This window comes from Paraburkholderia diazotrophica, from assembly GCF_900108945.1.
GTDB classification, from domain to species: domain Bacteria; phylum Pseudomonadota; class Gammaproteobacteria; order Burkholderiales; family Burkholderiaceae; genus Paraburkholderia; species Paraburkholderia diazotrophica.
The window spans coordinates 57,672-114,586 of sequence record NZ_FNYE01000006.1; the positions used below are offsets into that span (position 1 = coordinate 57,672).

General features: G+C 64.5%; 50 protein-coding genes and 1 pseudogene (2 of these 51 cut by a window edge). 27 read left to right on the forward strand and 24 right to left on the reverse strand.

Features of this window, described 5'->3' with window-relative positions:
- The 4 genes from BMW76_RS10205 to BMW76_RS10220 form a co-directional block, all read left to right on the forward strand.
- Positions 1-538: the end of an HlyD family efflux transporter periplasmic adaptor subunit gene (locus BMW76_RS10205; RefSeq protein ID WP_090865023.1), read on the forward strand. It extends 665 nt beyond the left edge of the window; only the last 538 of its 1,203 coding nucleotides appear in the window; its start codon lies off the left edge, out of view; it ends in the stop codon at positions 536-538.
- Between the two features lie 4 nt (positions 539-542).
- Entirely contained in the window at positions 543-2,660 is a 2,118-nt protein-coding gene (locus BMW76_RS10210) for a peptidase domain-containing ABC transporter (protein ID WP_090865024.1), read from the forward strand.
- Positions 2,653-3,960 (forward strand): TolC family outer membrane protein, encoded by a 1,308-nt coding sequence (locus BMW76_RS10215; protein WP_245763166.1) that lies wholly within the window; start codon positions 2,653-2,655, stop codon positions 3,958-3,960. Before BMW76_RS10210 ends, BMW76_RS10215 begins: the two co-directional genes overlap by 8 nt.
- 151 nt (positions 3,961-4,111) lie before the next feature.
- On the forward strand, positions 4,112-4,348 hold the full coding sequence (locus BMW76_RS10220; protein ID WP_090865026.1) for a hypothetical protein: 237 nt from the start codon (positions 4,112-4,114) through the stop codon (positions 4,346-4,348).
- 63 nt (positions 4,349-4,411) lie between these two features.
- Here the strand turns inward: BMW76_RS10220 and BMW76_RS10225 are convergent, their stop codons facing one another.
- Together BMW76_RS10225 and BMW76_RS10230 are read right to left on the reverse strand one after the other, a co-directional pair.
- Positions 4,412-5,353, reverse strand: a complete 942-nt coding sequence (locus BMW76_RS10225; protein ID WP_245763167.1) for a dihydrodipicolinate synthase family protein — start codon at positions 5,351-5,353, stop codon at positions 4,412-4,414.
- A gap of 13 nt (positions 5,354-5,366) precedes the next feature.
- Complete coding sequence (locus BMW76_RS10230; RefSeq protein ID WP_090865027.1) at positions 5,367-7,079, reverse strand: IlvD/Edd family dehydratase; 1,713 nt, start codon at positions 7,077-7,079, stop codon at positions 5,367-5,369.
- A gap of 470 nt (positions 7,080-7,549) precedes the next feature.
- Between BMW76_RS10230 and BMW76_RS10240 the strand changes: the two genes are divergently transcribed.
- The 4 genes from BMW76_RS10240 (at position 7,550) to BMW76_RS10255 (ending at position 11,706) form a co-directional block, all read left to right on the forward strand.
- The gene (locus BMW76_RS10240) at positions 7,550-8,731 is read left to right on the forward strand and encodes a quaternary amine ABC transporter ATP-binding protein (RefSeq protein ID WP_090865029.1); all 1,182 of its coding nucleotides are present in this window, start codon (positions 7,550-7,552) and stop codon (positions 8,729-8,731) included.
- A complete protein-coding gene (gene choW / locus BMW76_RS10245) occupies positions 8,724-9,629 on the forward strand; it encodes a choline ABC transporter permease subunit (RefSeq protein WP_090865030.1) in 906 nt (301 codons plus the stop codon). The genes BMW76_RS10240 and choW overlap by 8 nt, the downstream gene beginning before the upstream one ends.
- Positions 9,630-9,762: 133 nt before the next feature.
- Positions 9,763-10,740, forward strand: a complete 978-nt coding sequence (locus BMW76_RS10250; protein WP_177200351.1) for a GlxA family transcriptional regulator — start codon at positions 9,763-9,765, stop codon at positions 10,738-10,740.
- A 24-nt stretch (positions 10,741-10,764) separates the two neighbouring features.
- Entirely contained in the window at positions 10,765-11,706 is a 942-nt protein-coding gene (locus tag BMW76_RS10255; protein WP_090865031.1) for a choline ABC transporter substrate-binding protein, read from the forward strand.
- Positions 11,707-11,768: 62 nt separating this feature from the next.
- Here BMW76_RS10255 and BMW76_RS10260 read toward each other — a convergent pair whose 3' ends face one another.
- The 6 genes from BMW76_RS10260 to BMW76_RS10285 all read right to left on the reverse strand — a co-directional run bounded on the left by BMW76_RS10260 (position 11,769) and on the right by BMW76_RS10285 (position 20,764).
- The gene (locus BMW76_RS10260) at positions 11,769-12,911 is read right to left on the reverse strand and encodes a CmpA/NrtA family ABC transporter substrate-binding protein (protein WP_090865032.1); all 1,143 of its coding nucleotides are present in this window, start codon (positions 12,909-12,911) and stop codon (positions 11,769-11,771) included.
- A 10-nt stretch (positions 12,912-12,921) separates the two neighbouring features.
- On the reverse strand, positions 12,922-13,497 hold the full coding sequence (locus BMW76_RS10265; protein ID WP_090865033.1) for an ANTAR domain-containing response regulator: 576 nt from the start codon (positions 13,495-13,497) through the stop codon (positions 12,922-12,924).
- A 72-nt stretch (positions 13,498-13,569) separates the two neighbouring features.
- Entirely contained in the window at positions 13,570-16,263 is a 2,694-nt protein-coding gene (locus tag BMW76_RS10270) for a nitrate reductase (RefSeq protein ID WP_090865034.1), read from the reverse strand.
- 27 nt (positions 16,264-16,290) lie between these two features.
- A complete protein-coding gene (gene nirD / locus BMW76_RS10275; protein ID WP_090865035.1) occupies positions 16,291-16,620 on the reverse strand; it encodes a nitrite reductase small subunit NirD in 330 nt (109 codons plus the stop codon).
- A 33-nt stretch (positions 16,621-16,653) separates the two neighbouring features.
- Complete coding sequence (nirB, locus tag BMW76_RS10280) at positions 16,654-19,086, reverse strand: nitrite reductase large subunit NirB (protein WP_090865036.1); 2,433 nt, start codon at positions 19,084-19,086, stop codon at positions 16,654-16,656.
- A 415-nt stretch (positions 19,087-19,501) separates the two neighbouring features.
- Complete coding sequence (locus BMW76_RS10285; protein WP_090865037.1) at positions 19,502-20,764, reverse strand: cyanate transporter; 1,263 nt, start codon at positions 20,762-20,764, stop codon at positions 19,502-19,504.
- Between the two features lie 224 nt (positions 20,765-20,988).
- Between BMW76_RS10285 and BMW76_RS10290 the strand changes: the two genes are divergently transcribed.
- The gene (locus tag BMW76_RS10290) at positions 20,989-21,696 is read left to right on the forward strand and encodes a GntR family transcriptional regulator (protein ID WP_090865038.1); all 708 of its coding nucleotides are present in this window, start codon (positions 20,989-20,991) and stop codon (positions 21,694-21,696) included.
- A gap of 178 nt (positions 21,697-21,874) precedes the next feature.
- On the opposite strand, the gene infA is transcribed toward BMW76_RS10290, so the two are convergent.
- From infA to BMW76_RS10305, 3 genes are all read right to left on the reverse strand, one after another.
- Complete coding sequence (infA, locus tag BMW76_RS10295; RefSeq protein ID WP_090865039.1) at positions 21,875-22,138, reverse strand: translation initiation factor IF-1; 264 nt, start codon at positions 22,136-22,138, stop codon at positions 21,875-21,877.
- A gap of 127 nt (positions 22,139-22,265) precedes the next feature.
- Positions 22,266-22,541, reverse strand: coding sequence for a hypothetical protein (locus tag BMW76_RS10300; protein WP_090865040.1), 276 nt, complete (start codon positions 22,539-22,541; stop codon positions 22,266-22,268).
- A 537-nt stretch (positions 22,542-23,078) separates the two neighbouring features.
- Entirely contained in the window at positions 23,079-23,297 is a 219-nt protein-coding gene (locus BMW76_RS10305; RefSeq protein WP_090865220.1) for a hypothetical protein, read from the reverse strand.
- Between the two features lie 306 nt (positions 23,298-23,603).
- Here BMW76_RS10305 and BMW76_RS10310 point away from each other — a divergent pair, with 306 nt between their 5' ends.
- The gene (locus BMW76_RS10310) at positions 23,604-24,014 is read left to right on the forward strand and encodes a hypothetical protein (protein ID WP_090865041.1); all 411 of its coding nucleotides are present in this window, start codon (positions 23,604-23,606) and stop codon (positions 24,012-24,014) included.
- Positions 24,015-24,042: 28 nt separating this feature from the next.
- Here BMW76_RS10310 and BMW76_RS10315 read toward each other — a convergent pair whose 3' ends face one another.
- Complete coding sequence (locus BMW76_RS10315) at positions 24,043-24,615, reverse strand: histidine phosphatase family protein (RefSeq protein WP_090865042.1); 573 nt, start codon at positions 24,613-24,615, stop codon at positions 24,043-24,045.
- A 236-nt stretch (positions 24,616-24,851) separates the two neighbouring features.
- On the opposite strand from BMW76_RS10315, the gene BMW76_RS10320 reads away from it, so the two are divergent.
- Positions 24,852-25,079, forward strand: coding sequence for a CbtB domain-containing protein (locus BMW76_RS10320; RefSeq protein ID WP_090865043.1), 228 nt, complete (start codon positions 24,852-24,854; stop codon positions 25,077-25,079).
- A gap of 32 nt (positions 25,080-25,111) precedes the next feature.
- Positions 25,112-25,867: a CbtA family protein gene (locus tag BMW76_RS10325; RefSeq protein WP_090865044.1), complete on the forward strand. Its 756-nt coding sequence runs from the start codon at positions 25,112-25,114 to the stop codon at positions 25,865-25,867.
- A gap of 4 nt (positions 25,868-25,871) precedes the next feature.
- On the opposite strand, the gene BMW76_RS10330 is transcribed toward BMW76_RS10325, so the two are convergent.
- Positions 25,872-26,816, reverse strand: coding sequence for a LysR family transcriptional regulator (locus tag BMW76_RS10330; protein WP_143062239.1), 945 nt, complete (start codon positions 26,814-26,816; stop codon positions 25,872-25,874).
- A gap of 112 nt (positions 26,817-26,928) precedes the next feature.
- Between BMW76_RS10330 and BMW76_RS10335 the strand changes: the two are divergent.
- A pseudogene (locus BMW76_RS10335) lies at positions 26,929-27,879 on the forward strand (AEC family transporter).
- 15 nt (positions 27,880-27,894) lie between these two features.
- Here BMW76_RS10335 and BMW76_RS10340 read toward each other — a convergent pair.
- Together BMW76_RS10340 and BMW76_RS10345 are read right to left on the reverse strand one after the other, a co-directional pair.
- Positions 27,895-29,139 carry an NAD(P)/FAD-dependent oxidoreductase gene (locus BMW76_RS10340; protein WP_090865045.1) on the reverse strand — a complete coding sequence of 415 codons (1,245 nt, stop codon included), beginning with the start codon at positions 29,137-29,139 and terminating at the stop codon, positions 27,895-27,897.
- Between the two features lie 115 nt (positions 29,140-29,254).
- A complete protein-coding gene (locus BMW76_RS10345; protein WP_090865046.1) occupies positions 29,255-30,031 on the reverse strand; it encodes an ABC transporter substrate-binding protein in 777 nt (258 codons plus the stop codon).
- Between the two features lie 311 nt (positions 30,032-30,342).
- Between BMW76_RS10345 and BMW76_RS10350 the strand changes: the two genes are divergently transcribed.
- The 3 genes from BMW76_RS10350 (at position 30,343) to BMW76_RS10360 (ending at position 32,322) form a co-directional block, all read left to right on the forward strand.
- Positions 30,343-31,308 carry an ornithine cyclodeaminase family protein gene (locus BMW76_RS10350; RefSeq protein ID WP_090865047.1) on the forward strand — a complete coding sequence of 322 codons (966 nt, stop codon included), beginning with the start codon at positions 30,343-30,345 and terminating at the stop codon, positions 31,306-31,308.
- 106 nt (positions 31,309-31,414) lie between these two features.
- Complete coding sequence (locus BMW76_RS10355; protein ID WP_090865048.1) at positions 31,415-32,059, forward strand: helix-turn-helix transcriptional regulator; 645 nt, start codon at positions 31,415-31,417, stop codon at positions 32,057-32,059.
- Between the two features lie 65 nt (positions 32,060-32,124).
- On the forward strand, positions 32,125-32,322 hold the full coding sequence (locus BMW76_RS10360) for a DUF1653 domain-containing protein (RefSeq protein ID WP_090865049.1): 198 nt from the start codon (positions 32,125-32,127) through the stop codon (positions 32,320-32,322).
- Positions 32,323-32,391: 69 nt separating this feature from the next.
- Here the strand turns inward: BMW76_RS10360 and BMW76_RS10365 are convergent, their stop codons facing one another.
- The 3 genes from BMW76_RS10365 to BMW76_RS10375 form a co-directional block, all read right to left on the reverse strand.
- On the reverse strand, positions 32,392-32,739 hold the full coding sequence (locus tag BMW76_RS10365; protein WP_090865050.1) for a 2Fe-2S iron-sulfur cluster-binding protein: 348 nt from the start codon (positions 32,737-32,739) through the stop codon (positions 32,392-32,394).
- A gap of 5 nt (positions 32,740-32,744) precedes the next feature.
- Complete coding sequence (locus tag BMW76_RS10370; protein ID WP_090865051.1) at positions 32,745-33,881, reverse strand: VIT1/CCC1 transporter family protein; 1,137 nt, start codon at positions 33,879-33,881, stop codon at positions 32,745-32,747.
- Between the two features lie 144 nt (positions 33,882-34,025).
- Positions 34,026-35,996 carry a sigma-54-dependent Fis family transcriptional regulator gene (locus BMW76_RS10375; protein ID WP_090865052.1) on the reverse strand — a complete coding sequence of 657 codons (1,971 nt, stop codon included), beginning with the start codon at positions 35,994-35,996 and terminating at the stop codon, positions 34,026-34,028.
- Positions 35,997-36,262: 266 nt separating this feature from the next.
- Between BMW76_RS10375 and BMW76_RS10380 the strand changes: the two genes are divergently transcribed.
- Together BMW76_RS10380 and BMW76_RS10385 are read left to right on the forward strand one after the other, a co-directional pair.
- Entirely contained in the window at positions 36,263-36,601 is a 339-nt protein-coding gene (locus BMW76_RS10380) for a DUF2964 domain-containing protein (RefSeq protein WP_245763168.1), read from the forward strand.
- Positions 36,602-36,910: 309 nt separating this feature from the next.
- Positions 36,911-37,201 carry a DUF1488 family protein gene (locus tag BMW76_RS10385; protein WP_087739302.1) on the forward strand — a complete coding sequence of 97 codons (291 nt, stop codon included), beginning with the start codon at positions 36,911-36,913 and terminating at the stop codon, positions 37,199-37,201.
- Positions 37,202-38,143: 942 nt separating this feature from the next.
- On the opposite strand, the gene BMW76_RS10390 is transcribed toward BMW76_RS10385, so the two are convergent.
- The 5 genes from BMW76_RS10390 to BMW76_RS10410 all read right to left on the reverse strand — a co-directional run bounded on the left by BMW76_RS10390 (position 38,144) and on the right by BMW76_RS10410 (position 44,102).
- Positions 38,144-39,445, reverse strand: a complete 1,302-nt coding sequence (locus BMW76_RS10390; protein ID WP_090865053.1) for an NCS2 family permease — start codon at positions 39,443-39,445, stop codon at positions 38,144-38,146.
- 521 nt (positions 39,446-39,966) lie between these two features.
- Positions 39,967-40,218: a DUF4148 domain-containing protein gene (locus tag BMW76_RS10395; protein ID WP_090865054.1), complete on the reverse strand. Its 252-nt coding sequence runs from the start codon at positions 40,216-40,218 to the stop codon at positions 39,967-39,969.
- A gap of 98 nt (positions 40,219-40,316) precedes the next feature.
- Positions 40,317-41,087, reverse strand: a complete 771-nt coding sequence (locus tag BMW76_RS10400) for a slipin family protein (RefSeq protein ID WP_087740074.1) — start codon at positions 41,085-41,087, stop codon at positions 40,317-40,319.
- 91 nt (positions 41,088-41,178) lie between these two features.
- Positions 41,179-42,963, reverse strand: coding sequence for an NfeD family protein (locus tag BMW76_RS10405; protein WP_407668928.1), 1,785 nt, complete (start codon positions 42,961-42,963; stop codon positions 41,179-41,181).
- A 71-nt stretch (positions 42,964-43,034) separates the two neighbouring features.
- On the reverse strand, positions 43,035-44,102 hold the full coding sequence (locus tag BMW76_RS10410; RefSeq protein WP_090865055.1) for an AraC family transcriptional regulator: 1,068 nt from the start codon (positions 44,100-44,102) through the stop codon (positions 43,035-43,037).
- A 305-nt stretch (positions 44,103-44,407) separates the two neighbouring features.
- On the opposite strand from BMW76_RS10410, the gene BMW76_RS10415 reads away from it, so the two are divergent.
- The 6 genes from BMW76_RS10415 to BMW76_RS10440 all read left to right on the forward strand — a co-directional run bounded on the left by BMW76_RS10415 (position 44,408) and on the right by BMW76_RS10440 (position 52,317).
- Positions 44,408-45,553, forward strand: a complete 1,146-nt coding sequence (locus BMW76_RS10415) for an acyl-CoA dehydrogenase family protein (protein ID WP_090865056.1) — start codon at positions 44,408-44,410, stop codon at positions 45,551-45,553.
- A gap of 103 nt (positions 45,554-45,656) precedes the next feature.
- Entirely contained in the window at positions 45,657-47,375 is a 1,719-nt protein-coding gene (locus BMW76_RS10420; RefSeq protein WP_090865057.1) for an AMP-binding protein, read from the forward strand.
- 61 nt (positions 47,376-47,436) lie between these two features.
- On the forward strand, positions 47,437-48,966 hold the full coding sequence (locus tag BMW76_RS10425; RefSeq protein ID WP_090865058.1) for a CoA-acylating methylmalonate-semialdehyde dehydrogenase: 1,530 nt from the start codon (positions 47,437-47,439) through the stop codon (positions 48,964-48,966).
- A 479-nt stretch (positions 48,967-49,445) separates the two neighbouring features.
- Positions 49,446-50,339 carry a 3-hydroxyisobutyrate dehydrogenase gene (mmsB, locus tag BMW76_RS10430; protein WP_090865059.1) on the forward strand — a complete coding sequence of 298 codons (894 nt, stop codon included), beginning with the start codon at positions 49,446-49,448 and terminating at the stop codon, positions 50,337-50,339.
- Positions 50,339-51,145: an enoyl-CoA hydratase gene (locus BMW76_RS10435; protein WP_090865060.1), complete on the forward strand. Its 807-nt coding sequence runs from the start codon at positions 50,339-50,341 to the stop codon at positions 51,143-51,145. The genes mmsB and BMW76_RS10435 overlap by 1 nt, the downstream gene beginning before the upstream one ends.
- Positions 51,142-52,317, forward strand: coding sequence for an enoyl-CoA hydratase/isomerase family protein (locus BMW76_RS10440; RefSeq protein WP_090865223.1), 1,176 nt, complete (start codon positions 51,142-51,144; stop codon positions 52,315-52,317). The genes BMW76_RS10435 and BMW76_RS10440 overlap by 4 nt, the downstream gene beginning before the upstream one ends.
- 79 nt (positions 52,318-52,396) lie before the next feature.
- On the opposite strand, the gene BMW76_RS10445 is transcribed toward BMW76_RS10440, so the two are convergent.
- Positions 52,397-53,410: a hypothetical protein gene (locus BMW76_RS10445; RefSeq protein WP_090865061.1), complete on the reverse strand. Its 1,014-nt coding sequence runs from the start codon at positions 53,408-53,410 to the stop codon at positions 52,397-52,399.
- Positions 53,411-53,732: 322 nt separating this feature from the next.
- Here BMW76_RS10445 and BMW76_RS10450 point away from each other — a divergent pair, with 322 nt between their 5' ends.
- The 3 genes in view from BMW76_RS10450 to BMW76_RS10460 are tightly spaced (at most 23 nt apart) and all read left to right on the forward strand, a layout consistent with a single transcriptional unit that may run on beyond the window.
- Complete coding sequence (locus tag BMW76_RS10450; protein ID WP_090865062.1) at positions 53,733-54,284, forward strand: (2Fe-2S)-binding protein; 552 nt, start codon at positions 53,733-53,735, stop codon at positions 54,282-54,284.
- A 10-nt stretch (positions 54,285-54,294) separates the two neighbouring features.
- Entirely contained in the window at positions 54,295-55,296 is a 1,002-nt protein-coding gene (locus BMW76_RS10455) for an FAD binding domain-containing protein (RefSeq protein ID WP_090865063.1), read from the forward strand.
- 23 nt (positions 55,297-55,319) lie between these two features.
- A protein-coding gene (locus BMW76_RS10460; protein ID WP_090865064.1) for a xanthine dehydrogenase family protein molybdopterin-binding subunit crosses the window boundary here: on the forward strand, positions 55,320-56,915 show its 5' portion. It continues 639 nt past the right edge of the window; only the first 1,596 of its 2,235 coding nucleotides appear in the window; the start codon lies at positions 55,320-55,322; its stop codon lies beyond the right edge, outside the window.

Genomic DNA, 56,915 nt, shown 5'->3' on the forward strand with positions numbered 1-56,915 from the left:
CAGACATGCTCGCGATGTCCAGGACATCCAGATGCGCTTCGAACAGACACGCCAGAATTCTACGATTTCCGCGCCCAAGTCGGGCGTCGTGACATTCTCCGCGCTCGTGCCGGGCCGCACGCTGGACCCCGCCGACGTTGCGCTCGTCATTTCCACCGACGACAAAGGCGCGCTGCGCGCCGCGCTGCGTATCCCGTCGCGCCGTCGCGGCTTCGTGCAGACAGGACAGACGGTGCGCCTCAAGTTCGACGCGTTTCCCTACGTGAAATTCGGCACCTACGAAGCACGTATCGACGCGATCTCGCAGACCACGGTCCAGTCACCGATGTCGCCGTCGCTCACGACGGCAATGGGGCAGAAGGACAACGGCGAAGGCGATTTCATGGCGTGGGCGACGTTGCGCGGCAAGACGTTTGACTACGGCAAGCAGCACTTCGCCATCCTGCCGGGCATGCGCGCGACGGCGAGCATCGTCGTCGAACGCAGAACGATTGCGGAGTGGGTACTTGAGCCGTTGTTTCGCATGATCAGAGGTTGAAGAAATGCGCACGATCTATCAAAACGAAGTCGCGGAATGCGGCTACGCGTGTCTTGCGATGGTGCTCACGCATCTCGGCTGCGCAACCGAAGTGCGCGAGCTGTCGGCGTACCGGCCCATCTCCGCGAACGGCCTCTCGTTGATGGACCTCTACGACATGGCCACCGAGTTCGGACTGGCGGTACAGGCCTATCGCTTCGGACTCGAAGACGTGCCAACCATCAGGCGCGGCTCGATTCTTCATTTCGGCGGCGCGCATTTTGTGGTCTTCGAGAAGTGCGGGCGCGGCTACGTGCAGGTCATCGACCCGGCGACGGGGCGGCGGCGTATTTCGATGGACACGTTCGCGGCCGCCGTGTCGGGCTTTCTGCTCGAATGTTCGCCGACACCCGGCATGCCGCGCGTGAAGGTGAAATCCCAGGTTCCGAAAGCGCTGGCGCGCGTGCGTGCGCTCAATCCGGATCTGCACAGGCATCTCGCGAAAGTGATGTTCGTGATGCTCGGCAGCCAGTTCGCGATTCTCGCAGCGCCGTACCTCGGCAGTCTGGTGCTCGACTATGTCGTCGCGGCCGACAACGTCAATCTGTTGAACGTGCTGGCGCTAACGTTCGCGGGCATTTTCGCGGTAGGCGCATTGAGCCAGTACGTGGAAACGCGGCTGGTCGAACTGCTGCATCAGCGCACGCAGATCAACACGACGGAAGGGCTGTTGGGGAAGCTATTGCGCAATCCGATGTCGTGGTTCGAAAAGCGCCATGTCGGCGACGTCTTTGCGCGTCTCAAGGCACAAGACGAAATCAGCGTGCAGGCCGTCCGTACTTTCACGCATATGTGCGTGGACTCGGCTGTCGGCGTGCTCGCGCTCGCATTGATGCTGATCCAGAGCCCACGGTTGACGGCCGTCGCGCTGGCGATCTTCGTTATCTATCTGTCGATCGCGCTGGGCATGTTCGCGCGCATGCGGGACAACCATGCGCTCGTGCTCGAAACTTCCGCACGCTGCGACGATGCGCTGATCGAGACGATACGTGCGGCGTCGCTGATCAAGCTCGCTCAAGGCGAGACGCGGCGCACGTCAATCTTCATGACGAAGTATCGCGAGTACGTCGCAGCGCTTTTGACCGACAATCGTCTGAGCAGCGCGCGCGACGCCATTCTCAAGGCGGTGCAATACACCGATACACTCGCAATCACATGGTTTGCCGCGCAACTGATGCTGACCGGCAAGGTGTCGGTCGGCGTGTTCTATTCGTTTTTGATCTACAAGTCGCTGATGTCCGAGCGCTTTGCGCGCACCGCCAACGGCGTGTTCTCGCATTTCATGCTGAGCGTGCCCGTCGCGCGCGTGGACGATATCGTCGAGTGCGAAGAAGAGCGCTATACGCCGCCCGCCGATACGAACCGCGCAACGGAAGTGCGTGCGTTCGAGCGCATCGACGTGCGCGATGTGACGTTCAGCTATGGCGTATCCGATCAACCCGTGCTGAAAAACGCGAGCATCGAGATTATCGCGGGCAACAAGATCGCGATCACGGGGCCATCGGGTGCGGGCAAATCGACGCTCTTCAAGCTGCTTTCCGCCGCGGAACCCCTTCAGCAAGGGCATATTTCGCTCAACGGCATCGCATGGCCGAACCTCACCGTCGACGAAATCCGCCGTCACGCAGCGCACATGCGGCAGGGCGATCTGATTCTGCACGGTTCGATCGCGGATAACGTGTCGCTGTTCTCGGGGAACATCGACCAGGCGCGCGTGCAATCCGTGCTCGAAGACGTCGGCCTGTGGAACGACGTGATGCGTCTGCCGATGCGCACGCGCACCGTCATCAGCGACACGATCGCCAACATCTCCGCAGGTCAGCGCCAGCGGCTCCTGCTTGCCCGCGCGCTCTATCAGCGGCGCAGCCTGTTGCTGCTCGACGAGCCCACGTCGAATCTCGACCCTGCATCCGTCGAGCACATCGGCGCGCTGCTGCAGCGCCTCGATTGCACGGTCGTCGTGATTACACACGACATGTCGCTCGCCGCGAGCTTCGGCACGCGCTACCGGCTCGTCGACGGCGCGTTGATGCGCGAGCCGTCAAATCATGGTCATATCGAAGTGGAACCGTTGCATGCGTAGTCTCAAACACTCAATCGGGATGGCGGCAACGTTCTGTTTGCTCGACGCCAGCGCAAGCGCTCAGGCCGCCGATCTCGTCACCGTCGTGCAACAGGCGCTCGGGCATGACGCCGATCTGGCGCAGGCGCGCGCCGCTCAGGTCGCCGCGAAAGAGGCGGTGCCGCAGGCGCGCGCGCCCCTTTTGCCACAGATATCAGGGGGCTGGGGACGCACGTACAACAGCATCGCGACACAAGGCTTTCCGCGCACGTCGTACTGGCAGAACGGCTGGACCGTGTCGCTCACGCAGCCGATCTTCGACTGGACCAAATGGGAGGCCTACAGGCAGGCCGATTACGTCGAAGCGCTGGGCGCGGTCAACGTGGACTTCGCGCAGCAGACAGCGTTGTTGCATGCCGTGCGCGCCTATTTCGACGAACTCGCAGCGGAGGACGAAGTGACGCGCGCGTCAGACTACGGCGCCGCCGTCGACACGCAGCTCCAGATTCTGCAGCGCAACCGCGCGGCCGGCGAGGCGACCGTCATCGACATGCGCGAAGCGCTGACATCGCGTGAGCAGGTCACGTTGCAGCAGTCGGACGCGCAAAACGCGCTTGCTGCGAAGCGCCGCGCGCTGGAACAGGTGACGGGCGCGCCGTTCACCGCGCTGTCGCGTTTGCCCGATGCGCTTGCGCTGCCGAGTCTCGCGCCCGAGGATGCCGATGCGTGGGCGAATCAGGCAAAGGATCACGGTTATCCGGTGCAACAGAAGCAGCTCGAATGGCAGGTCGCGAAGTTCGATGTCGGCAAGGCGAAGGGCGAGCACTATCCGTCCGTGTATCTGACGGGCAGTTATACGCCGTCGGGCGCGGCATCCGGCTACGCACGACCGACGACGACGGCAACGGGCATGCTCGCCGTGTCGATTCCGCTGTACGCGGGCGGGGCGACGCAATCGAAAGTCAGGCAAACCGAGGCGCTGCAGGACGAGGCGATGCAAGCACTCGTCGGCGCGACACGCACGGCCGACGCATCCGCTCGCGACAACTACGCGCGCTATCAGCAAGGCCGCGCACGCGTCGACATGCTCGCGCATCTGGTCGCATCGTGCCGCGAAACGCTCGCGGCTACACGGGTCGGCTACAAGGTCGGCACGCGTACGAGCACCGACGTATTGCGCGCCATCGATGCGCTCTATTCGACGCAGCGCGATCTGCTTGCCGCGCGCTACGACGCGGTCGTCACGTTGTTGCAGCTAAAAGGCGATACGTCGACGTTGAGCCTCACGGATGTTGTCCAGATCAACACGTTGCTTCGTTGAGCGCTCAACTATTCGTCAAGAACTGTCAAAAATGAAGGGCTGGGGAAAAAGCCGTCAACGCTTCGTCAGCCGGGACGTTTAGAGCGATGACCTATCAGGTCGGCGGCCCGTGAGCCGTTTAATCAACGCAAGGTTTTGAGGAATCAAGTCAATGAACAAGCACATCATCGCTGCCGCTCTGGCAGGTCTGTTCTCGGTCGCCGCATTCGCCCAGGCATCGGCTCCCGCAGCCACGGCACCGGCTCCCGCCGCCACGGAACAGGCAACGGCTGTTGCATCGGCGCCCGCCGCAAAGCATCACGCAAAGAAGCATCACGCCAAGAAGCACCACGCTCACAAGGCAGCGCCGAAGGCAGCCAGCGACGAAGCAGCATCGGCAGCGCAGTAACGCGCGCGCCACGCTGAGACTGAAGGGGGAAGCGCGCAAACGTCTTCCCCCTTTGCATGTGCGTCAGACGCGCGTCTGGCGCTGGTCCGCGAATGGACCGAGCCGGCTTGCAAAACGGCGCGCGCATTCGAGTCCGAACGGGGTTGGACGCGTGCCGCGATCGCGAGCGACGTCGAAACCCATGCGCCATGCGGCGATGCGTTTGCCGTAGCAGGTCAACGCGTCGAGCGATTGCATCACGAATACGATCGACGACAGGATGTCTTCGTACAGCGCTTCTGCGTTCGCGTGATCGCCTTTGGCAAAAGCGTCGTAAATGGCAGCTTGCCAGTCGAATGTATCGGGCGCAACGATCAGTCCCGCGCAACCGGCGCGAAGATTGTCGATGAGTTCCTGTCCACCGCGTCCATTGAAAACGGGCAGTCGACTGCCTTGTTCCCGCAGGCGTTCTATCGTCGATTGAATGACCGCGGCCGGGCCTTCGCCTTTTAGCCACTGGAATTGCGGGCACTGCGCCGAAAGCGCGACGAGCGATTGCGCCGACAAGCCGACGCCCAGGTACTCAGGCGCATTCTGAATGCCTACGGGCACGTTCACGCGCGCCATGACTTGCGAGAAGAAATCGAAGTAGAACGATTCCGGTTTGTCGCGCATGGAAGGCGGCTGAAGGATCAGCGACGACGCGCCGAGTTCCACCGTGTAATCCGCGAGCGCGAGTTGCGCATCGACGGTATCGCCCGTGATCGTGACGGCCAGAGGAACGCGCTCGTCGATGTGTTTGCTGGCCCATTCGATAAAGCGTTGCTTCTCTTTGAGCGACAGGCGGTTCACTTCAGTCGCAAGGCCAAGAATCACGATGCCGCGTGCGCCTGCTTCGATCGTGCGATCGATCTGCGTGTGAATGGCGCGCTGGTCGAGTGCGTTGTCGGCGTCGAAGTACGCGTAGAGCACGGGCCATATGCCGCGCGGCGAAAAAGGATCGAGGCGTGACGTCATGATCGTCATGATCGATGCCGTATCAATGTGATTCGCGCGGCACGGGCGCACCGCTCGCGCCGACGAGGAAGTCGAGGTCGGCGCCCTGGTCGGCCTGCAACACGTGCTCGACGTAGAGCCGGTAGTAGCCGCGCGCAGGCAATTCAGGCGCTTGCCATGCGGCGCGGCGCCGTTCGAGTTCTTCGTCGGATACGTCGAGATGCAGACGCCGCGCGTCGACATCGAGCTCGATCATGTCGCCCGTCTGCACCAGTGCTAGCGGCCCGCCTGCCGCCGCTTCGGGCGACACGTGCAGCACGACGGCGCCGTACGCCGTGCCGCTCATGCGGCCGTCGGAAATGCGGACCATGTCCGTGATGCCCTTTTGCAGGACCTTTTTCGGCAACGGCATGTTGCCCACTTCCGCGAAGCCCGGATAGCCTTTCGGCCCCGCGCCTTTGAGCACCATCACGCAGTGCTCGTCGATATCGAGCGAGTCGTCGTCGATCTTCGCGTGCAGTTCTTCGACGTTCTCGAATACCACCGCGCGGCCTCGATGCCTGAGCAACGAAGTTGTCGCCGCCGACGGCTTGATGACGGCGCCGTTCGGCGCGAGATTGCCTCTGAGCACGGCGATGCCCGCATGCGGCTTGAACGGCTCGGCGAAGGTCGTGATCACTTTCTGGTCATAGTTGGGCGCGTCGCAGACGTTCTCCCAGATCGTCTTGCCGTTGACGGTCAATGCATCGCAATGCAGAAGACCTTGCTCGCCCAGTTGACGTAGCACCGCGGGCAAGCCGCCCGCGTAATAAAAATCTTCCATCAGGTGCTCGCCCGACGGCTGCAGATTCACGAGGCACGGCACATTCGATCCGAGTTCCCAGTCTTCGAGCTTGAGGTCGACGCCGATGCGCTTCGCGAGCGCGATCAGATGCACGACGGCATTCGTCGATCCGCCGATCGCTGCGTTTGTGCGTATCGCGTTTTCGAAGGCCTCGCGTGTGAGGATCTTGTCCATCGTCACGTCGTCGCGCACCATCTCGACGATGCGCCTTCCCGCGAGATGCGCAAGCACCTGGCGGCGCGCATCGACTGCGGGAATCGCCGCGTTGTGCGGCAGGCCCATGCCGAGCGATTCGACCATCGACGCCATCGTCGATGCCGTGCCCATCGTCATGCAATGGCCGCGCGAGCGGTTCATGCACGACTCGGCGTCGACGAATTCCTGCTGGCTCATCGTGCCCGCGCGCACTTCTTCGGACATTTGCCACACGCCCGTGCCCGAGCCGAGCGTGCGTCCGCGAAAGCGGCCGTTGAGCATCGGCCCGCCCGAGACAGCCAGCGCGGGCAGATTGCACGAAGCCGCGCCCATCAGCAGCGCTGGCGTGGTCTTGTCGCAACCGACCAGCAGAATCACGCCGTCAATCGGATTGCCGCGTATCGACTCCTCGACATCCATCGAAGCCAGGTTGCGAAACAGCATCGCCGTGGGCCGCAGATTCGATTCGCCTAGCGACATCACGGGGAATTCGAGTGGCAGGCCGCCCGCTTCGCGTACACCGCGTTTGACGTACTCGGCGAGTTCGCGAAAGTGAGCGTTGCAGGGCGTCAGTTCGGACCACGTATTGCAGATGCCGATCACGGGCCGGCCATCGAATTCGTCATGAGGAATGCCCTGATTCTTCATCCACGAGCGGTGGATGAAGCCGTCCTTGTCGTTGCCGCCGAACCAGCTTTGCGAGCGAAGTTTGCGCATGATGTCTCCTGGGTCTGCTTCGTTTTATCTGCTTCTTCGTTGTCCTGTCGCTGCAAGATGAGCTTAGCCGATTCGTCGCGCGATGCATGCACCCATGCCGTAGCGGCTCGCGTCGCGGAGCAGCGCAGTTGCATTGCAGCAGAGCGCGACCGAGGACAAAACCCCATCGACATTGCCGCTGTCCTGTGGCAAGGCACGGCCGTACAAGCCGCGCGACGGATCGGCTGGATCGCCGAATGGACTCGGACCTTTCCACAAGCGACATGCGCATCCGTTCATCACGCACTGCACCATCGTCACAAACCCTTGCTGGGCAAGGCTCGCAGCGATCCTCTAACGGCCGTTCTCTTTTGCCCGTGTCGTATTTCCGCAAGCGTCTGTCGCAATTAGTCGGCTAGGCGGGGTTTTTTCTGGCAACTATGTAGTCACACTGTGCGGGCCGGCGCCTGCACCACGAGGAGATGGAGTCAATGAAATCCCCAAAGGTCGTGGTCGAAGGTTTATGTAAGGTTTTCGGGCCCAACCCGAAACTGGCTCAGGACATGCTCTCGCGAGGTGCGTCGAAAGACGAGGTCTTCGCCAAAACGGGGCATGTCGTGGGCGTTCACAATGCGTCCTTCGATGTGCAGGAAGGCGAGATTTTCGTGCTAATGGGCCTGTCGGGTTCCGGCAAGTCCACGCTGATCCGTCTCATCAACCGGCTCGTCGAACCGACGGCCGGCAAGGTCATCATCGATGGCCGCGATGTTGCGGCCATCAAGCGATCCGAGTTGACGTCGCTGCGCCGCACCGACATGAGCATGGTGTTCCAGTCGTTCGCGCTGATGCCGCAACGCACGGTGCTGGCGAATGCCGCGTTCGGTCTCGAAGTGGCTGGCATGGGACGCAAGGAGCGCGAGAAGCGCGCGCTCGACGTGCTCGAGCAGGTGGGCCTCGCGACGTTCGCGGGCAAGCTGCCGTCAGAGCTGTCGGGCGGCATGCAGCAGCGCGTGGGTCTTGCGCGTGCGCTTGCCGTGAACCCGTCGCTGATGATCATGGACGAGGCGTTCTCCGCGCTTGATCCGTTGAAGCGCAAGGAAATGCAGAACGTGCTGCTGGAACTGCAAAAGAACCAGCGCCGCACGATCCTGTTCGTGTCGCACGATCTCGAAGAGGCGCTGCGCATCGGCAGCCGCATCGCGATCATGGAGGGCGGCCGCGTGGTGCAGATCGGCTCGCCGCAGGACATCATCGCGAATCCCGCCGACGACTACGTGCGCGCGTTCTTCGAAGGCGTCGATACGAGCCGCTATCTGACGGCGGGCGATCTGATGCAGGCGAACGGCGTGCCCACCGTGCGCGATCTGGATCACGCGAGCGTCGCCGAGTCGCTGAACGGCAGCGCCGAATACGCATTCGTGCTGGATGCGGAGCGGCGCATTCGCGGCTTCGTCACGCGCGATGCGATGAGTAACGGGAGTAACGGAACAGCGTCGCTCAAGAAGATCGAATGCATTTCGCGCGGCGCGCCGCTCGAACATGTTGTGTCGCGCGTGTGCGCGAGCACGACCGCGCTGCCTGTGGTCGACGACGAAGACCGCTATTGCGGTTCCGTCGATCAGGCAGCTGTTCTGAAAGTCATTACGCGCAATCGAGGTGGTGCCCATGTCTGAGATCATTCCACTCGGCCGTTGGGTCGACCAGTCCGTTCACTATCTGCTCGACCACGACGCGAGCACGTTCGATTCGATCGGCAAGGCGATCGAGAGCTTCGCCGCGATGATCGAACATGGCCTGCAGGCTATTCCGATGTGGGCGTTGATGGCGTTCTTCATCGCGATCGGCTTGTGGCGCGTGGGCTGGCGCTTTGCGATATTCGCCACTGCTTCGCTATTGCTGATCTACGCGACAGGCTTCTGGGACCAGACGGTCATCACATTGGGCCTCACGCTGTCGTCGACGCTGATCAGCCTCGTCTTCGGCATTCCGCTCGGCATCTGGGCGGCGAAGAACAAGCATGTGCAGATGGTCGTGCGCCCGATTCTCGACCTGATGCAGACGATGCCTGCCTTCGTCTATCTGATTCCTGCCGCGATGCTGTTCGGCCTTGGTCGCGTGCCTGGCATTCTCTCCACCGTGATCTTCGCGATGCCGCCCGCCGTGCGTCTGACGAGCCTCGGCATCAAGCACGTGAACCGTGAAATCGTCGAAGCAGGGCAGGCGTTCGGCTGCACGCCGTGGCAACTGCTCTACAAGGTGCAGTTCCCGAATGCGCTGCCTTCTATCATGCAGGGCGTGAACCAGACGATCATGATGGCGCTGTCGATGGTGATCATCGCGTCGATGGTGGGGGCTGGCGGTCTCGGCAACGATGTGCTCGCGAGTATTCAGCGCCTCGATATCGGCCTCGGATTCGAAAGCGGTCTGTCCGTCGTGCTGCTCGCCATCATTCTGGACCGCATCACCGAGAGCTTCGGCCGCTCGCCCGGCACGTCCGCCGCGCCGCGCTTCGCCGGTCTGCGCAGCGTGATGCGCGTGCGCCGCGAACAGGCGGTGGTCGCGCAAAGCTGAATCGCTGTCGTATCGATACTGGCGCCAGGTCTCCGGCGCCTGCAATACAACCAATAAGTGATCGTCCCGCGAGAGCCTCAGGGCTCTTGCGGTGGCCGAACACATTTTTTCTTTGTGCATCACGGAGCGCAACGTGACGTCTACCAGGGCCGAAGCGGCGTTGTCGAATCTTGCGCATGTGGGCTTTCTGACGTTGCCCAGTTTTTCGATGATCGCGTTCACGAGCGCGGTCGAGGTGCTGCGAATGGCGAACTATGTGTCGCGCGCGCAGCACTATCGCTGGTCGGTCCTCACGCATGACGGCGTGCCCGTGCGGGCGAGCAACGGCATGATCGTCAAGCCGACGCGCTCGCTCGAAGAAGCGGGCATGCCCGATGTGCTGATCGTCTGCGGCGGCACGCAGATCCGCAACGCCGTGGATGCGAACATCCGAACCCTGCTCGCGGATGTCGCCGCGCAAGGCGTGCCGTTGGGCGGCATCTGCACGGGCGCGTATGCGCTGATGGCGGCGGGGCTGCTCGACGGATATAGCTGCGCAGTGCACTGGGAAGATATGTCGGTGCTGCACAAGGAATATCCGCACGTGCGCTTCGCCGACGAACTGTTCGTGATCGATCGCGACCGCTTGACCTGCACGGGCGGCACTGCGCCGCTCGACCTGATGCTGAATCTCGTCGGCAGCCGCTTTGGACAGAATCTCGCGGCGCAGGTGTCGGAGCAGTTCATTCTCGAACGCATCCGCAGCGCGAGCGATCCGCAGCCGATACCCGTCGATGCGCGCGTCGGCTTCTCGCGCGCCGAGCTGATCGAAGTCGTGCGGCTGATGGAAGCCAATATCGAAGAGCCTCTATCGCTCGAAGAACTTGCGCGGCTCGTGCAGCTGTCGCAACGTCATTTGCAGCGCATGTTCAAGGTTTATCTGAACGTGTCGCCGACTCACTACTACCTGTCGCTGCGTTTGCGGCGCGCGCGCGATCTGCTGCGCACGACGGACGCATCGATTGCGCGCGTGACGGCTGTGTGCGGCTTTCACTCGCCGTGTCATTTCAGCAAAGCCTATCGCGCGCAGTTCGGCCATGCGCCGAGCGTCGAACGGCGTCAGGCGAGCTAACAAGATTATCCCGAGGAGAATGCAATGAAACGCAAGCTGATGATGGCGGCTGCCCTGCTGGGCACGGCCGCCGCGACCGCACACGCCGCCGATCCCGCCGTGTGCCGCAATGTCCGTTTCGCCGACGTCGGCTGGACCGACATCGCCGCGACGACAGGCCTCGCGTCGACGATCTTCCAGGGACTCGGCTACAACCCGACGAAAACGATTGCGTCGGTGCCCATCACGTTCGCTGGCATCAAGAGCAAACAGATCGACGTATTCCTCGGTTACTGGGCGCCGACGATGGACCCGATCATCCAGCCGTTCGTGAAGGCAGGCTCGATCAAGGTACTGGCGACGCCGAATCTGACGGGCGCGAAATACACGCTCGCCGTGCCGGACTATGTGTACAACGGCGGCCTGAAGAACTTCAGCGACATCCAGAAGTACGCGGACAAGCTCGACGGCAAGGTCTACGGCATCGAGCCGGGCAACGACGGCAATGCGTTGATCAAGAAGATGATCGACGGCAACCAGTTCGGGCTCGGCAAGTTCAAGCTGGTCGAGTCGAGCGAGGCGGGCATGCTGGTCGAAGTGAACCGCGCGATTCGCGAGAAGAAGTGGATCGTGTTCCTCGGCTGGGAACCGCATCCGATGAACGTGCAGATGAAGATCGATTATCTTGCCGGCGGCGACGACGTATTCGGGCCGAACTACGGCGAGGCGAAAGTCTTCACGGCCACGCCGCCCGACTATGCGCAGCGTTGCCCGAATGCGGCGAAGCTCGTGTCGAACCTGCAGTTCACGACGTCGATCGAGAATCACGTGATGGTCCCGATCATGAACAAGGAAGATGCGAACAAGGCCGCGCTGGCGTGGCTGAAGTCCAATCCGCAAGCGCTGGACAAGTGGCTCGCGGGCGTGCAGACGATCGATGGGAAAGATGGGTTGCCGGCTGTGAAGGCTTATATCGCGGCGCATTGAGTTTCAGCGCTGTTGCACTCCGGCGTGCTGCGATTCACGCCGGAGCGCGGTCGAACCAGGCTTCACGCCCTGATCGCGAACGCCTTCACATACGCCTCATCGGCAATGCCGTTCCATTCGCGGCCATCGATCAATAGCGAATTCCGCGCTTGTGCGTGCACCGTCACGCCAACATTCATCGCTGCCCGCCGATAGAGGTCGGTCTGATTGACCTCGCTCGCAATCCGCGCAAAATCGCCGCGCCAGTCCGTCATTCGCCAGCGCGCGAATTGCGTAAAGAACCACGCGCCCTCTGACGGATGCGGATAATTCACCGTACCGTCTTCGAAGAACTGCACCGGGCGGCGCCTTGCATTCGAACCCGCGTTGAGCAAACGCGGCGTGATCGAACCAGCAGGCACACCGACAAACTCATCGGCAGCGAGCCAGCGCGCGATCTCCACGCGATGCTCGTCATCGTCGAGCCAGCGGCACGCTTCGAGCATCGTTTGCACGAGCGCACGCGCAGTGTTCGGATAGCGCGTGACGAAATCGCGCCGGCTCGCGAGCACTTTCTCCGGATGATCGGGCCACACTTCGCTCGTCGCCGCAATCGTGCTGCCGACGCCTCGCTCCTGCGCAACGGCATTCCACGGCTCGCCGACACACAGCCCGTCGAGCCGGTCCTGCGCGAGCGCATCGACCATCTGCGGCGGCGGGATGACCACGCTCTCGATATCGCGCAACGGATGCACGCCTTGCGACGCGAGCCAGTAATACAGCCACATCGCGTGCGTGCCTGTCGGGAAGGTCTGCGCGAAAACGGGCTTGCGGCCGAGCGTCGCGAGCGCGGCGGGCAATGTCTTGTGTTCGTCGAGCGCAGCGGCGAGACGCTTCGATACCGTGATCCCCTGGCCGTTGCGGTTGAGCACCATCAGCACGGCCATATCGGTTTGCGGTCCGCCGAGGCCGAGTTGCACGCCATACACGAGGCCGTAGAGCGTATGCGCGGCATCGAGATCGCCGGACAGCAGCTTGTCGCGGATCGCGGCCCACGACGGCTGCTTGAGCAGTTCGATCGTGAGACCGTGCGCGTGGCCGAATTCGAGCAGCTTCGCGGCGACGAGCGGCGCGGCATCGCTGAGCGCGACGAAGCCCAGGCGCAAGTGAGTTTTCTCGAGCTTGCCCGATTCGTCGGAGGAGGGGATGTGTGCGGAGGTGTTCATGGGCAGCGCTTCAATCTGGCGAGCCGGCTGCGGCGACGATCTGGCGCGCGACTTCGACGAGCTTCACGCCCTGATTCATCGCGCGCTTGCGCATCGTCGCATAGGCGGCGTTTTCGGTCATCTTCTGCGAGTCCATCAGCAGGCGTTTCGCGCGGTCGATCAGCTTGCGCTCGGCGAGTTCGTTCTCGGCCTGCGCGAGCCGCTCGCGCAGTTGCGACTCCTGCGCGAAGCGCGCGAGCGCGACTTCGAGTATCGGCGCGAGACGTTGCGTCTCGAGCCCTTCGACAAGATAAGCGGTGACGCCCGCGCGGACGGCATCGCGTATCAGCTGCTGATTTGCGTCGTTGCTGAACATCAGCACGGGGCGCGGTGCCGTCTCGTTCATTACGGCAAGCTGTTCGAGCGTGTCGCGCGACGGCGATTCCGTGTCGATGATGATGACGTCCGGCCGTTCGCTTTCGACGGTCTTGTGCAGCGCTTGCGGCGAGGCCGTGGTGGCGAGCATGTCATAGCCGAGCTGCGCGAGCACGTCGCGCAACTCGCCGATCGGCTTGTCGGTGTCGGTTACGAGCAAAACGCGCAGCATGGATGGCACGGCATCGAGTGGTGTGGTTCTAGCGGGTTCATTGCGTCGGATGGCGGGGTTCTGCCTACGCTTTCAACTGGCGACAGCAGCAGTCTCGCACATTCGCTTCAGTTCCGGCACACACGACCCGCACACCGTGCCGCAACCGAGCGCCGCTTTCAGCTCGGGCACCGTCGCGCCGTGCGCGATCGCCTCGTTGATGCGCGATTCCTTCACCTGCTTGCAACTGCACACGACGCGATCGCGCGGCGCCGCATGCTGGCGTTGCACGGAGAACGCGGCGAAGCGCGGGCCGAGCCAAGGCTGCGCGTCGCGCAGTTGCTCCATCAGCGTGTCGCCGTTCGCGATATCGCCCGCGAGCACGAAGCCGTCGATCACGTTGTCGCGCCAAATCACGCGTTTGTCCGTTTGACGCCGCGCATCGCGGTACTCGAGCGTGTCGTCGCCCTTGGGCAGATCGAGCGCCGCGTAGATGCGTTCGAGCCAGCCTTGCGGCGCTTCTGCGTGAGCGGCGCGCAGCACGATAAGATCGCCTTCCTCGAATGACACGGATGCATACGCGCATTCCACGAGCAGCGGCTGCACGGCCGCGTGCATCGCGAGCGTGTCGCCGCGGCGCGCGGCGAGCACGCGCCAGGGCAGTTCGGCGCGTTCGATGCGCACGGCCGCGTGCTTCAGTTCAGGCTGCTTCGAATGCGGATCGACGGCGCCGTGCGTCGTTTCGTTGATGCCGCCGCTGGCGAGGAACTGGCCGTTCCAGTGCATCGGCGCGTAGACGGTGCCCGACGGCACGTCGGCGGAAAGCTGCAACGGCAGCACGAGCGAGCCGCGCCGGCTCGCGATGCGCACGAGGTCGCCTTCATTCAGGCCGCGCCGCGTGGCGTCCGCGCGTTGCATCGTGAGCGCGGGTTCCGGCGCATGCGAGAACAGCTTGCCGACGCGTCCCGTTCGGCTCATGCCGTGCCACTGGTCGCGCAGCCGGCCCGTGGTCAGGCGGAACGGATAGCGCGCGTTGACGGCATCGGCGACGCCCAGATAAGGCGTCGCGTGAAAGCGCGCCTTGCCGTCGCCGGTCGCGAACACGCCGTCCGTGTAGCGGCGCGTTTCGCCTTCTTTTGCATCGGCGCGATAGGGCCATTGCTGCGGGCCCGCTTCGTCGAGCAGCGCGTAGCTGATGCCCGTGATGTCGAGATCGCGGCCTCGCGTCAGCGTCCGATGTTCATCGAAAATCGCTTGCGTCGATGCATAGCCGAATAGCGTCGAGCCCGCATTCGCGATGCGCTTTTCGAGGCGCTGCGCGATTTCGTTGGCGATCCACCAGTCGGGCTTCGCGTCGCCGGCGGGCTCGATGGCGGCGCGCACGCGCGAAATCCGGCGCTCCGAATTCGTGACCGTGCCGGACTTCTCGCCCCACGTCGCGGCGGGCAGCACGACGTCCGCGAACGGAACGGTGTCCGTCTGCATGAAGGCTTCCTGAACGACGACGAATTCCGCTTTCCTCAATGCCTCGCGCACCTTCGTGATGTCGGGCATCGAATGAGCGGGGTTCGTGCACGCGATCCACACGGCCTTGATCTTGCCGCTGCGCATCGACTCGAACATCTCGACGGCGGGCAGGCCCGGTCGATCGGACAGACGCGCGGCGTCGGCGAGTCCCCAGAGCTTCGCCACTTCGTCGCGATGCGCCGCGTTGCCGATGTCGCGATGCGCAGCCAGCATCGTCGCCATGCCGCCGACTTCGCGCCCGCCCATCGCATTCGGCTGACCTGTCAGCGAAAACGGGCCCGCGCCGCGTTTGCCGATCTGTTGTGTCGCGAGGTGCAGATTGATCAGCGCGAGATTCTTGTCGGTGCCGTGGCTCGACTGGTTCAGGCCCATGCAGTAGAGCGACAGCGCGGCATCGCTCGCGCCGAACCACTCGGCTGCCTGCATCAGATCGTGCTCCGCGATGCCGCACAACTCGGCCGCCGCGCGCGGCGTGAACTCGCGCACGAGACGCTTCAACGCATCGAAGCCTTCCGTGTGGCGCTCGATATAGTCGCGATCGATCAGCCCTTCCCAGATCAGGTGATGCAGCATGCCGTTGAAGAGCGCGACGTCAGTGCCGGGCTGGATCTGCAGATGCAGGTCGGCCATCGACGCCGTATCGGTGCGGCGCGGATCGACGACGATCCAGCGTATCGCAGGGTTCTTCGCCTTCGCTTCTTCGAGCCGTCGAAACAGCACGGGATGCGCCCACGCCATGTTGCTGCCCGCGAACAGCACGGTCTGCGCATGTTCGAGATCGTCGTAGCAGGTGGGCGGGCCGTCCGCGCCGAGCGCCATCTTGTACGCGGCGACAGCGCTCGACATGCACAGCCGCGAATTCGTATCGATGTTGTTCGTGCCGATCAAGCCCTTCGCGAGCTTGTTGAACACGTAATAGTCTTCCGTCAGCAACTGGCCCGACACATAGAACGCGACGGCGTCCGGTCCGTGGCGTTCGATTACGTCGACAAAGCGCGCGGCGACGTGATCGAGCGCGTCGCTCCATTCGACGGGGCGGCGTTGTTCCGCGCGATGGACGCGCATTTCAGGGCGCAGTGCGCGGCCCGTAAGGCTCTGCGCCGTCGACGCGAGCGCGAGCCCCTTGCTGCACAGCCGGCCGAAATTCGCGGGATGCTCGGGGTCGCCCTGAACGTCCGTGATTCGCCCGTTCTCCGCTTCGATCAGCACGCCACAGCCGACGCCGCAATAGCAGCAGGTGGATCGGGTAACGGTTTTCATCGTGACTCCATGTTGCCGCGACGACACTTAGTCAAGGGCCAGCCACACCGCGCCGTCGCTGTCGACGCGCACGGGGAAATGACGGGCGCAGCCTTCGTCGGGCGCTTTCGCGGTGCCGCTCGCGAGATCGATATTCCACGCGTGCAGCGGGCACGTGACCGTCTCGCCGTGCACGATGCCTTGCGACAGCGCGCCGCCCTTGTGTGGGCAATGGTCGAGCAGCGCGAACACGTTGTCGGCGGCTGTGCGGAAGATCGCGACGTTGCCGCCGTCGCGTTCGAGCACGCGGCTGCCCAGGCGCGGAATATCGGCGACGTCGCACACGCGCGTCCAGGAGTGAGTGACCTGCATGTCCATGGGTTTGTCCTTTGCGTTGTGCTGTTTCGCGCTTCAGGCGACGACCTTGAGCGGAATGTATTCGTGCTTCTGCTTGCCGCCGATGCGCGCTTCCCACGGATCGGGCAAGCCTTCGAGCGAATAGAGCAGCCGCTCGTACAGTGCCTTGCGATTCGCCGCGTCATCGACCACTTTCTGCTTCACGTAGTCGAGGCCGACGCGCGCGATGTAATGCACGGTGCGGTCGAGGTAATACGCTTCCTCGCGATACAGCTGCAGGAACGCGCCCGTGTATTCCTTCACTTCGTCGGCCGTCTTCACCTTCGCGAGGAACTGCGCGACTTCCGTCTTGATGCCGCCGTTGCCGCCCACGTACAGTTCCCAGCCGCTGTCGACGGCGATCACGCCGACGTCCTTGATGCCCGCTTCCGCGCAGTTGCGCGGACAGCCGGATACGGCGAGCTTCACCTTGTGCGGCGACCACATGTTCGCGAGCATCGTTTCCAGATCGATGCCCATCTGCGTGCTGTTCTGCGTGCCGAAGCGGCAGAACTCGCTGCCCACGCATGTCTTCACGGTGCGGATCGACTTGCCGTACGCATGGCCCGACTTCATGCCGAGGTCTTTCCACACGTTCGGCAGGTCTTCCTTCTTCACGCCGAGCAGATCGATGCGCTGGCCGCCCGTCACCTTGACCATCGGCACGTTGTATTTGTCCGCGACATCGGCGATGCGGCGCAACTCCGCCGGATTCGTCACGCCGCCCTTCATCTGCGGGATGACGGAGAAGGTGTTGTCCTTCTGGATGTTCGCGTGCACACGTTCGTTGACGAAGCGGCTTTGCGGATCGTCGACGGCTTCGCGCGGCCAGGTCGACAGCAGGTAATAGTTGATCGCCGGGCGGCACGTCGCGCAGCCGTTCGGCGTGCGCCATTCGAGGAAGTCGTACACGTCGCGATGCGTGAGCAGATGCTGGTCGCGGATCGCCTTGCGCACTTCGCCGTGGTTGCGATCCGTGCACGCACAAATGGCCTTGGTTTTAGGGGTTTCCTGAAAGTCGGAGCCGACGGTGCTCATCAGAATCTGCTCGACGAGACCCGTGCACGAGCCGCACGAGCTTGCGGCCTTCGTGTGCTTCTTCACGTCGTCGATAGTGAAGAGGCCTTTTTCCGTGATCGCCTTGACGATCGTGCCCTTGCATACGCCGTTGCAGCCGCATACTTCGTCGCTGTCGGCCATCGCGGCGGCGCGGCTTTGGCCTTGCACGCCCGCATCGCCGACGCTCGATTCGCCGAACATGATGTGATCGCGCAGCTCGCCGAGCTTGCGGCCTTCGCGCAGCAGCTTGAAGTACCATGCGCCGTCGGCGGTATCGCCATAGAGGCACGCGCCCACCAGTTGATCGTCTTTGATCACGAGCTTCTTGTAGACGCCGCCTGACGGGTCCGACAGCACGATTTCTTCCGTGCCGTCGGCGCCCATAAAGTCGCCTGCCGAGAAGAGATCGATGCCCGTCACCTTGAGCTTGGTCGACATCACCGAGCCCTTGTAGCTGCCGATGCCCATCAGCGCGAGGTGATTTGCGCACACCTTCGCCTGCTCGAAGAGGGGCGCGACGAGACCGTACGCGATGCCGCGATGGCTCACGCATTCGCCGACGGCATAGATGCGCGGATCGTACGTTTGCAGAGCATCGCTCACGACGATGCCACGATTGCAATAGAGGCCCGCCGCTTCCGCGAGTGCCGTGTTCGGACGAATGCCCGCTGCCATCACGACGAGATCGGTCGCGAGCGTATCGCCGTTCCTGAAGCGCACACCCGACACTTCGCCCGCATCGTTGCCGATGATTTCCGTCGTTGCCGTGCTCAACAGGAAGTTCAGGCCGCGCGCTTCAAGCGAGCGTTGCAGCAGCTTGCCCGCCGTCGCGTCGAGCTGACGTTCGAGCAGCGTGTCGGCGAGATGCACGACGGTCACGTCCATGCCGCGCAGCTTCAGGCCGTTCGCCGCCTCGAGTCCGAGCAGCCCGCCGCCGATCACGACCGCGCGCTTTTTCACGGCGGCCGTATCGATCATCGCTTGCGTGTCGTAGATGTCGCGATACGTGATCACGCCTTTGAGCGTGTTGCCGGGGATGGGCAGGATGAAGGGCGTCGAGCCCGTCGCGATCAGCAGGCGGTCATAGTGCGCCTCGGTGCCGTCGCTCGCGACGACCTTGCGGCGCACGCGGTCGATGCGCTCGATGGTCTTGCCCATGTGCAGCGCGATGTCGTTCTCTTCGTACCATTCGAGCGGATTGAGAACGATATCGTTGAAGGTCTGTTCGCCTGCGAGCACGGGCGACAGAAGAATGCGGTTGTAGTTCGGATGCGGCTCGGCGCCGAAGACAGTGATGTCGTAATGGTCGGGCGCGATCGTCAGCAACTCTTCGAGCGTGCGGATGCCGGCCATGCCATTGCCGATGACGACGAGTCGGGGTTTGCTCATGATCGATGTTCTGTCGTGGATCGCGCCGGGGTGCGTTGCCCGATGCGACGAACGTCGAACGTCATTGCCCGACCGATGATGGCTCTCTACGGCTCTCTGTTCCCTCGCGCGATGCAGCGCGCGGAAGAGTGCCGCGTTGCCAGATTCCTGCGTGGCCGCGTTTTCCCATCGCCGCCACTCGTGCCGCCTTGCGCCCTTGCAAGGAGCGCTCATCTCTTCGCAACTTGCATGCCATCAGGCAGCAATCGCTGCGAGGCTTGTGGAACAAGGCTTCGCCGGAAGGTCGGCGAGTTCCTGTATTGCACCGCAGCAGTGCGCGGCTCCGTGTGCTGCACACATTTAGCGCGAGGAGGCGCGCTGACGGCGCGTGCATTGAGTTGCGTGGGCGTCGTTGTTTCGCGCGCGAAGTGAAGCGCTATCGCGGCCCGAGCCAACGCCCGTAGCTGCGCGGCGAGAACGCGAAGGTCAGTGCGATCATCGCGACGATGCATATCGCGAGCATGATCCACGCGGCGGCGAAGCTGCCCGTCAGATCGCGCAGACGCCCCGCGATCACGGGCGAAATCGCCGCGACAATAAAGCCGATGCCCTGCACGAACGCGACGAGCCGCCCGGCGATGCGGTGGTCGTCGGCGTGATCGAGGGCGGTCACGAGCGTCAGCGAGAACGTCCCGCCGAGGCCCGCGCCGGCGATTGCGATCCACGCGAGCGGCGCATCGTCGGGAAACGCGAGCAAGCCGACGACGCCGAGCAGCTGTGCGGACAGACCCGCGATGAGCCAGGGCCGGCGATCGCGGAACGACGAAGCGGCGAGCGGCAGCAGCAACGCGGACGCGGCCTGGAAGACGGTCATCGCCGCGAGCAGCGAGCCGCTGTGCGCGACGCTCGCGCCGCGCTGCTGATAGTACGCGGGCAGCCACGCGACGAGCGTCGTATAGCCGCCGTTGACGAAGCCGAAGTGCAGCCCGAGTGACCACGCGCGGCGCTTCCGCCATATCGCGACGTGTGACGCGCGCGGCAGCGGATTCGCGGCCCGACCGGCGCACGCGCCGCCCGACGAGGACGCCGAACGATGCAGCGCGAGCCAGCATGCGCATGCGAGCGCGGCGGGCGCGGCCCAGGCGGCGAGGCCCGCGTGCCACGAATCGAAGGCTCGCGCGACGTAGGGGCTCAAGCTCGCGCCGAGCCCGCCGCCGCCCATGATCGATGCGGAGAACAGGCCCATCGCGAGCGGCACGCGCGCGTGAAAGCGCTGCTTCATCACGCCGGGCAGCAGCGCCTGAACGGCCGCGACGCCGATGCCGGCGAACAGCGCCGTCGTCAGCAAGGCGGTGCCGCTCGATGCGGCAACGCGCGCGCCGCACGCGAGCGCGATGCCCAGCAGCCCCAGCGCGACGCCGCGCGTCTCGCCGACGACGCGCGTGAGCATGCCCGCGCCGAGCGCGCCGAACCCCATCGCGACGACGGGCAGGCTCGTCAACAGCGATGCGCCGGAAAAGCTCAGGCCCGTGGAGGCGCGAATCGTCGCCATCAACGGACTGACCGACGTCAGCAGCGGGCGCAGATTGAGGCCGATCGCAACGATCGTGGCAAGCCAGATGCCGTCGTTCCACGATAGGCGGGTGGCTGTCTTCGGACGAGAGATCTGCGTGGTGTCGATGCCGGGAGTCTGGTTCACTGGAATGGCTTGCGGGAGAAGCGTGGATTTTGGTCAACCATAGTAACGTAAAATGGTTAACCAGTTTTTCGTGAACCGGTATGGCCGGTATTTGCACGGGCATCGTCGAATGCTGGATGCAGGCACGCCCGCCGATGGCTACAATACGGCCGCTTCAGGCGCTTTTTTTCTGCCGCCGTCTGTGCCGCTCGTTGCCTGGCTACGTCCGATCACCTCACATCACCATGGCCTCACGTCCGAAAACTCCGCCACCCGCCGCCGACGACGACAACGTCGAGGAGCGCATCTACGCGTCGATCACGAAGGCGCTGCTCGAAGGCCGTCTGCGCCCGGGGGCGCAGCTCGTCGAGCGCGATCTCGCCGCCGCGTTCGGCTGCACGCGCGGCGCGCTGCGCAAGGTGCTCGCGCGGCTCGGGTTCGAAGGCAAGCTGGTGCTCGAAGCGAATCGCGGCGCGTTCGTGCCGTCGCCGTCGGAGGACGACGTGCGGCAGGTCTACCGCGCGCGGCAGATCGTCGAGGCGGGCATCGTCACGTCGCTATGCGGCGCGTTGTCGGCGCAGGACAGGCGTCTGCTGAAGGCGCATGTCGCGAGCGAGAAGAAGGTCTTGAAGCAAGGGCGCGTGGACGAGCAGGTGCGCCTCGCCGGGCAGTTTCATGTGCTGCTCACGCAGATCGCGGGCGGCGCGGACTTGCAGGGCTTTGTCGCGCAACTCGTTGCGAAGACCGAGTTGTACAAGGCGCTCTTCGATCCGTCGAAGGGCACGACCTGTTCCGCCGATGAGCATGCGCAGCTAGTCGAAGCGCTTGATAGCGGCGATCTGCCCGCCGCGCTCGAAGCGATGCGCGTGCATCTCGCGGAACTGGAAGAGCGTGTCGTGACGCGCATGCAGACGAGCGCGAGCGACGATGTGAGCGCCGTATTCGGCGCGTGAGACGGGCGGGGTGGGTTGCGCGCGATGCGTCGCCTGTATTGCCAGCGCGTTGGCAGCGCGTGGCGCATCGTCGACGCACCATGCACGCGCATGCATCGTGCGCCAAAGAGTTGTCAGCGTCCGGCCATTTCAGGCGCGGGCGCGCGTGGTCAGTGTGTGGAAGCGGTGAGAGAGGGCGTCAGCGGCGGCGCATGGGCGCGCTACGCGGTGCGCTGCTGCGCTCGTCCTTGTGACGGAAGTTGATGCGCCCTTTGGTCAGGTCGTAGACCGATAGCTCGAGCGTCACGCGGTCGCCCGCGAGGATACGGATGTGATTCTTGCGCATGCGGCCCGACGCATACGCGCCCACGACGACGCCGTTATCCAGCGTTACGCGATAGTGGCTGTCAGGCAGCACTTCGTCGACGATGCCGTCCAGTTCAATGAGGTCTTCTTTCGCCATGCAAACTCCTGGTCGATGAGGGAAAGGTGCCGCGCGCGGCGCGCAGCGTGTCTTGCGCGGCAGCCCGTGCGCTGTCGCGGTGATGCGTGTGAAGCAGGCGAAACGCGCCCTGGTTGGCGCGCGTGCGTCAAAGGTCGGAAACGGATTGACCGTCGACCTGACCGTCGATCACCTGCGCCGCATGTTCCATGCAGGCCATGCGTGCCTTGCCCGCGCCTTCGAACGGCCGGAACTGCGCGATGCGGAACACGCGGCCTTCGTCGGCGGCACTCGCGCCGACGCGGCAGATGCGTACCGACGCGTCGTACCCGCCGTCGATCGAATTGCGATTAGTCACGCCGCTCGCCGTGCGGCGCGGATAGACGAGCGGATGAATTTCATAGCCCTTGTAGGTCTTGACCATATGCGTACTCCTGTCGTGCGGGCTGCCGGCGCGCGCAACGGTCGAGCGATGCGCGGCGAGCGGGACAGCCGGCGGCGCGGCAATATGAGCGCGCCGCAATGGAAAAATGTTGGCGTGAGCCGTAAGCACTGGCTCGAACGCAGCCGCGATACACGCGGAACCATGGAGAACACTACGTTGATGCCGCGAAGGCACCCGACGCATGACGAATGTCACCCTGTTGGTATTGGCGCGTAGCGCGTTGCCGGAGTGACGGGGATCGCCGACACCTGCCGCCTGTTTTTGTTGCGGTGGCTGAACGGCTGTGATGTAACGCGATTGGTTCAACGACTCGTGCAACCTGGCGCAACGCGATGAAGACGTTGAAACAGCATTGAAGCGCTGCGATCAGGAAGGTGCCAGACGATGCCAGCAGCAAACTGCAATGCACATATTATGCCCTAAAAGCAGGCCTCTGTGTAGCGCAGGCTTCGTTATACCGGCATGTGCCGGGAGAAACGGATCGAAAAGCAGTCAATGCGCACGTGATGAAAGGGCTCATTCCGCGCTTTGCGTCGTGCGCTTTTGCAGCTCGCGCGTCGCGGCGAGGGGAATGCGTGCGTCATCCCATTTCGCGAGCCATTCGACTTCCTTCGATGTGAAGATCTGGCCATGATTGCGCAGCGCATATTGCAGCGAATCGATGATGTGGTTGCGGATGATCTCGGGCGTGCGTGCATCGTCGAGCACGGTACGAAACGCTTCGAGCGTAGCCATCGGGTTGCCTCTTGTCGGTGAACGCTTGTGAAAGACCCGATCCTTATCGCATGTCAAAAAGCGCGGTGCCACGCGGTCAAAATTCGCGCGCGTGTTCATGACACGCGGTTCACGCATATCCGACGCGATACAGGGGACACGCGACGATACATCCATGAGATGTTGGGTACGACCCTTGAAGGCGTGCCGCTCGATCGTCGATCAAATCCCTGGAACGAAGTCCGACACTTCAAGCTCGAAACCTGCGGCCCAAAGACTCACACTCAGGCCAGATAAACCTGAAGCCCAGGCGACACGAGGCACTTCATGACATTCAGAACGATTGCGCCCCTCGCGCTATGGACGGTCGCTCAACTTTCGGTTGCGGCGACGGGCGATGCGTCGTGCGGCGTGCTGTCGGGCGCGAGCGGCGGCGCGGCCGCGTCCGGCGCATCGAGCGTCGCGACCGGGAGCGGCTTTGCGTTGCGCGACGGCGAGCCCGTCGATTTCATCGCAGGCGGCAAGACGGTGCGCGGCACGCTGCACGTGGCGTCGGATGGCGGCGTGTATCGCGCGTACTGGCAGCCGCAAGGCCGCCCCGAGCGCTACGTGCTCGCGAATGCGGGCACGGACGCCGTGCGCCTGATCGCGATGCCGGTGCAAGGCACGCCTGCCACGAACGGCATGCCCGGTACGACGGTCAATGCGCAGCAGGTGTTGTCGTGCCCGGCCTTATGAGCTTCGCGGGGCCTGTGAGCTTATATGCTTATGAGCGATGCGCGGGCCACCACGTCCAGCCGCGCTCGCCGCGCTGCAATTCGACGATCGAAAGCGGCGCGATCTCGATACGCGAAAACGCATCGGATGGCGCGCGCAACACATGCAGCAGCGCCGCGCGGATCACGGGCGCGTGCGTGATCGCGAGTGCGGTGCCGTCGCGATCGAACGCGTCGAGCCAGCGGCCCACGCGCAGCATCAGCGCGTCGAACGATTCGCCGCCATGCGGTGCCGCCGACGGATCGCGCGACCATGCCGCGAGCGCTTCGGGTTTTTCGTTCGCAAGCTCGCTCAAACGCCTTCCGCGCCAGCGGCCATAGTCGATATCGGCCAGATCCGGCGCGATCGCGGCGTCGAGCCCGAGCGCGCGCGCGGTTTCGAGCGCGCACGCGGCGGGGCTGCTCAGCGCGGTATCGACGGCATTCAGCAGAGCGTCGTTCGACATGCGAAATCGCGCCGCTTCGGCGATGCCGCGCGCGTCGAGCGGTTCGTCGGCGGGGAATGCGCCTTTGCGCTGTGCGGCCGTCGCCGGGTGGCTGATCAACAACAGACGTGTGCGCATGACGGACTCTTATCGAGGGAACGGGGAAGAAAGTAGCAAGCGTCCGCGAGTTTAGCGCGTAGAATAGACGCCACTCGAAGCGCGGAAGCCGGTGCAAGCCCGGCGCGGTCGCGCCACTGTAATCGGTAGTGAATGCGTACACAGACATGCAGTACACAAGCCGGAAGCCAGACCCAAGCTTCGACTTCAACCCTCAATCGACTATCGGGGCGCGCAACCCCAAGGAGATCTCCGTCATGAACGACGCTGTTCTCGACCACGCCGGTCAATCCGTCCAGCCTGCTCAACCCACGCCGGTTCCGCTGCGCGAACTGCTGCCGTGGGTGATCTTCGGCGGGCTGCTGTTGCTGCTCGCGCTGTATTTCATCGGCGCCGAACAGGGCGCGACTTCGCTGATTCCCGGCATGTACGTGCATGAGTTCGTGCACGACGGCCGCCATCTGCTCGGCTTTCCTTGCCATTGATCGGCTACTGATCGCATAGGGGAGTCATCACCATGGTTGGGAAGCTGTTGATGCGAGGGATGCTCGCAGGCATCGTCGCGGGCCTGCTCACGTTCGCGTTCGCGCGCGTCGCGGGTGAACCGCTGGTCGATACGGCGATCTCGCTCGAAGAAAAGATGCATGCGGCGCACGATCACGGCGACGCGCACGAAGAAGCGCTCGTCAGCCGCGGCACGCAGGCGGGCTTGGGTTTGCTGACGGGCATCGTCGCGTATGGGATGGCGTTCGGCGGGCTGTTCGCGCTGACCTTTGCGTATCTCTATGGCCGTGTGGGCAGAATCGGCGCGCGCGCGTTGTCCGCGTGGCTCGCGCTCGGCGCGTTCGTCGCCGTCGTGCTCGTGCCGACCATCAAGTATCCGGCGAATCCGCCTTCCGTCGGCGACCCTGACACGATCGGCATGCGCACGGGGCTCTTCTTTCTGATGATCGTCACGTCGATCGTCGTCATGGTGTTCGCGATGAAAGTTCGCAAGCATCTGTTGACGCGGCTCGGGCAGTGGAACGCATCGATCGCGGGCGGCATCGCGTTCGTCGCGATCATCGCCGCGATCGAGATCGCGCTGCCGACCGTCAACGAAGTGCCCGAAGCGTTCCCGGCCGTCGTGCTGTGGAAGTTCCGCATGACGGCGCTCGGCATGCAGGCGCTCATGTGGGCGACCATCGGCCTGCTGTTCGGCGCGATGGTCGAGCGCAGCGAACGCATTGCGCGCGCGTCGGGCACGGCGGCGCGCAAGTCGGCTTATCAGTAGCGCGTCATCGCCGCGTCCGCGCACGCACGCGCGGGCGCGCGCCGCTGTCCTTCCCGCTGCCTTTTCCACTTCCCTTCCGCTCGACCGCCATTTCCAGAAACCGCGCAAGACACGGATTACGGTTCGACGGCGACCATACGAGCAGCTGCGAAATCGTCGGCGCATCGGCGAGCGGTTTGAACACCACGCCCGGCAGTTGCGCCTTGCGCATCGACTCGGGCACGAGCGCGACACCCACGCCTTCGTCGACGAGACTCAGCACCGTCTGCTGCAACTGCACCTCGAAACGCACATCGGGCGTGAAGCCGCCTTGCAGACAATGATCGACGATGGTCGCGCGCAGACTCGGCGCAACGGCGTCCGACGCCATCACGAACGGTTCGCGCGCGAGCTGCGCGATCTTCAGATGCCGCGCGCGAGCGAGGGCATGATCGCGCGATAGCGCGACGCACAGCGGCTCGGTGAAGATCGTGCGCGTATCGAGCCCTTTATCGGGCGCGCCCGGAAACATGATCGCCGCATCGATCTGCGCGTTGAGCACCTGCGACGCGAGATCGTTCGACACGACTTCGCGCAGATTCAGCGTCACGTCGGGATGCGCGCTGCCGTAGGCGCGCGCATAGGCGGGCAGCACGCTATACGCCGCGCACATCGTGAAGCCGATGGTCAGCTGGCCCATATCGCCGACAGATGCCGCGCGCGCATTCTTCGCCGCCTGTTCGATCGACGCGAGGATTGATTTGGCATTGGCATAGAAGCGCTCGCCCGCGGCCGTCAGCGTGACGCTGCGCGGAGTGCGCTCGATCAGCGTCACGCCGAGCGACGCTTCCAGCGACGCGAGTTGCCGGCTGAGCGGCGGTTGCGACAGGTTCAGGCGGGCAGCCGCGCGGCCGAAGTGCAGCGTCTGCGCGAGCGTGACGAAATAGCGAAGTGGCTTGACGTCGAGCATGATGCAGAAAAGGTATCGTCGAGGGTTTCAATCGGTATTGGATCGTATCGGGGTAAACGGCTTACGCTTGCACGTCTGCGCGTTCGCACGTTTCCGCCCGCTGTCACTCTCCATGCTTTCGACGCTCGAAATCCTGCTGCCCGTATTCGCGCTGATCTTCGCGGGCTTCGTTTGCCGCCGCCGCAATCTGCTGGGCCCGGCGGCCGCTTCCGAACTGAACCGCTTCGTCGTGTGGCTCGCGCTGCCCGCGCTGCTGTTCGACACGATGGCGCATTCGACGTGGCGGCAGCTCGATCAGCCCGCGTTCATCGCAACGTTTTCGATTGCGTGCGCGGGCGTGTTCGTCGTCGTGCTGATCGCGCGTCTTGCGAGCGGGCGGCATCTCGCGGATGCGAGCGTCGATGCGATCGCGGCGTCGTATCCGAATACGGGCTACATCGGCTTTCCGCTCGGCCTGCTCGCGTTCGGCAAGGCGAGTCTCACGCCGACGACGATCGCCACGATCCTCGTCGCGTGCGTGCTGTTCGCGCTCGCGATCGTGCTGATCGAAGCCGGCCTGCAGACGGAGCGCACGCCGCACAAGCTCGGCGCAAAGGTGTTGTGGCGGCTCGTGAAGAATCCGCTGATCGCGTCGCCGATCGTCGGCGTGCTGGTCGCGAGCGCGGGCGTGAGCCTGCCGCAAAGCGCCGAGACGTTCCTCAAGCTGTTGAGCGGTGCCGCGAGTCCTTGCGCGCTGGTGAGCCTCGGGCTCTTTCTCGCGGAAAAGCGTCCGGCGGCGGAGGGCACGTCCGGGTCCGTCACGTCGCTCGTGCTGACGGCCATCAAGCTGATCGCGCAGCCCGCGCTCGCATAGTGGATCGCCGCGCGTGTCTTTTCGCTGCCCGCGCCCATCGTCGATATGGCCGTGCTGCTCGCCGCGCTGCCGACGGGCACCGGCCCCTACATGCTCGCCGAGTTCTACCGGCGCGAGGCGCACATCACATCGCAGACCATTCTGCTGTCGACGCTGGGCTCGCTGATTTCGTTGTCGCTCCTGCTGTTCTATCTGCGCGCGCCGGGTTGAGGCGGTGCGCGGGACCTAGCCGAAGCGTTCCGCGCGATAGGGCTTCGGATCGGTGAAGGGCGTCGCGCCCGTCATCATCTCCGCGAGCAGGCGGCCCGTGACGGGTCCGAGCGTCAGCCCGTGATGGTTGTGCCCGAACGCGAACCACAGGCCGCGATGACGCGGTGCGGGGCCGATTACAGGACGCATGTCCGGCGTGCAGGGCCGCATGCCGAGCCACGGCTTGTCGTCGACGCGCTCGCCCAGGCCGAACGTCGCGCGCGCGAGCGGCTCGACGCGTTCGAGCTGGATGCCCGTCGGCGGCGCGCCGCGCTGCGCGATCTCGACGCCCGTCGTCAGGCGCAGGCGGTTGTCTTCCATCGGCGCGACCACGTAGCCGCGTTCCGTATCGACGATGGGCACCGACAGCATCTGCCGCGCGGGACGATAGTGCATGTGATAGCCGCGCTTCGCGCGCAGCGGAATGCGATAGCCGAGCGGCCCAAACACGGTATCGGACCACGGCCCGAGCGCGAGCACGACTTCCTTCGCGCTGATCGTGCCGTGTTGCGTGTCGACGGTCCACGCTTCGCCCGATGAACGCAACGTCGTCGCGTCGCCGGCGATGAACGTGCCGCCTTCCGCTTCGAAAAGCCGTGCATACGCTTTGACGAGCGCGCCCGGATTCTTCACGCTCTTCGGGTCCTTCCAGTGCAGCGCGCCGCAAATGCCTTCGCCCACGCCCGGCTCCTGCGCGCGCAGCGCAGCCGCGTCGAGCACGCTCACGCGCAGGCCATGCTCGCGGATCGCGTCTTCCGATGCCCTCGCTTCGTTGTCGAATTCGGCGCGCGTGCGGAACGCCTCTATCCAGCCGCCGTCGTGCACCAGCTCGCCGACGCCCGCGCGTGCGATCAGCCGGTCGTGCTCGTCGACACATGCGCCGATCAGCGGCAGCATGTCGCGCGCGGCGGCCGCGAGCCGCTGCGGCGACGATTCCCACCAGAAGCGCGCGAGCCACGTCGCGTAAGAGGGCAGCGCCTTGTAGTCCCAGTAGAGATCCGTCGACTGGTTGCGCGCATAGCGCAGCAGCGTGCCGAGCTTGCGCGGAAAGCCGTACGGCACGATCGACGAACGCTCGATCAGCCCCGCGTTGCCGAAGCTCGTTTCTTCGCCGGGCGCGCGCCGGTCGACGAGCGCGACGCGCCGTCCGCGGTCCTGCAGATGCAGCGCCGACGATACGCCGACAATTCCCGCTCCCAGCACGATGACGTCGAAATCCATAGCAATCAGAGTGGTCTTTGATATGACTTGTGATGAAGCCCAAAGCGCAGCGAGCGCGTGTCGCCACGCGCCCGCACGTCGAAGCCGGATCGTCCGGCTTCGGCTCGAAAGCGTATCACTTGGCGATGATGTCGCGCTTGAAGTATTTCTGCGAGAGCGCTGTCAGCGTGCCGTCCTTTTTCAGCGCGTCGAGCGCGGCATCGACTTTCGCCTGCAACGCCTTGTCGCTCTTGCGCAGGCCGAAGCCCGTGCCTTCGCCGAGCGTCGACGGGTCTTTCAGCGGCTCGCCGACCATCTCGAAGCCCGCGCCCGCCGGCTTGCCCAGAAAGCCGTCCTGGGCTGTCTGCGCTTCCTGCACGGCGGCATCCAGCCGGCCGGCGACGAGATCCGCATACACCTGGTCCTGATCCTGATACGACACGACCTGCACGCCCGCATTCGCCCAGTGCGCCTTGAGGAAGTCCTCCTGCGACGAGCCTTGCAGCACGCCGACGCGCTTGCCTTGCAGACTCTTCACGTCGGGATGCAGGCGGGAACCGTGCTTCGCGATCATCACGATGGGCACGACATAGATGGGCGGCGTGAATGCGATGCTTTCCTTGCGCTTGGCCGTGATGTTCATCGCCGAATTGATCACGTCGAACTTGCGCGCCTGCAGCGCGGGAATCAGGCCGTCGAATGCATTCTCGACCCATACGCATTTCATTTTTAGCTTCGCACAGACGGCGTTGCCGAGATCGACATCGAAGCCTTCGAGCTGGCCCGATGCCGTCTTGCTTTCGAACGGAGGGTACGCGGCTTCAATGCCGAAGCGTAGCGTGTCGGATTGCGCATGGACGGCGCCTGCCGTCATTGCAAGGACGGCGGCGGCGAGGGAGAGCTTCAGGTTCATGACGGTTCCTGTCGTTGATGATCGGTGCGGACGCGGCAGGCGGCGCAGATGAAATATAGACGGAAAGTCCAGTATGGACTATAGGGAATACGATAGTCCAGTGATCAAAAATGCGCGTGCACATCGCGCGATACCTTGCCAGAAGCGGGAGAGAGCCCTTCAAAGACTCGTTGAGCGGCCTGATGCCGTTCGCTAAGCGGGCGTCTCGTCGTAGATTTTTTGTCCAGATTTCGAAAGTCTCAAGTAGACTATAAGTCTACATTTGACGCATCAATTTGAGTTAACACTCGCCGCTGAAGGAGACAGACCCGATGATGACCGCCTTGCCACTTGCCGTCGACGAACAGGCCGTCCGCGAAGCGTTGCCCGCACTCGACGTGCGCGGCGCGCTGACCGCGATGTTCCGGGCGCTGGCTTCCGCCGAGGCCGTGCAGCCGCCGCAGACGCTGACGCTGTTTCCGAACGGTGCCGGCGACTTCATTACCTACCTGGGCGCGCTCGCCGATGCGAAAGTATTCGGCGCGAAGCTCTCGCCGTATATCGTCACGGGCGGCAAGCCGATCATCACGGCGTGGACGGCGCTGATGTCGATGGAAACGGGCCAGCCGTTGATGTGGTGCGACGCGGGCCTGCTGACGACGGAGCGCACGGCGGGCACGACGGCGCTCGCCGTCGACCGGCTCGCGCGCGCCGATGCGACGCGGCTGGCGATCGTCGGCGCGGGTGCCGTCGCGCTCGCGCACCTGCGGCATGTCGCGCCGCTGCGCGCGTGGGAGTCGATCCGCGTCTGGTCGCCCGGTCTCGTGAACGACGACGCGAAACGCGCCGCGCTCGAGACCGCCGACGCGCGCGCGGTCGCGAGCGCGAGCATCGACGATTGCGTGAGGGATGCGGATGTCGTGATGCTGTGCACGTCGTCGGGCACGCCCGTTCTGCCGCGCGACGCATTGACGAAGCCCGCGCTGATCACGTCGATCAGCACGAACGCCGCGAACGCGCATGAAATCGATCCGGCGTGGCTCCCCGAGATGGACGTGTACTGCGACTATCGCGCGACGACGCCCGGCAGCGCGGGCGAAATGAAGCTCGCCGCGCAGCACGGCTGGTCCGCGGACAAGCTGAAGGGCGATCTGCCGTCGCTCGTTACTGGCACGTGCGGAAAGCCAGGCTACGAGCGGCACGTGTTCTTCCGCTCGATCGGCCTGGGCCTCGAAGACGTCGCGATCGCCAGCGAGCTCTACCGTCATCTGACCGGCGATCGGACGCACGCACAATAGCTACAATGTCGATCAGCCGCCGCTGCGCGCCGTTGTTCCATCGGATGCGCGCGGCATCACGAGAAACACCGCAGAGAGACACTGCGAACACTGCCACTGCCCGCCGATGCGCAAGAAGAAAACGTCTCCCGTCAAGGACCTGCTGCTGACCCGCTACGCACCCATTGCGGACGGCATCGCCGCACTGTTCTTCCCGTACGCGGAAGTCGTGATCCACGATCTGCACGACCAGACGGTGCTGTATCTCGCGAACAATCTGTCGAAGCGGGAGATCGGCGACGATTCCGCGCTCGAAGAGATCGACCATTCGGCGCGCGAGCGCGTGATCGGCCCATACGAAAAGCTCAACTGGGACGGCCGCCGGATGCGCTGCGTGAGCAACATCCTGTTCGACGACAACGGACAGCCGGCGGGCATGATGTGCATCAACTTCAACATCGCCGTGTTCGAAGACGTGCGCTCGACACTCGATCTGTTCATCAAGGGCGCGGGCGTCGTCGCGCAGCCGGAAGAACTGTTCCGCGACGACTGGCAGGAGCGCATCAACACATTCCTGCACGGGTGGCTGCGCGAGCGGCAGATCGGCCTGAACGGTCTCACGCGCGAGCATCGGCGCGAACTGGTCGAAGCGCTGTATGCGGAAGGCGCGTTTCGCGGCAAGAGTTCGGCCAACTATGTCGCGAACGTGCTTGGCATGGGGCGTGCAACGGTTTATAAGCATCTGAAGCAGATGAAAGAAGGCGCGAGCTGACGGCTGTTGCGGCTCGCGGCCCGCGCTGCTTGTGATCCGTTCCAGACACCTTCGAGGACACGACCGTGACCGTGCGTTATCGACACTACAAAGGCGGTATTTACGAATTCATCTGCGAAGCGACGCTCGAATCGGACCCGAGCGTCACGATGGTCGTCTATCGCGCCGAAAACGGCACGATCTGGACGCGGCCGTCGTCCGTTTTCTTCGAGATGATCGAGCACGAAGGCGACAAGATTCCGCGGTTCTCGCCGATTAACTAGGGGTTTTGGCTTGCGCCCCGGTTGCAGAGGTGCCGCGCGCTGACGTTCGTTCGCGCCGATGCGGAGCTATCAGCGCGTCACAGCCGTAGGCAAATCGACAGCATCGGGCGCTTCGATCACAAGATCGCTCTGCGCGATAGCCACGCACGGCAGGATATAACCCTCCGCCTTTTCTTCGATGCTCACGCCCGGCCACTCGACCGTATAGCGCACGCGGCCCGACGTCATCTTGCACAGGCAGGTCCGGCACGTACCGTTGCGGCACATGCGCGGCAGATAAAGATTCGCGAAGCCCGCCGCTTCGAGCACGGTCAGCGATTCGGGCGCGTCAAACCTGCGGCCGAGCGGCTCGACGCGCACCTCGAAGGTCTGTTCATGTTCTTGCGGCCCGCTGCGGCACAGTTCTTCGTTCGCCATCGTGCTCACGAAATCGACACGCCCAGGAGCCGCCCGACGCCGAACGTAAAGGCCGCCGCGACGAGCCCGATCACGATCTGACGGAACGCCGAGAACGCGGCACTCCGTCCGTTGAACAGCGACGTGAAGACGCCGACGGCCGCGAGCCCGAAGGCGCTCAGCGCGACGCACTGAAAGACGGCCGGCGTGCCGTGCGCCCACAGGAACGGCATCGCCGGAAAAATCGCGCCGAGCGAGAACAGGCAGAACGACATGCCCGCCGCCGTCCACGGATTGCCGCCCAGTTCCGCCGGATCGAGGCCCAGTTCTTCGCGCGCCAGCGTGTCGAGCGCCTTGTTCCGGTCGCGCATCACCTGCTCGGCGACGCGTTTCGCCTCGCTCGCGTCGATCCCTTTCGACTGGAAGATCAGCGCCAGCTCGCGCTGCTCGGCTTCCGGCGTGTGCTCGATTTCGTCCGCTTCCTTCGCGATCTGCGTGCGCGCCAGTTCGCGCGCGTTCGTCACCGACAACCACTCGCCGAGCGCCATCGAGCACGCGCCCGCGATCAGTCCGGCGAGTCCCGTCAGCAGGATTGCCTTGTTGCCCGTGCCCGCGCCCGCCACGCCCATGATCAGGCAGAAGTTCGATACGAGGCCGTCGTTTGCACCGAGCACGGCGGCGCGCAGGTCGTTGCCCGAGGTTACGTTCTTGTGCCACGACTCGGCGGCGGCGATCTGTGCGCCTATGGCCGGCGGCTGATCATTCCCTTTGACGTCCGCGACCATCTGCTGCATCACAGCCGCGTGATGCTGTTCGTCTTTCGACAACTGCGCGGCGTCGGGCTGGTTCGCGTACTTGTCGCGGTCCGCGTATTCGGCGGCGGCGAGCGACGGTAGCACGTAGTTCGGTCCGAGCGTATGGATCAGGCCACGCATCAGATGCGTCTTGATGCTGTGCCGGTGCGGCCGCACGCGCACGCCGTTCGCATGCAGCTTGTCGGCCCATACGTTCGCATGCACGCGCTCGGCGCTCGCGAGCTGGCTGAACAGCGTGCGGCGCCGCGGATCTTTTTCGACGCGCGACAGCGTCTCGTACAGCGCGGCGCTGTCGAGCTCGTCGGCGAGATTCGTGCGGTAGCGTTTGAGTTCGTGCCGGGAGGCCATCGATCGAGGCGCGGTCTGGGCCGGATATTCGTGGGGTCAGGACGAAGCTTAACGCAGCACGGGCCGTTGCGCTGCTTCAGGAGGCAACACGCAAGCGGCGAAGTGCCCGATGTCTGACCGCGAAAAGGCGATGCCGTCCGCGCGTCAATGCGTCGTGCGCATCCGCATGTAGCGATAGACCGTGTTGCGCGCGAGCCCCAGTTCGCGCGCCGCCGCCGAGATGTTGCCGTTGTTGCGCGCGAGCGTCTGCTCGATCAGCTTCGCTTGCCATTCTTCCATGCGCGCGGGTTGCAGTGAGTCAGGCGAATCTTCGACGGGCGCGGCATCGGCATGCGAAGCCTCGCTGCGTTCGGGCCCGTCGTGCCGTTCTGGCTCGCAGTCGTGCAGAAAGTCGTCGGGCAGATGCTCGACGCCGATCTCGTCCGCTCCTTCGGCCATGATAACGGCCGTGCGCAGCACGTTCGCGAGTTGCCGCAGATTGCCTGGCCAGCGGCAGCGCGTGAAGATCGCGAGCACGTCGGCCGACACGCATGGCGGCATCCGCGCGCTGTCGGGCTCTTCGCTGCGCAGCCGCGCGAGAATCCGCTCGACGAGCACGGACAGATCGCTGCGCGCAGCGAGCGCGGGCAACGTGACGACGAGACCGTTGATCCGGTAATAGAGGTCTTCGCGGAAGGTGCCTTCTTCGATCATCGCGCGCAGATTGCGGTGCGTCGCGCAGACGATGCGCACGTCGACGGGAATCGCGCGCGTGCCGCCCAACGGCACGACGGAGCGCTCCTGAAGCACGCGCATCAGGCGCACCTGCTGCGCGAGCGGCATGTCGCCGATTTCGTCGAGAAAGAGTGTGCCGCCGTCGGCCTGCACGATCTTGCCGACGCTGCCGCGCTTTTTCGCGCCCGTGAACGCACCGTCTTCGTAGCCGAACAGTTCCGCTTCGATCAGCGTGTCGGGCAGCGACGCACAGTTGACGGCGACGAACGGCGCATCGCGGCGCGGCGACTCCTCGTGCATCGCGCGCGCGAGCCACTCCTTGCCCGTTCCCGTCTTGCCGAGCACGAGCAGTGGAATGTCGCGGCCACGCACCTTCGCGACGCGCTGGAGCACGGCGGCCATTTGCGCGTCGCCCGTGTCCAGTGTGGCAAACGTGACGGCGGCGGCGCGCGCTCTGGCCGCCTGCGATGCGGCCGATGACTGCGCGGCCGTCCGCGGGCTTGCCGCATCTGCGGAAAACACGGGACGCGCCGCGTATTCGGCCCGCGCCACCACGCGCACGCCGCTCGGCAGCACGAGCGTCAGACACTCGCCCGGCGCGCGCGACGCCTGTTGCAGCGCGGCCGGAAAGGCCGTGCCGAACAGCGCCTCGAAAGGCTGCGCGAGCAGCGCGTCGAGCGGCCGCCCGAACTGGAACAGCGCGCTGCGGTTCGCGGACAGCAGCGTGCCGTCAGCGCCGAACGCGGCGAGCCCTTCGAACAGCGTGCCAATGAATTCGCTGCGCGCATGAAAGCGCACGCGCACGGCTTCGGCGAACTGGTTCGCGAACAGATGGTTTTCGATGATCTGCGCCGACATGCGCACGAGCGCGAGCGTGTGCTTGTGAAAGCCGCGCGTATCGCCGCTGACGTCGAGCGCGCCGATCGTGCGGCCATACGGATCGGCGATGGGCGCGCACGAGCAGGTCAGGATGCGGTTCGCCTGCAGAAAATGCTCGCCTCCGTGGACGACGGTCGGCTGGCTGTCGGCGAGCGCCGTGCCGATCGCGTTCGTGCCGCGATCCGCTTCCGCCCACGACACGCCCGGGCACAGCGCGACGCGCTTCGCCTTCTCGACGAAATCGCTATCGCCGAGACTGTGCAGAACCACGCCGCTGCTGTCGGTGAGCAGCACCATGCTTTGGGTATCGACGATCTGCGCGTGCAGCGTTTCCATCACGGGCAGCGCGTGCGCATACAACGAGCGGTTGCGCTCGACGAGATCGCGCAGCGCGAGCCGCTCCAGCGGATGAAAGTCGGGTGCCTCGGAAACGCGCAGGCCGAAATCGCGCGAGCGCGCGTGAGCTTGCGCGATGACGTCGGCGCGACCCGCAGCGGGCGGCGTGACGGAACGTTGGGTCACTGCTTGTCTCCGTTGTTGTGCGCGTCTTTTGTACGCTGTGCTTTCGCGCCGACGGGCGCGGCGCTTGCGCATGCTTGATACGGCTTGATACGCGCGATTGCGCAAGCGGGCGATGTGGCGCGACGCAGCACTGCGTATGCAGTATCGGCGCATCTGCTGCATCTGCTGCTTCTGCGTGCCGACGCATATCGGTTCATCTTACAGGAGGACGCACGGCGCGTGTTTCGCTTGCCTTCCTGCGCAGAAGTGCAATCATCGTAAATGGCATGCGTTCGCGCCGCGTGCCGTACGGGGCCATCAACGATCGCCCCGGCCAGCGCCAGTTCGAGGAGAACGTCATGGTGCGCATGGAGTTGAGAGTCGTCCTCGCCACGCTTGCTATCTTCATCGCGCTAGGGGGCATCGGGTTGTCGATCCATGGTTCGCTGTACTACCTGGATCGCGAGGTCTGGACGGGCGTGATCGCGATTGCGATCGGCATCGTCGGCTGTGTCACGATGCTCACGCTGTGGCCGCGCGATCTGCCGGGCAAGACGCCGCCCGATCATCCCGCCGATGACGGCGGGCCGCACGAACACCATCATCATCTGCCGAGCCAGTTTTAGCGCGTATTTACGCTGCAGCGCCGCATCCCTTAGGGTTTCTGCGCAGGGGCTTTCCCTCGGTTCGCAGAGCCCATCGAGCGTATCGACGAGCCGATCGAGTGCCGGTTCGCGGTGCGTGGCGGCGCCATGCTGGCGTGTGGCGTAACAAAACTTGCGGGCGGCCGCAGGTCGTCTACAGTGTTGAGATCAACTGAGGCGCGCGCGATAACGGCGTGCGTTCCTGATTGACAGCCCGCGCTGCGATCCATAACGGAGGCTTGAACAGGGGCACGCGCGGCCCTCGGCGATGTTGTCCACCAAGGTGTTCCCATGCAGATCATTTTCCCGAAAGAAGCCCCTGAGTACTCGGGGCGCGAGCTGACACTGGCGTTTCCGGCTATGGTCGATGGGCAGAGGGTGGAATGCATGATTACCGCCGAGGCGCTCGAAGACCATTTCGGCGCGGCCTCGCCGCGTATCGAAGACATGATCGGCGCGTTCTCGACGCACCGCGAGCGCATCGAAGCGGCCACGCGGCGGCTGTTGTCCGAGACGGGCGCGCAGTGTGTCGTGTTGCGTAGCGGGTATGTTCGCTTTTACGAAGCGAATTGGCGGAATTAGTTTTTTGTCTGCGACGCTGTTTTGTTTTGCCGTTATCGCGGGCATCTGCGATGCGGTTTGTGTCTGCGACGGCTTTTTTGTGGCGGTGTTTCAGCGTGCCGCCGGCATCCGCGAATGCGTTCGTTTGCTTCGCCCTTCGCTGGCATCCGCGATGCGCCTCGCGGCGCGGGCGTTGCCCCCGTGCGGGGCGGCACTCACTTTCTTTGTCCCCCAAGGGGACTTCCTTCGGGGCGCCGCCGCAAAGAAAGTAAGCAAAGAAAGCGGGCTAACACCGCCAGCACTTGGCCTTTACCCACGGGCTCTCAACGTCCCCATCCTTCAGCCGGCAGCATGCTGGCTTATGTTCGTTGCCAGCGCACTACGTAAGTGCCTCACCCGCTTCATGCACCCGCATTGCGGCCCGCGAAATCGAATATTCCCGGCCCCTTTGCGGCAAACTGTGTGTAGGCATTCGCGCCGCACAGGAAACCCTCCGTACATGATGCGGCGACAAGTGCGAGCGTTGCCCTATACGACAAAGCAACCTCATTCACTACCGACATGCGGCGCTTAAACGTTCGATACCCTTGGCCGAGCCACGGGTGTATGAAGCGGGTGAGGCATTTAGCCAGTGCGTTGGCAACGCGCATTGGCAGCACGCTGCCGCACGAAGCATGGGGACGTTGAGAGCCCGTGGGTAAACGTCAAGCATTGGCGGTGTGAGCGGCTTTCTTCTGCCTACTCTTCTTTGCCGCGGCAAAGAAGAGTAGGTGCCGCCCCGCACAGGGGCAACGCCCGCGCCGCGAGGCGCTAACGCGGATGCCAGCGCAAAGGCAAAAAGACCAAAAAAACAAAAGGTTCATCGCAGACACAAACCTCATCGCGGATGCCCGCGAAGGGCGAAGCAAACGAACACAATCGCAGATGCCCGCGATAAGGGCAAAAAAGCCCGCTGCGAGCAACCTACTCCGATCCCAGATAAAAAAACCGAAACAAAAACACAGCCGCGATAATCCACACGACCAGCTTCACCTGGCGCGCCTGGCCCGTCAGCAGTTTAAGTCCCGCATACGAAATGAAGCCGAACGCGACGCCGTTCGCAATCGAGTACGTGAACGGCATCAGCAGCGCGGTGAGCACGGCAGGCACGACTTCCGTCGCGTCGTCCCAAGGCAGGTTGATCATTTCGCGCAGCATCAGACACGACACATAGAGCAGCGCCGGCGCCGTCGCGTAACCGGGCACGACGCCCGCGATCGGCGCGAAGAAAAGCGCCAGCAGGAACAGCACGGCGACCGTGATCGCCGTCACGCCCGTGCGCCCGCCCGCCTGCACGCCCGATGCGCTTTCGATGTAAGCCGTCGTCGACGACGTGCCCAGCATCGAGCCCGCCAGGATGGCCGCGCTGTCCGCCATCAGCGCGCGGTTCAGACGATGCATCTTGCCATGCACGAGCAGGCCCGCGCGATTCGCGACGCCCATCAGCGTGCCCGTCGCGTCGAACAGCTCGACGAGGAAGAACACGAGTATTACGTTGAGCACGCCCGTCGACAGCGCGGCCTTGATGTCGAGGTGAAAGAGCGTCGGCGAAATCGACGGCGGCGTCGATACGATGCCGTGAAACTCGTTGCCGCCGAAGAAGAAGCTCAGGATCGTCACGCCGACGATGCCAATCAGAATCGAGCCGCGCACACGCAAATGATCGAGCGTGACGATCGCGAAGAAGCCGATGATCGCGAGCACGACGTGCGCATCATGCAGGTTGCCGAGCGTGACGAGCGTCGCCGGATTGCCCGTCACGATGCCCGCCGTCTTCAGCGAAATGATCGCGAGAAAGAGACCGATGCCGCCCGTGATCGCGATGCGGATCGAATGCGGAATGCCCGTGACGATCACTTCGCGTACGCGGAAGAGCGTGACGATCAGGAACAGGCATCCCGAGATGAACACGGCGCCGAGCGCGGCCTGCCACGAGAAGCCCATGCCCTTGACGACCGTATACGCGAAGTACGCGTTGAGACCCATGCCGGGCGCGCAGGCAATCGGGTAGTTCGCATAGAGGCCCATGATCAGCGACGCGAGCGCCGCGACGAGGCAGGTCGCGACGAACACGGCGTCTTTCGGCATGCCCGCGTCGCCGAGAATCGCCGGATTGACGAAGATGATGTAGGCCATTGTGAGGAACGTGGTGATGCCTGCCAGCACTTCCACGCGCAGGTTCGTGCCTGCTTCGTCAAAGCCGAAATACCGTTTTACGGAGTCCATGAGCCGAGTCTCTCGTCGTGTGAAATGTCGTTCGTAACTGCTTGTCGTACCGCTTCGATTTGCGCTTCTTTTTCACGCTCTTTTCAGCCGACCGACGGCGTCGGGCACAGGCGCGACCGCGGCTCCAAGGGGGAGTCGATGCATCCGGACCGTCGGGCCGCCACGGGCGGATTTAATCACGATTGGTGCGCCATTGCCGCATTGGCGGCGCGCGCGCGTTGAACGCATGCAACACTCGCGGCGTCAGAGCGTGCGGCGTGCCAGCCCCAGTCCGCTTCGCGGTCTGCCATGCTCAAACGTGATTTTCTGTAGCGAAGGGGCGTGATGATACCTGACGCCGCGCATCAGGCCGGATTACAAGGGGAGTTGCAGCAACAGAAGAGGAATGGACGTACAGGCATGCCGCGTCGGCATTGCGCACCGTGGCACCGGCAAAGGAAATGTCGCCGGTGCGATTCGTGGCGTGCGTCGCTGAAGACCCGCCTCGCATCGCATCCGGTTGTCGTGTGCTATTGCTGTATTTACTGCTGCACGCCCTGTGCCTGCGCACGGCGTTGGGCGACGATGCGTCCTGCCGCGATCGCATTGGACGGATAGTTGATCCAGTCGAGCGGATCGTAGCCGGCATTGCGCCATTCGATCAGATCGGCTTTGACTTCAGCGCGCGTCTTGGGCTTGTTCTGGTCGTAGACACGCGATGTTTGCGCGAGCGCGGACGACACGCATACCGCGCCGACGAGCGCACCCAGAACCATACGAGGAATCAGCTTCATGGCAGGGGCCTGAAAAGTTAGGATGACCTGTTTATTTTAGGTTCTGCATCCCCGATAGGTAAGTTTCGCAAGTGAAATGAACCGTTGCATGCTTTGGCTCAATGGGATGGCTTGCCCATCCGGTCGAGCACGGCCGTCAACAGATCGACGGGCAGCGGAAACACGATCGTCGAATTCTTGTCCGCTGCGATGGTCGTCAGTGTCTGCAGGTAGCGCAACTGCATCGCCTGCGGTTGTTGCGCAAGCATCTGTGCGGCCTGCAGCAATTTCTGCGATGCCTGCAACTCGCCTTCGGCATGGATGACCTTCGCGCGCCGCTCGCGCTCGGCTTCCGCCTGGCGCGCAATCGCGCGGATCATCGTCTCGTTGATGTCCACGTGCTTGATCTCGACGTTCGATACCTTGATGCCCCACGCATCCGTCTGCGCGTCGAGCACGCGCTGGATATCGGTGTTCAACTGCTCGCGCTCGGACAGCAGTTCGTCGAGATCATGCTTGCCGAGCACGGCGCGCAGCGTGGTCTGCGATAGCTGGCTGGTCGCCTCGAAGTAGCGCGCGACCTGGATCACCGCGCGCTCCGGATCGACGACGCGAAAGTACACGACGGCATTCACCTTGACCGACACGTTGTCGCGCGTGATCACGTCTTGCGGCGGCACGTCGAACACGACGGTGCGCAGATCCATGCGCACGACCTGCTGCACGACGGGAATGATCAGCACGAGGCCCGGCCCCTTGACCTTCCAGAAGCGTCCGAGCATGAACACGACGCCGCGTTCGTACTCGCGAAAGATGCGTACCGACGAGGCAATCAGCACGATTGCCAGCAGGATCAGGATGCTGCCGAAACCGAAGGTGAAACCGATCATGTGCGTTCTCCTTGTTGTCGACCAGAGTGGGCGTTTGACCTGTCGGCTGGAGTTAGCGCTTTAGCACTTGCTCCAGCCCCAGGCGGAGCACTTACCCGGGTCCCATGCGAGACGATTGCTGTTGGGGGATATCGCCAGCGGGGACGACCGTGAGCGTGAGGCCGCGCCGCCCGATGACGCGCACGGCGTTGCCCGCCGCAAGCGGCGCAGTGCTGCTCACGCGCCAGCGCTCGCCATGCACGCGCGCCCAGCCGACGCGCTCCGGCTCACCGTGCAACAGGCTGTCCCTCGACGATTCCGACCTCGCGTCCGTTTCGCTGACGGCGACGAGGCCATCGTCGAGCACGACGCCGACGCTGCCGATGATCGCCTCCGCGCCCGTCACGACGGGCCGCTGCCGCGCGCGCAGCACCATCCCCGAGACGCCGAAGATGAAGAGCACGCTGAACACGACGACGGCGGCGATCATCGGCAGCGGAATGCCGTAGCCGGGCAGGTCGGTGTCGATCAGCATCAGCGCGCCGATCACGAACGCGATGATGCCGCCGAAGCCGAGCGTGCCGAAGGTCGGCAGAAACGCTTCGGCGATCAGGAACGCGAGGCCGAGGAAGATCAGGCTCAGACCGACGTAGTTGACGGGCAGCAGTTGCAGCGCGAAGAGGCCGAGCAGCAGGCTGATGGCGCCCGCCACGCCGGGCAGCACGAAGCCCGGATTCGAGAACTCGAAGAAGAGGCCATACATGCCGATCATCAGCAAGATCAAGGCCACGTTCGGATCGGTGATGACGGCGAGAAAGCGGCTGCGCCAGTCCGGCTGCAGCGTGACGACGGGCGCATGAGCCGTCGACAGGCGCTTTGCGCCCGCGGACGTCTCGTAGGTGCGGCCGTCCACCTGCTTCATCAGATCGGGGATGTCGCGCGCAATGATGTCGACCACTTTCTGATCGAGCGCGTCGTGCGCCGACAGGCTCACCGCTTCGCGCACCGCGCGCTCGGCCCACTCGACGTTGCGGCCGCGCAGTTGCGCAAGTCCGCGGATATAGGCTTCGGCGTCGTGAAGCTGCTTGCGCAGCTCCGTCGACTGACTGTCGAGCGCGAGCGCGCCCGATGCGGCGCTTTCGCTCGCGGCGCTCGCGCCGGAAGCGGGTTTTTCGCCCGGCATGGCGGGCGCCTGTCCCGGCTTCGGCGCTTCCTGTCCGCCGATCCCCAACTGCACTGGCGACGCCGCGCCGAGATTGGTGCCCGGCGCCATCGCCGCGATATGGCTTGCATACGTGATATAGGTGCCCGCGCTCGCGGCGCGCGCGCCGCCTGGCGCGATGTACGTCGCGACGGGCACGGGCGAAGCCAGGATCGCCTTGATGATCTGCCGCATCGACGTATCGAGGCCGCCTGGCGTGTCGAGTTGCAGGATCGCGAGTTGCGCGTGGTCGTCCGCGGCGCGGGAGAGGCCGCGCACGATGAAGTCGGCGGTCGCGGGGCCGATCGCGCCCGCGACGGGAATCACGAACACGCTGCCGGGCGCAACGGGCGCAACGGCCCCTTGCGCGGCGTCAGCCGGCCGGACGAGCGATGCGGCGGCGCAGAACACGAGCGCGAGCAGCGCGATCCGGCGCGCCAGCGTCGTGCTGTTGCGAAAGCCAGCGCGACGGGCGATGCAATATGTAATGTGCGCAATGTGGTGTGTGATGCGGTGTGTAATGCGCCGGCCAACGGAACACGCAAAACGCGATGCGCCGCTCGGGCCGCAAGCCAATGCGATGCATGCGCCGGCCGCCATCGAGGCGCCGCACGCCGTGCGTTGCGCGAGGCGCGCGCGGATCGGCGCGTGCCATGAACCCGCTTGCCGGGACGGGAGAAGCCGGTACGTTCTCATTGTCGGCGGCCGGCGCGCCGCGACGAATGTCGTGCGGTGCCCCGGCCTGAAAGGGCTGGCCTGCCTTAAGCTTAGTCGGATTCCGCCCGTTCCGCCCGACGGGAGATACCCGCGTTCGCGGTTTGGGCGAGAGCGTTCGCCGCGCGGTAATCGGCGGGCCGCATCCCCGTCCACTTGCGAAACGCGCGATGAAACGCGCTCGGCTCCGCAAACCCGAGCGTCGCGGCGATCTCGGCGATCGGCTGCCCGCCGCGCTGCAACGCCGAAATCGCGATGTCGCGCCGCAGGTCGTCCTTGATCGACTGATACGTATAGCCTTCCTGCTTCAGATGCCGCCGCATCGTCGCCTCGGCGACATTCAGCCGCTGCGCCATCTCGCCCGAGCCCGGCCACGCGGACATCGGCATCACGCGCAGCGTCTTGCGCACGCGCGCCGCGAGCGAGCCGGGATTGCGGTACTTGATGATGAAGCTCGCAGGTGCGTCGCGCAGGAACGGCTTGACGGATTTCGTCGTCTGCACGACGGGCAGTTCGAGGAAGTCCGGCGCGAGATCGACATACGACTCGCCTTGTTCGAATGCGAGGTCGTCGCAGAACATCAGACGGTATTCGTGTGCGGCGGGCGGCTCCGTGCAGCGAAAGCGCGCTTCGATCAGCGGGATGCGCCGTCCGACCAGCCAGCACACGAGGCCGTAGACGAGGATGAAGTACGTTGCATACGCAAACATGGCCGGCTGCGTCGCGCCGTCGCGATGGACGAACGCGAGGCGCACACGGTCGTCGCGCCGGCTGATCTGCGCGGACAGGTCGTCGAGCACGAGCCGCATGAAGCCGACGGCCCGCGTGAGCGCCTGACCGCCGTTGCGGGCCGTCAGCGCCGTTTGCGTCATCGCGATGAAGCTGCCGCTTTTCATCGCGTGCGTATCCTGGCCGAAGAACTCGTCGTCGAGCGCGCGGGCGATGTTGGCCCACAGCGCGCCGTACTGCGCAGGCGTCACGCGGCTTTTCGCGCTCGCGAGCATCTGCGGCGCGATGCCCGCTGCCTCGACGACAGCCAACACGTCGAGTCCGCGCGCGCGAGCGAGCGCCAGCGTCTCCTCAACGAGGCTCACGGAGATCGTGCCTCTTTCTGCTTTCATCCCGTCATGGTCCTTGCGTGGTCTGGGGGCGTGCTTTCGCGCTGCTGTGGGCATATCTGGTAAATCCGCTCACTTCGCGCTTACTTCGATTACCGAGAAAGGGCGCCAGTATCGTCATTTTGCCGCATCGAGTGCTGCTGTCGATGTCCCGACATGGCAAATGCGCTCACGCAGATTGATCGGACGCGGCATCGAATCGCGCTCGCGCCACGCCTACACTGGGTCCCGACGATCGCGCCGCAAGAGCCATGAAGCAGGCGCAACAAAGAACACAGAGAAGTACACGGAGACGCAAGGCGGCACACATGGATGAGTTCTATACCGACGAACAACGGATGATCCGCGACGCGGCGCGCGACTTCTCGGTCGAGCGCCTCGCGCCCAACGCGGCGCAATGGGACCGCGACGGCCAGTTGCCCGCCGACGTCGTCGCGCAGATGGGCGAACTCGGCTTTCTCGGCATGATCGTGCCGCCCGAGTGGGGCGGCTCCTATACCGACTACATCGCCTACGCGCTTGCGCTCGAAGAGATCGCGGCCGGCTGCGCGGCCTGCGCGACGCTGATGAGCGTGCACAACTCGGTCGGCTGCGGGCCGATCCTCAACTTCGGCACCGACGAGCAGAAAGACCGCTATCTCGCCGATCTCGCGACGGGCAAGCGCATCGGCGCGTTCTGCCTGACCGAGCCGCACGCGGGCAGCGAAGCGAACAACATCCGCACGCGCGCCGCGCTGCGCGAAGACCAAGGGATGGGCGAGTGGGTGCTCAACGGCAGCAAGCAGTTCGTGACGAACGGCTCGCGCGCCGGCATCGCGATCGTGTTCGCCGTCACCGATCCCGATGCGGGCAAGCGCGGCATCTCGGCCTTCATCGTGCCGACGGATACGCCGGGCTTCAACGTCGGCCGTCCGGAGAGCAAGCTCGGCATTCGCGCGTCCGACACGTGCCCGATCTCGCTCGACGATTGCGCCGTCCCCGAAGCGAACATGCTCGGCGCGCCGGGCGAGGGCTTGCGCATTGCACTGTCGAATCTGGAGGGCGGGCGCATCGGCATTGCGGCGCAGGCGATCGGCATTGCGCGCGCCGCGTTCGATGCCGCCCGCGCGTATGCGAACGAGCGCATCCAGTTCGGCAAGGCGCTGAAGGAGCATCAGACCATCGCCAACATGCTCGCAGACATGGCCACGCGCCTGAACGCCGCGCGCCTGCTCGTACATCACGCGGCGCGGCTGAGGAGCGCGGGCCGGCCGTGTCTGTCGGAGGCGTCGCAGGCGAAGCTGTACGCATCGGAAGTGGCCGAAGAGGTCTGCTCGAAGGCGATCCAGATTCACGGCGGCTACGGCTATCTCGAAGACTACGCCGTCGAGCGGCACTATCGCGACGCCCGCATTACGCAAATCTACGAAGGCACGAGCGAAGTACAAAGAATGGTTATCGCGCGGCACGTTTGAGCGCAGAATAAACCGCCCATAGAGCGCATCCGCGCCGACAACCAGCTTTGCATGGGACGGGAGTACGCGCTAAAGCGCAGACTCCGGTCGACAGGAGACGACGATGACGGCAGCCCAAGGCTTTTTCGACGCGCGCGACTTCTTGTTGCGCCACCGCACGGACTATCAGCGCGCGTACAACGAATTCCGATGGCCGGAGCTCGGAGAGTTCAACTGGGCGCTCGATTATTTCGACGTCGTCGCGACAGGCAACGACAATCCGGCGCTGTGGATCGTCGACGATCCGGCGCAGGAGGGCCTCAAGCTTTCGTATGCGCAGATGTCGGAGCGCTCGTCGCGGATGGCGAATTTCCTGCGCGGCCTGGGCGTCACGCGCGGCGACCGTCTGCTGCTGATGCTGCCGAACCGCGCCGAGCTATGGGACGTGATGCTCGCGTCGATGAAGCTCGGTGCGATCGTGCTGCCCGCCACCACGCAACTGTCGTCCGACGACGTGCGCGATCGCGTGCAGATCGGCGGCGCGAATTTCGTCGTGGTCGATAGCGCGGAGACGGGCAAATTCGACGGCCTCGACGCGAAGCTCACCCGCATCTCGGTCGGCGCGCCGCGCGAAGGCTGGACGGACATTGCCGGCGCGTACGATGCATCGCCTTCCTTCACGCCCGATGGCGTCACGCGCGCGGCCGATCCGATGCTGCTGTACTTCACGTCGGGCACGACATCGAAGCCGAAGCTCGTCGAGCACACGCATCAGAGCTATCCCGTCGGCCATCTGTCGACGATGTACTGGATCGGCCTGCAACCAGGCGACATCCACTGGAACATCAGTTCACCGGGCTGGGCGAAACATGCGTGGAGCTGCTTCTTCGCGCCGTGGAATGCGCAGGCATGCGTGTTCGTCTACAACTTCGCGCGCTTCGTGCCGAAGGAAACGCTCGGCGTGCTCGTGCGCTGCAACGTCACGACGCTGTGCGCGCCGCCGACCGTATGGCGCATGCTCGTGCAGGAGCCGCTCGCGTCGTATCCCGTGAAGTTGCGCGAGATCGTCGGCGCGGGCGAGCCGTTGAATCCGGAGATCATCGAGCGCGTGCGCCACGCCTGGAACATCATGATCCGCGACGGCTACGGGCAGACGGAAACCACTTGCCAGATCGGCAATCCGCCGGGGCAGCCCGTCGTGCCGGGATCGATGGGGCGACCGTTGCCCGGTTACCGAGTCGAGCTCGTCGATGCCGACGATCAGCCCGTGACGGAAGGCGAAATCGCGCTCCCGCTCGGTGGAAGCCCGACCGAGCGTCCGCTCGGCCTGATGACGGGCTACGCGAACAACGCGAAGGCGACCGAGCACGCGATGCGCAACGGCTACTACCACACGTCCGACGTCGCGATGCGGCGCGACGATGGTTATCTCGTCTACGTGGGACGCTCGGATGATGTGTTCAAGTCGTCGGACTACCGGCTGAGTCCGTTCGAGCTCGAAAGCGTGCTGATCGAACACGAGGCGATCGCCGAAGCCGCCGTCGTGCCGAGCAATGACGCGCTGCGTCTTTCCGTGCCGAAGGCGTTCGTCACCGTGCGTCAGGGCTACGAGGCGGGGCCCGAGCTGGCGCGCGACGTGTTCCGCTTTTCACGCGAAAAACTCGCGCCGTACAAGCGCATTCGCCGCCTGCAATTCAGCGATCTGCCGAAGACAATCTCCGGCAAGATCCGCCGCGTCGAACTGAGGCGCCGTGAACTGGAACGCACGGCGGAGCCCGCGCGGCTGCCGGGCGAGTACTGGGAAGAAGATTTTCCCGAGCTGCGCAACGGTAACGGCAACTGAGCGGCAATTGAGTGGCAACCGAAGCGCCGCCACCAACATTCATTTTCAGGAGACATTCAGCATGAGCGCAATTCCAACGACTGTCGCAGGCCAGAAAGTCGACACCGTCAAGCTGCTGATCGACGGCGAGTTCGTCGAATCGAACGCGACCGAGTGGCGCGACATCGTGAACCCGGCGACGCAGCAGGTGCTCGCGCGCGTGCCGTTCGCGACGAAGGACGAAGTGGACGCCGCGATCCGTTCCGCGCACGCCGCGTTCGCCACGTGGAAGAACACGCCGATCGGAGCGCGGATGCGCATCATGTTGAAGTACCAGGCGCTGATCCGCGAGCACATGCCGCGCATTGCGAAGACGTTGACGGCCGAGCAGGGCAAGACGTTGCCCGATGCCGAGGGCGATATCTTCCGCGGCCTCGAAGTGGTCGAGCATGCGTGCTCGATCGGCACGCTGCAGCAGGGCGAGTTCGCGGAGAACGTCGCGGGCAGCGTCGACACGTACACGCTGCGTCAGCCGATCGGCGTGTGTGCGGGCATCACGCCGTTCAACTTTCCCGCGATGATTCCGCTGTGGATGTTCCCGATGGCGATCGTCTGCGGCAACACGTTCGTGCTGAAGCCGTCCGAGCAGGACCCGCTGTCGACGATGCAGCTCGTCGAGCTTGCGATCGAAGCGGGCGTGCCGAAGGGCGTGCTCAACGTCGTGCATGGCGGCAAGGAAGTCGTCGACGCGCTGTGCACGCATGAGCTTGTCAAGGCGATCTCGTTCGTCGGATCGACAGCCGTGGGCACGCATGTGTACAACCTCGGCAGCCAGCACGGCAAGCGCGTGCAGTCGATGATGGGCGCGAAGAATCACGCCGTCGTGCTGCCCGACGCGAATCGCGAGCAGACGCTGAACGCGCTGGTGGGTGCGGGCTTCGGCGCGGCGGGGCAGCGTTGCATGGCGACGTCGGTGGTGGTGCTGGTGGGTTCGTCGAAGGACTGGCTGCCCGAACTCGTCGAGAAGGCGAAGACGCTGAAAGTGAACGCGGGTCACGAGCCGAAGACCGACGTCGGGCCGGTGGTGTCGCGCACGGCGAAGCAGCGCATTCTCGGATTGATCGAAGCGGGTGTGAAGGAAGGCGCGAAGCTGGTGCTCGACGGCCGCAACGTGGAGGTGTCCGGCTATGAGGACGGCAACTTCGTCGGCCCGACGATCTTCGGCGACGTCACGACCGAGATGCAAATCTACATGACGGAAATCTTCGGCCCGGTGCTGTGCGTGATGACGGTGCCGACGCTCGACGATGCGATTGCGCTCGTCAACGGCAACCCGATGGGCAATGGCGTTGGTCTTTTCACGCAGAGCGGCGCGGCTGCGCGCAAGTTCCAGAGCGAGATCGACATTGGGCAAGTGGGTATCAACATTCCGATCCCGGTGCCCGTGCCGTTCTTCAGCTTCACGGGCTCGCGCGGTTCGAAGCTGGGCGACCTCGGGCCCTACGGCAAGCAGGTCGTGCAGTTCTACACGCAGACGAAGACGGTGACAGCGCGGTGGTTCGATGACGCGACGGTCAATGACGGCGTGAATACGACGATCAGCCTCCGATAGATCAGCCTCTGATAGTTTCGACGCGGTCTGCGACGCACAGCGCTTATTCACTGAGCGATAGGGCGGCAGGATATTCGGCGCCGCGCGCTGTGGCGCAAGAAAGTGAAGCGGGTGAGGCATTGACTGGTGCGATGGCAACGAACGCGGGTCAAGGACGTTGCCGTATGAAGGATGGGGACGTTGAGAGCCCGTGGGTAAATGCCAAGTGCTGGCGGTGTTAGCCCGCTTTCTTTGCTTACTTTCTTTGCGGCGGCGCCCCGAAGGAAGTCCCCTTGGGGGACAAAGAAAGTGAGTGCCGCCCCGCACAGGGGCAACGCCCGCGCCGCGAGGCGCATTGCGGATGCCAGCGAAGAGCGAAGCAAACGAACGCATTCGCGGATGCCAGCGAAGAGCGAAGCAAACGAACGCATTCGCGAATGCCCACGACAAGGGCAAAACAAACCAGCGTCGCAGACACAAAAGAGAAAGGACACACTGACATGAAAATTGCCTTCATAGGCTTGGGCAACATGGGCGCGCCGATGGCGCTAAACCTGCTAAAGGCGGCCCACGCATTAACCGTGTTTGATCTGAACGCGCATGCGGTGCAATCACTCACAGACGCAGGCGCGCGAGCAGCAACCTCACTGAAAGCGGCGGCAACAGACGCCGAATTGGTCATCACGATGCTCCCCGCAGCAGCACACGTCAAAGCGGTGCTGACAGGCGAAGAAGGCATTCTCGCGGGCATCGCGAAGAACGTGACGATCGTCGATTCGAGCACGATCGACCCGGCCAGCGTGAAAGCCTTCGCCGAGCTGGCGAAAGAAAACGGCAACGCGTTCGTCGACGCCCCGGTTTCGGGCGGCACAGGCGGCGCAGCAGCAGGCACATTGACCTTCATGGTCGGCGGCAGCGCGCAAATCTACGAGCAGGTGAAGCCGGTCCTCGCATCGATGGGCAAGAACATCGTCCATTGCGGCGACACGTCGACGGGCCAGGTCGCGAAGATCTGCAACAACCTCGTGCTCGGCATCACGATGGCGGGCGTCTCCGAAGCGATGGCGCTGGGCGAAGCGCTCGGCATCGATCCGAAAGTGCTCGGCGGCATCATCAACACGTCGACGGGCCGCTGCTGGAGTTCGGACACCTACAACCCGTTCCCCGGCGTGATCGAAACGGCACCGTCGACGCGCGGCTACACAGGCGGCTTCGGCACCGATCTGATGCTCAAGGACCTGGGCCTCGCCACCGACGCCGCGAAGCTCGCGCGTCAACCCGTCTATCTCGGCGCGCTCGCGCAGCAGCTCTATCAGACGATGAGCACGAACGGCGCGGGCAAGCTCGACTTTTCGGCGGTGATCAAGCTGTATCGCAAGGATGGAGACGCGTGATGATCGAACTCGAATACGCGCATGAAGGCAGCGTCGCGCTGCTGACGTTGAAGCGCCCGCCCGCCAACGCGTTCACGCCCGAAGGACTGTTGCAGTTGCAGCGGACCATCGAGCGCCTGAACGGCGAAGCGCAGGTGCGCGCCGTCGTCATCACCGGCGATGGCCCGAAGTTCTTCAGCGCGGGCGCCGATCTCAACACGTTCGCCGACGGCAACAAGGAAGTCGCGCGCATCGCAGCCGCGCGTTTCGGCGCGGCGTTCGAAGCGTTGCAGAACGCGCGGCCCGTCGTGATCGCGGCGATCAACGGCTATGCGATGGGCGGCGGGCTCGAATGCGCGCTCGCCTGCGATATCCGCGTCGCCGAACAGCATGCGGTGATGGCGCTGCCGGAGACGGCCGTCGGGCTGCTGCCGTGCGGCTGCGGCACGCAGACGCTGCCGTGGCTCGTCGGCGAAGGCTGGGCGAAGCGCATCGTGCTGACGGGCGAGCGCGTCGATGCCGCGACGGCGCTGCGCATCGGTCTCGTCGAAGAAGTGGTCGAGAAGGGCGCGGCGCGCGAGTTCGCGTTGAAGATGGCCGCGCGCGTCGCGGGCCTCAGTCCGCAGGCCGTCACGTTCAGCAAGGAACTGATCCAGCAGGCGCGCAACGGCGTGCCGCGCGCGGCCGCGCTGGCTGTCGAGCGCGAGCGCTTCGTCGATCTGTTCGACGGCGCGGATCAGCGCGAGGGCGTCAACGCGTTCCTCGAAAAGCGCGCGCCGCAATGGCAGGCGGCGCAAGCGAAGCCATCCACGGAGCCGCAGCGATGAGCGCCGTTCTCGAACAACAACCGGCCGCAGAACCGGCCGTCGAACCGGACGTGCTGTTTCGCGTCGTCAATCGCGTCGCGATCGTCACGCTGAACCGGCCCGCCGCGCTGAACGCGCTGTCGCACGACATGGTGCGCGAGCTGGCCGTGCTGATCGAGCGCTGCCGCACCGATAGCGAGATCGTCGCCGTCGTGCTGCGCGGCGCGGGCGCGAAGGGTTTCTGCGCGGGCGGCGACGTGCGTGCGCTGCACGCGATGCGCGAGCGCAATGAAAGCGGCTGGCAGCAGTTCTTCATCGACGAATACCGGCTCGATTACGCACTGCACCGGTTTCCGAAGCCCGTCGTCGCGCTGCTCGACGGCATCACGATGGGCGGCGGCATGGGGCTTGGCCAGGCGGCGCGGCTGCGCATCGTCACCGAGCGCACGAAGATCGCGATGCCGGAGACGCGCATCGGCTTCTTGCCTGACGTGGGCGCGACGCGCTTTCTGAGCGTGATGCCCGCCGAGGTCGAGCTGTATGTCGGGCTGACGGGCGCGACGCTCACAGGCGCGGACGCGCTGCATGTCGGTCTCGCCGATCTGTGCGTGCCGTCCGAATGGCTCGATACGTTCGAGGAACGCCTGCTGCGCATCGCGACCGTCGACGCGAGCGCCGACGAGTTGCTGCGCGCGCTGCGCACCGTGTTCGAGCCGCCGTGCAACATCGTGCCGCACGCGGGGCTCGGCGCGTTTGCGCAATTGATTCTTCGTCACTTCGACCGGCGCTCGGGCGTCGAGCGCATCGTCGCGACGCTGCGCCAGGATCTGGAGCGCGAGCATCCGCCGCAAATGGGCCAGCGCGAAGTGCGTCAATGGCTGCAGGCGACCTATGACGCGATGACGTCGCATTCGCCGACCATGCTGTACGTCACGCGCGACGCGCTGCTGCGCGGCCGTCAGATGACGCTCGCCGAATGCTTCAGGATGGAACTGGGCATCGTCACGCGCGCGATCGAAGAGGGCGACTTCAGCGAGGGCGTGCGCGCGCATCTCGTCGACAAGGACCGCAAGCCGCGCTGGGCGCCCGCGACGCTCGCCGAAGTGCGGCCTGAACGCGTGCGGCATTTCCTTGCGTCGCCGTGGCGCGCGGACGCGCATCCGCTCGAGGACCTCGGCGCGCAACAGGCGTGAGCTTCGCGGCGTATCGGATGCCGCAGGTGCCGCGCGCTCAGAAGCGATAACTCAAAAGCGATAACTCAAAAGCGATAACTCAAAAGCGATAGCCGACGCCGCCCAGCAGCACATCGGTATCGCGGCTATAGCGCGTCACGACGCGGTTCCACGTGACGCGCGCCGCCCAGTGCTTAGTGAACCGGTACGACGCTGACAGCGACACGAGCCCCGACAGAATGCCATCGCCCGACGACCGTTCATCGGGATCGTTGCCGTGGTGGATCGCCGCGTACGCGCCCGCGCCGAAGCCGAGGGTCAGCTGGTCGTCGAAGAAAGCGCGCGTGAGCCATAGCTGCGCCGTCAATCCATCGCGGCGCGCCTTCAGTCCGCCGCCTTCATGCAGATAGCCGAGCGTGCCGTCCAGATAACGCGTAAGCCCGCGCCGGTACTCGATCGATTCCGCGACGGACGTCTGCGACTCCGGGCTGTTCAGGATCGTCTGCCCGACGAGCACGGTAATTTCGTTGTTTGTCACGTCGTGCGTGCGCGGCAATGCAAACGCGCGCGGGCCGGGCTCGTCGGGTGCGTCGAGCTGATAGCCGATGCCGACCAGCACGGCCGTCGTCGACGGTCCGCGCGAGACCTGCACGCGGTTGAGCTGCAGGTTCGCCGTCCAGCGGCGCGACGTGTACCACGTCGCCCGCGCGCTGAAGAGGCCGCCCCAGCCGTGCGTGTTCGAATAACCCTCGCCGTGTTCGGCGGCTTCCGTGTCGAAGTAACGATAGGGGCCGACGCCGAGCGCGACCACGAAGCGGTTCTGCGCGAGGGGCAGACGCCCCCATATCTGTACGGCCTGGCCGTCGCGGTGATGATCGGACAGATGGCCCTCGTTCAGCCACGTGATGCTGCCCGCGACATATTTTCCGAATCCTTCCGTGTAGTCGATCGCCCATGAATACGTGGGCTCTCCGCTGGCTTTCAGCCAGCCGCCGTACAAGCCGATTTCCTGCGCCGACGCGCCGCGCGATGTCATCAACGCGCACATCGCGCCCGCAAGCAGCAAAGGCCGCAAGCGATGACGCGATTCCCTCTTCCCTTTCTTCCTTGGCATGGGCGGGTCCGTTGGCGGCCGGATCTATTCTGAACGAATATCATTTTTGTTGCGTGATAGATGACCGATGGCGGCGGCGAACGTTCGACGCTTGTCAGGCATCGCGCTTGCTCACTGTTGCAGGTTGACGCCCGCCGTCCGGAGCGCGGCGTTCCGCATTGGCACGTCACCGGCGGGATTGCAGATCGACGCCTATACTTTGCGCTTGTCCATCGGTGCTTCACGGTTCCGCATTGCCGTCGAGGATCGTGACCTGCGCCATCAGGCATTCGACAGCTTCCTTCCGCTCGCTCCGTTCCGGTTGCCACATGGAGATGCCCCGATGCCCCACACTCTCGCCCGACCCGAAGACACCCAGCAGGAAGCCGGCCAGGACGCCGCCGCACAGCCAGGCCAGCCTGTTTCGCCGGTCGCGATTCCCGTCGAACTCAACGTGAACGGCACGCAGTACGCGCTGTCGCTCGATCCGCGCACGACGCTGCTCGACGCGTTGCGCGAGCATCTGCATCTGACGGGCACGAAGAAAGGCTGCGATCACGGCCAATGCGGCGCGTGCACCGTGCACGTGAACGGCCGCCGCGTGAACGCGTGCCTGTCGCTCGCCGCGACGCATGCGGAGGACACGATCACGACGATCGAAGGCATCGGCGAGCCCGATGCGCTGCATCCGATGCAGGCCGCGTTCGTCGAATGCGACGGCTATCAGTGCGGCTATTGCACGTCAGGCCAGATCATGTCGGCCGTCGCGCTGCTCGACGAAGCCGTCGGCCCCGACGACGCCGACGTGCGCGAAGCGATGAGCGGCAACCTGTGCCGGTGCGGCGCGTATCAGAACATCGTGACGGCCATCCAGACCGTGCGCGGCAAGCGCTGAGGAGACCGCGATGGAACTCTTTCAGCTCTCGCGCGCGAACGACGTGCGCGATGCCGTCGCGGCGGGCGCCGCTTCGCAGACGGCGCAGCAGGGCGCACACGTGCGCTTTCTCGCGGGCGGCACGACGCTGCTCGACCTGATGAAGCTCGATGTCGAGCGGCCAGCCCGCGTGGTCGACATCAGCCGGCTGCCGCTCGATCGCGTCCAGACCACGGACGACGGCGGCATCAAAATCGGCGCGATGGTGCGCAACGCCGATCTCGCCATGCATCCGCTTGTTCACGAGCCTTACGCGGTGCTGTCGCAGGCGCTGCTCGCGGGCGCTTCAGCGCAACTGCGCAATATGGCGACGACGGGCGGCAATCTGCTGCAACGCACGCGCTGCGTCTATTTCCGTGATACCGCGATGCCGTGCAACAAACGCGTGCCCGGCTCCGGCTGCTCTGCGATCACCGGCTTCAACCGGACGATGGCGATACTCGGCACGAGCGACGCGTGCATCGCCACCAATCCGTCCGATATGAACGTCGCGCTGACGGCGCTCGGCGCGACGATCGAAGTGGAAGGCGCAAAGGGCGCGCGCAGCATTGTCATCGACGACTTCTATCTGCTGCCCGGCGATACACCCGAGCGCGAGACCGTCCTCGAACCGGGCGATCTCGTCACGCACGTCACGCTGCCGCCCATTCCGGGCAGCCGCTCGCTGTATCTGAAGCTGCGCGACCGTGCGTCGTATGAGTTTGCGCTGGCGTCGGCGGCCGTCGTCGTCAACGTGACGGACGGGCGCATCACGCGCGCGCATGTTGCGTTGGGCGGCGTCGGCACGAAGCCGTGGCATGCGACCCAGGCGGAAGCGGAGCTTGTGGGCGCCGCCCCCGATGCGGCGAGCTTCGCGCGCGCCGCCGATGCCGCACTCGCCGATGCGAAGCCGCAGAGCCAGAACGGCTTCAAGATCGAGCTCGCGCGGCGCTGCCTGATTCATGCGCTCATGCAGGTCACGCAGTCCGTCTGATCCCTTTTCGAGGACTTCTTTCCATGTCCACTGTGTCCGAATCCTTGCTGTCCGTGCTCGGGCAGCCGCAGTCGCGCATCGACGGTCCGCTGAAAGTGAGCGGACGCGCGCAGTACACCTCCGATATCGACTTGCCCGAGATGCTGTACGCGGTGCCCGTGTGCGCGACGATTGCGAGCGGCCGCGTGACGTCGCTGGAATTTGCCGCCGCGCAGGCGATGCCGGGCGTGCGGATGATTCTGCATCGCGGCAACATCGGCCGCTTTTATCGCATTGCGGGTAATTCGATCGACACCGGCTTTGTTGACGAAGCGCGGCCGCCGTTCGACGACGACGTGGTCCGCTACTACGGCCAGTATGTGGCTGCCGTCGTCGCCGATACGTTCGAGGCAGCGAGCGCCGCCGCGGCGGCCGTGAAGGTCGGCTACGAACGGGCGGCGTATGACGTCAGCGACGAACTGGAGGCGAGCGGCGAGTTGCACGCCGAAAGCGAGCGCGGCGATGCGGACGGCGCATACGAGCGAAGCGAAGTGAAGCTCGATGAAACCTACGTGACGCCCGTCGAAACGCACAACCCGATCGAGCTGCACGCGAGCATCGCGCACTGGGACGGCGAGGGCTACACGTTCTACGAGACCACGCAGGCCGTCGCCAATCATCAGGGCACGCTGATGCAGATGCTCGGGCTGCCGAAAGAAAAAGTGCGCGTGATTTCGCGCTATCTCGGCTCGGGCTTCGGCGGCAAGCTGTGGGTGTGGCCGCATACGCTGCTCGCCGCGGCCGCGTCGCGTCACACGGGGCAGCCGGTGAAGCTCGTCGTGAGCCGCAAGATGATGTTCCAGAACGTCGGCCATCGTCCGACGACGCAACAGCGCATGCGTCTTTCCGCCGACAAGACGGGCAAGCTCACGTCGATTCGCCACGACTACCTGAACCACACTGCGATCGCCGACGACTACCAGGAAAGTTGCGGCGAGATCACGCCGTTCCTGTACAGCGTGCCGAATCTGCGCGTGAGCTCGGGGCTCGCGCGGCGCAACGTGGGTTCGCCGACGTCGATGCGCGGGCCGGGCGCCGTGCCCGGGCTGTACGCGCTCGAATCGGCGATGAACGAGCTGGCGCGCAAGCTCGACATCGATCCCGTCGAGTTTCGTTTGATGAACGAGCCGAAGGTCGACGAATCGACGGGGCTGCCGTTTTCGTCGCGGCAATTCGTCGAATGTCTGAAGACGGGCGCCGAGAAATTCGGCTGGGCGAAGCGCACGCCCGCAGTCGGTTCGATGACGCGCGACGGGCTGACGCTCGGTTGGGGCGTCGGTGCATGCGGCTGGCCGGGGCTGCGCTTTTCAGCGGAGGCAACTGTCGATCTGCGCGCGGACGGCACGGCGCGCGTCGTGTGCGGCACGCAGGACATCGGCACGGGCACGTACACGATTCTTGCGCAACTCGTCGCCGGTCACACGGGCATTCCCCTCGACAAGATCGAAGTCGGGCTCGGCGATACGATGTTGCCGCTCGGGCCCGTATCAGGCGGTTCGGCGGCGACGGCTTCCGTGATTCCCGCAGTCTTGCAGGCCGCGCGCGCGGCCACCGACATGGTGCTGGCGCGAGTCGGCGCA

Bases quoted from the DNA above. Each gene is read 5' to 3' on its own strand.
- BMW76_RS10390 (WP_090865053.1), bottom strand. From the start codon at position 39,445: ATGGACTCCGTAAAACGGTATTTCGGCTTTGACGAAGCAGGCACGAAC.
- BMW76_RS10365 (WP_090865050.1), bottom strand. From the start codon at position 32,739: ATGGCGAACGAAGAACTGTGCCGCAGCGGGCCGCAAGAACATGAACAG.
- BMW76_RS10380 (WP_245763168.1), top strand. From the start codon at position 36,263: ATGCGTTCGCGCCGCGTGCCGTACGGGGCCATCAACGATCGCCCCGGC.
- BMW76_RS10355 (WP_090865048.1), top strand. From the start codon at position 31,415: ATGCGCAAGAAGAAAACGTCTCCCGTCAAGGACCTGCTGCTGACCCGC.
- BMW76_RS10240 (WP_090865029.1), top strand. From the start codon at position 7,550: ATGAAATCCCCAAAGGTCGTGGTCGAAGGTTTATGTAAGGTTTTCGGG.
- BMW76_RS10225 (WP_245763167.1), bottom strand. From the start codon at position 5,353: ATGACGATCATGACGTCACGCCTCGATCCTTTTTCGCCGCGCGGCATA.
- BMW76_RS10215 (WP_245763166.1), top strand. From the start codon at position 2,653: ATGCGTAGTCTCAAACACTCAATCGGGATGGCGGCAACGTTCTGTTTG.
- BMW76_RS10340 (WP_090865045.1), bottom strand. From the start codon at position 29,139: ATGGATTTCGACGTCATCGTGCTGGGAGCGGGAATTGTCGGCGTATCG.
- BMW76_RS10370 (WP_090865051.1), bottom strand. From the start codon at position 33,881: ATGGCCTCCCGGCACGAACTCAAACGCTACCGCACGAATCTCGCCGAC.
- BMW76_RS10315 (WP_090865042.1), bottom strand. From the start codon at position 24,615: ATGCGCACACGTCTGTTGTTGATCAGCCACCCGGCGACGGCCGCACAG.
- BMW76_RS10320 (WP_090865043.1), top strand. From the start codon at position 24,852: ATGAACGACGCTGTTCTCGACCACGCCGGTCAATCCGTCCAGCCTGCT.
- BMW76_RS10230 (WP_090865027.1), bottom strand. From the start codon at position 7,079: ATGCGCAAACTTCGCTCGCAAAGCTGGTTCGGCGGCAACGACAAGGAC.
- BMW76_RS10330 (WP_143062239.1), bottom strand. From the start codon at position 26,816: ATGCTCGACGTCAAGCCACTTCGCTATTTCGTCACGCTCGCGCAGACG.
- BMW76_RS10445 (WP_090865061.1), bottom strand. From the start codon at position 53,410: ATGCCAAGGAAGAAAGGGAAGAGGGAATCGCGTCATCGCTTGCGGCCT.
- BMW76_RS10350 (WP_090865047.1), top strand. From the start codon at position 30,343: ATGATGACCGCCTTGCCACTTGCCGTCGACGAACAGGCCGTCCGCGAA.
- BMW76_RS10395 (WP_090865054.1), bottom strand. From the start codon at position 40,218: ATGAAGCTGATTCCTCGTATGGTTCTGGGTGCGCTCGTCGGCGCGGTA.
- BMW76_RS10410 (WP_090865055.1), bottom strand. From the start codon at position 44,102: ATGAAAGCAGAAAGAGGCACGATCTCCGTGAGCCTCGTTGAGGAGACG.
- BMW76_RS10255 (WP_090865031.1), top strand. From the start codon at position 10,765: ATGAAACGCAAGCTGATGATGGCGGCTGCCCTGCTGGGCACGGCCGCC.
- BMW76_RS10265 (WP_090865033.1), bottom strand. From the start codon at position 13,497: ATGCTGCGCGTTTTGCTCGTAACCGACACCGACAAGCCGATCGGCGAG.
- BMW76_RS10345 (WP_090865046.1), bottom strand. From the start codon at position 30,031: ATGAACCTGAAGCTCTCCCTCGCCGCCGCCGTCCTTGCAATGACGGCA.
- BMW76_RS10300 (WP_090865040.1), bottom strand. From the start codon at position 22,541: ATGGTCAAGACCTACAAGGGCTATGAAATTCATCCGCTCGTCTATCCG.
- BMW76_RS10290 (WP_090865038.1), top strand. From the start codon at position 20,989: ATGGCCTCACGTCCGAAAACTCCGCCACCCGCCGCCGACGACGACAAC.
- choW (WP_090865030.1), top strand. From the start codon at position 8,724: ATGTCTGAGATCATTCCACTCGGCCGTTGGGTCGACCAGTCCGTTCAC.
- BMW76_RS10420 (WP_090865057.1), top strand. From the start codon at position 45,657: ATGACGGCAGCCCAAGGCTTTTTCGACGCGCGCGACTTCTTGTTGCGC.
- BMW76_RS10305 (WP_090865220.1), bottom strand. From the start codon at position 23,297: ATGGCTACGCTCGAAGCGTTTCGTACCGTGCTCGACGATGCACGCACG.
- nirD (WP_090865035.1), bottom strand. From the start codon at position 16,620: ATGGACATGCAGGTCACTCACTCCTGGACGCGCGTGTGCGACGTCGCC.
- BMW76_RS10385 (WP_087739302.1), top strand. From the start codon at position 36,911: ATGCAGATCATTTTCCCGAAAGAAGCCCCTGAGTACTCGGGGCGCGAG.
- BMW76_RS10425 (WP_090865058.1), top strand. From the start codon at position 47,437: ATGAGCGCAATTCCAACGACTGTCGCAGGCCAGAAAGTCGACACCGTC.
- BMW76_RS10415 (WP_090865056.1), top strand. From the start codon at position 44,408: ATGGATGAGTTCTATACCGACGAACAACGGATGATCCGCGACGCGGCG.
- BMW76_RS10210 (WP_090865024.1), top strand. From the start codon at position 543: ATGCGCACGATCTATCAAAACGAAGTCGCGGAATGCGGCTACGCGTGT.
- nirB (WP_090865036.1), bottom strand. From the start codon at position 19,086: ATGAGCAAACCCCGACTCGTCGTCATCGGCAATGGCATGGCCGGCATC.
- mmsB (WP_090865059.1), top strand. From the start codon at position 49,446: ATGAAAATTGCCTTCATAGGCTTGGGCAACATGGGCGCGCCGATGGCG.
- BMW76_RS10450 (WP_090865062.1), top strand. From the start codon at position 53,733: ATGCCCCACACTCTCGCCCGACCCGAAGACACCCAGCAGGAAGCCGGC.
- BMW76_RS10440 (WP_090865223.1), top strand. From the start codon at position 51,142: ATGAGCGCCGTTCTCGAACAACAACCGGCCGCAGAACCGGCCGTCGAA.
- infA (WP_090865039.1), bottom strand. From the start codon at position 22,138: ATGGCGAAAGAAGACCTCATTGAACTGGACGGCATCGTCGACGAAGTG.
- BMW76_RS10455 (WP_090865063.1), top strand. From the start codon at position 54,295: ATGGAACTCTTTCAGCTCTCGCGCGCGAACGACGTGCGCGATGCCGTC.
- BMW76_RS10405 (WP_407668928.1), bottom strand. From the start codon at position 42,963: ATGAGAACGTACCGGCTTCTCCCGTCCCGGCAAGCGGGTTCATGGCAC.
- BMW76_RS10260 (WP_090865032.1), bottom strand. From the start codon at position 12,911: ATGAACACCTCCGCACACATCCCCTCCTCCGACGAATCGGGCAAGCTC.
- BMW76_RS10310 (WP_090865041.1), top strand. From the start codon at position 23,604: ATGACATTCAGAACGATTGCGCCCCTCGCGCTATGGACGGTCGCTCAA.
- BMW76_RS10325 (WP_090865044.1), top strand. From the start codon at position 25,112: ATGGTTGGGAAGCTGTTGATGCGAGGGATGCTCGCAGGCATCGTCGCG.
- BMW76_RS10435 (WP_090865060.1), top strand. From the start codon at position 50,339: ATGATCGAACTCGAATACGCGCATGAAGGCAGCGTCGCGCTGCTGACG.
- BMW76_RS10400 (WP_087740074.1), bottom strand. From the start codon at position 41,087: ATGATCGGTTTCACCTTCGGTTTCGGCAGCATCCTGATCCTGCTGGCA.
- BMW76_RS10220 (WP_090865026.1), top strand. From the start codon at position 4,112: ATGAACAAGCACATCATCGCTGCCGCTCTGGCAGGTCTGTTCTCGGTC.
- BMW76_RS10270 (WP_090865034.1), bottom strand. From the start codon at position 16,263: ATGAAAACCGTTACCCGATCCACCTGCTGCTATTGCGGCGTCGGCTGT.